Below are 57,671 nucleotides of genomic sequence, written 5' to 3'. Positions count from 1 at the left end.
AGCCTACTGTGATCCCTATCCAAAACCCGATAGCCCCCATTGGTTGAGTTAACCAGTTTGTCATACCTAAGATATAACCTAAGGGTAATCCAACTACCCAGTAGGAGATAAAAGTACGGATAAAAATAGCTGACATCTCTTTATAACCACGTAAAGCACCGGCTGCAACCACTTGGATAGCATCAACGCATTGATAAATAGCCGACAGTAAAATTAAAGTGATGGCTAGTTCAATCACTTCAATATTATGTGAGTAAAGCTCTGCAATCTGTTGTTTAAAAATAATACTGAATAGGGCGGTGACCATTGAAAGACCTAAGCCGATCGCTAAACCAGCATAACTTGCTTGCTTTGCACCATTATTACTTTGTTTGCCTAAGTTAAAACCAACGCGGATACTGACGGCGTTTGCGATACTCATAGGTAACATAAAGATCATACTGGAAAAGTTAATGGCGATTTGATGTGAAGCAACCACATTTGCCCCTAAAGGCGCGACTAATATTGCAATGGCAGCAAAGATGGTAACTTCAAAAAACAGTGCAACAGCGACTGGCAAACCGAGTTTAGTAATGTGATAAATATGCTTGAAATCTGGCTTAGTAAATTGCGTAAACAATGGGTAATGTTTTAATTTTCGCGTGTAATACACGTAGGCAGCAAGGGCGATACACATAAACCAGTAAACAATAGCTGTCGCCACACCACAACCAACACCGCCTAATGCTGGCGCACCCCATTCACCATATACAAACATCCAGTTTAATGGAATGTTAAGTAATAATCCTAAAAAGCCAATGACCATTGCAGGTTTAGTCAGCGATAATCCTTCAATATAGTTACGTAGCGCTTGGAAGATGAGAAAAGCGGGAATGGCAAAAATCATTGCATACAGATAGTGTGTGGTGATCTCTGCTAAACGGTCTTCAATCTCCATGATCACCATTAATGAACTGGCATTGAATAATACTATAGCAACGGGGATACATAGTAATAACGAAAGGTATAAACCTTGTTGTCCGGTTTTAGGGATGTTCGCTAAATCATTTGCACCATGAGCTTGTGCTGTTAATGGAATTAAAGCCATCAATACACCCACACCAAACAGGATACAGGGTAGCCAAATACTTGCTGCTATGGCTACCGCTGCCATGTCTGTTGCACTGACACCACCGGCCATGACAGTATCAACAAACCCCATCGCTGTTTGAGCAAACTGCGCAATAAATAAAGGCAGGCTAAGCTTGATAATTTTTTTAGATTCAACAACAAAAGGCACAACTGACTCCACTCAGACAAAACAGCGAGTTTAGGGTGATCAGCTGCGCGGTGCAATGGAATTCTTACTTTAAATACAAAAACAGCAGAGTTATTTTTACAACCATGGAATTATAATTAATAGACTTATTTTAATTAGTGGTTTTGCTTTTAAAAGAGCTGATTGAAGTGAATATAAAATTAAGGGTATCCTACAAAAATAGATGATAAGCCTCTTAGTTTATTTAAAAAACACAGCAACTTCTATTTGAATAGGTAAACTATTCGTTCTTGGTATTTATACTCACTGTATGAGATAGGTTTGTTATGAGTTTGCAGTCATTGAAGCACTTCTTTAACCCTAAGTCTGTTGCTGTTATTGGAGCATCCGTGAATATTAAGCGGGCAGGGTACTTAGTCATGAATAACCTGTTAGCGGCAGGTTTTAATGGCCCTATTATGCCGGTCACTCCCAAACACCGTTCAGTACATGGTGTATTAGCCTATCAAACTATTGCCGATTTACCGATCGTGCCGGACTTAGCGGTGATCTGTACCAATGAAGCACGTATTCCAGATATTCTTGTTGCCTTGGCTGATAAAGGCTGTGTTGCTGCTATTATTGTTGCCACTGAAGGACAAGCAAGTACTTCAAATGAAATCTACCGCTTAGCGACACAACATCATATTCGCTTATTAGGCATGAGTAGTTTAGGTGTGATTAATCCGCATAGTTCATTGAATGCCAGTTTAGCCCATTGTAATGCATTGCCAGGAAATATTGCTTTTGTTTCACAGTCAGCTGCTGTGTGCACCACTGTATTGGATTGGGCGAGCAGCAAAGGCATTGGGTTTTCAGCTTTTGTCTCATTAGGTGATGCGCAGGATATTGGTTTTCCTGAAGTGTTAGATTATCTTGCGCGTGACAGCAAGACGCAATCCATCTTGTTGTACATAGATAATATTGATAATGCTCGCGCCTTTGTCTCTGCTGCACGTGCCATTGCTCTACATAAAACCGTGTTAGTCATTAAGTCTGGCAGCTCTTTATTAGGAGCAAAAGCCGCTGCGTTACATAGCCGTGGCTTATTTGGACACGATAGTGTTTATGATGCTGCCATTAAACGGGCGGGTATGTTGCGTGTACATGATTTACACGAGTTGTTTGCTGCGGTTGAAACGCTTGCTTATTCCCGTGCATTACATGGTGAACGTTTAGCGATAGTCAGTAATGGTGGCGGGTTGGGCGTGCTTGCTGTTGATAACCTAGTAGAAGAAGGAGGGCGTTTAGCAGAGCTTGATGCCCCGTTAATGGATAAGCTTAATGCTTGTTTACCGGATAATTGGTCGCACAATAATCCTATTGATATGATCGGAGATGCAGACCCAACACGTTATGCAACAGCCTTAAAACACCTGATGGATAGTGAGCAGGTAGATGCTATTTTAATTATTCATTCTCCCTCTGCTTTATCGAATAGCGAAGAGACGGCGTTGGCGATTGTTGAGGCGATTAAAGGACACCCTAGACGTAAGCAAATTAATATTTTAACTAACTGGACCGGAGAAGCTGCAGCAAGACCAGCACGACAAATCTTTGCTAACGCTCGCATTCCTACTTTTCGAACGCCTACCGGTGCGAGCACTGCGTTTATGCATTTAGTACAATATCGTCGCAATAAAAAACTGTTAATGGAAACACCAACTAGTGTGCCCGAACATATTGTCTACGATGCAAATGCTGCAACAAATTTCATTAAAGAGATGCTTATTGAACGAAACCAAGGAGATAATGAGCAGCTAGTTAAACTCAGTACTTATTGTACTAAACCGTTATTCGATGCTTATCATCTTAATACCATCGAAACGCATATTGCTATGGATATTACAGATGCCATTGAGAAAGCAAAAATCATAGGTTATCCGTTAGCGGTTAAGATTAACTCGCCGGATATTCAGTTTAAATCGCAAGTTCATGGGGTCATGTTAAATATTAATAATGCGCGTGAACTAGACTCCGCGCTAAGGTCGATCACTGAGCGTGTAAAAAAATCATTACCGGATGCACAGTTGACCGGTTTACCCTACAAAAAATGGTGGCTTCTGGTTTGGCTCTTGAGTTACGCGTTATGATTAAGCAGGATGCTATCTTTGGGCCTGTGATTGCTATTTCTCAAGACAGTGATACCAGGGACTTACAAACTACATTAGAAAATGCAGTGGTTGCGTTACCGCCTTTAAACATGGCATTAGCGCGGTATTTAGTGATTCAAGGTATTAAAGATAAAAAAATAAAAGTGAAGCAACAAGTGCAGGATTTTGATATGCAGGCAGTATGCTTGATGCTAACTCAGTTGTCTCAGATGTTATTAGATAATCCTGAAATTGAAGATTTAGATTTAAACCCAGTATTAGTGGCAGGCAATAAAGTGACCATAGTCGATAGCCAGATCACTTTGCTTCAGAGTGAAGCCAATTTACCTTGTCGTTTTGCAATAAGCCCTTATCCGAAACACCTCGAAGAAACCATTGATCTAAAAAATGGACAAACTATTTTATTAAGACCAATTACTGCTGAAGATGAGGTCCGTCATCAACTTTTCGATAATAGCCAAACTAAAGAAGATCGTTATAAACGCTATTTTTCACAACGTGGTTCCATGACTCATGAAGAGATGGCCATGCTGACCCAAATAGATTATGAAAGAGAGATGGCATTTATTGCGGTTAATTATGTTGACGGAGAGGAGCAGGATATTGTTGCTGTGATTCGAGCGTCTACTGACCCCGATAATATTGAAGCAGAATTTGGCATGATAGTAAGTCGAGGTTTACAAGGGTTAGGCATGGGGTCTTTATTGTTAAATAAGATGATTGCTTATCAACAATCAAAAGGTACACGTTATTTAGTCGCCATGACCATGTTAAACAATATTGGTATGGCTAAATTAGCTAAAAAACTCGGTTTTAAAATAGAGCGTGATATTGAGGAAGGCATTATTAATATGCACATGGAACTTACAAAATAAGGGGAAGTCTGATACAAATACAGAGCCTTAATTGTTGTTAGCCGATTTACTCTTGTGCAAAGTGAATAAACGCTGATCAATTTCCCCTATTTGTGATTGAATATTAACAATAAATAAAAAATAAACGTAAATATATTGTCGTGGTTATAACACTGGCATTACATAAATTGTTCAACTTTTAGGCGGTAATACTTAACTCTAATAATAAGTTGCTACAAAGGTGAGTTTCTTTTGTGTTAGTGATGAAAATGAAATAAGTTTTTAACCAGTAAAATAAACAATGTAATGAATGTGATTGTTATTAGTATACAAATAAGGCTTAGTAAATAAGCAGCCTTCTTGTATATTAACCGTATTAATTTGCCCTGATTTAAGAGTGTATAAAAATGAGCCAATCTGACTCTCTCGTAGAAGAAGTTATTGAAAGAAATCCGCATGAAAAACACCTTAGTGATTACCGTCCATCAAATTACACTATCTCCACTATTGACCTTGAGTTTGATCTGTTTGATAACCAAACAAAAGTAAAAGCTATTAGCCAAGTGACGCGTGTTAGTACTGATAACACACCGTTATTTTTATTCGGTGAAGCATTAACCTTAGTTTCCCTTCTAGTAGACGGTGTTGAATATTCAGATTACCAACTAGCTGAAGATGGTATTGTTATTAATCAATTGCCTGCTTCATTTACGTTAGAAATTAACACTGAAATTGATCCTGTTGCTAATCAAGCTTTTGAAGGTTTGTATAAATCTGGCGATGCGTTCTGTACACAATGTGAAGCGGAAGGTTTTAGACGTATTACCTATTATTTAGATCGCCCTGATGTATTAGCTAAATTCAGTACTAAAGTGATTGCCGATAAAGCACTGTATCCGTATTTATTATCAAATGGTAACCAGGTAGATCAAGGTGATTTAGAAAATGGACGTCACTTTGTTTCATGGGTTGATCCGTTCCCTAAACCTGCTTACCTATTTGCGCTGGTGGCTGGTGATTTCGATTGCCTAGAAGATAACTTTATTACTAAAAGTGGCCGAGATGTAAAACTCGCCTTATTTGTTGATAAAGGTAACTTAGATAAAACACAACATGCAATGATCTCCCTGAAAAAATCAATGCAGTGGGATGAGCAACGCTTTAATTTAGAGTATGACTTAGATATCTACATGATTGTGGCCGTTGATTTCTTCAATATGGGCGCCATGGAGAATAAAGGCCTAAACGTCTTTAACTCTAAGTTTGTATTAGCGAACTCACAAAGTGCAACGGATCAAGACTACTTAGGTATCGAAGCGGTTATTGGCCATGAATACTTCCACAACTGGACTGGTAACCGAATTACCTGTCGTGATTGGTTTCAATTGAGTTTGAAAGAAGGGTTAACTGTATTCCGTGACCAAGAGTTTAGTTCTGATCTAGGTAGCCGAAGTGTTAACCGTATTGCCAATGTAATGACTATGCGTGACTATCAATTCGCAGAAGATGCTGGGCCTATGTCGCATCCAATTCGTCCTGAAAGTGTCATGGAGATGAATAACTTCTACACCTTAACGGTATACGAAAAAGGCTCTGAAGTGATCCGTATGATGCATACTCTATTAGGTGAAGATAAGTTCCAACAAGGTATGCAGTTGTATGTACAACGTTTTGATGGACAAGCCGTTACCTGTGATGACTTTGTTGCTGCAATGCAGGATGCAAGTGGTATCGACTTAACTTTATTTAAACGTTGGTATTCGCAATCGGGTACACCACAAGTGTATGTTACGGATCATTACAACAGTAAAGACCATACTTACCAAATCACCTTTAAACAGAAGACACTACCAACTGCGGATCAAAAGAAAAAACTGCCGCTACATATTCCAGTTGATATTGAGCTGTTGGACAGTAATGGTAATGCTATTGAGTTATTACCAGGAAAAACTAACCGAGTACTAAGCCTCACTCATACAGAGCAAACTTTTGTATTTAAGAATGTATTAACCAAGCCGGTTCCTTGTTTATTCCGTGGTTTCTCTGCACCTGTGAAATATCAATATGCTTACAGTGATGAACAGTTATTGGATATTATGAGTTTTGCTAGTGACGAATTTTCTCGTTGGGATGCAGGACAAACGCTATTTAACAAATACTTGGTTAAAAACGTCAAAGCGTTACAGAATGCAGAAATGCTATCGTTACCAGAAATCTTTATTGATGGTTTTAAATCTGTATTAGTGAGTGAAGATTTAGATCCATCATTAGTGGCTGATATGTTTGCATTTACCAGTGAAAACGGTGCACGTGAGCTATTTGATATTGTCGACATTGATGCAATACACACAGCGCGTGACTTTATGTTGCAAGAGATCGCAACGCAACTGCATGAACTATTTGTAGACACATACTTACGCCATAACGAGTTAAAAGCGTATCAACCAGATATAGAAGATATTGCAAAACGTAAACTAAAAAATAGTGCGCTGGCATTTATTGCGCGTGTAGATAAAAAGTTAGCAAACGAATACGTTTTAGCACAAATTGAAGCATGTAATAACATGACTGATTATCTTGGTGCTTTAAATGCTGCAAACAGTGGTTTATTAGAGTGTCGTGCATCTGTCATGCAAGCCTTTGATGATAAGTGGTTTGAAACAGGCTTAGTGATGGATAAATGGTTTGCGCTACAAGCAAGTATGCCATCTGATAATGTACTAAAAAACATTGAGGCATTGTTTGATCATCGTAGTTTTGATTTTAGTAATCCAAACCGTTTACGTTCATTAGTGGGTGCCTTTGCACAAAATAATACTTATCGCTTCCATAACCTTGACGGTAGTGGTTATGCATTTTTAACGGATCAGTTGATTAAGTTGAATAGTCAAAATCCGCAAGTAGCGTCTCGTTTAATTACGCCTTTAATTCAATTCAAACGTTTAGATGAAAAACGTGTAGCACTCATTAAAGTACAATTAAACAGATTGTTAGCATTGCCAGATTTAGCTGTTGATCTGTATGAGAAAGTGACTAAAGCATTAGCACAATAGAAAATAAAAAGGCCAAATAGTTGAACTATTTGGCCTTTTATTATGCTGCTTAAATTAATTATTAAATGTTGATTAATTCAACAAATATTAAAACTTGTATTCAATACCCGCTAATAATTCTGCTTCAATTAAGTAACCATCTGCACAATCTTCACCACTACAGAAAGACTCTGTATGGCCTTCACGTAATAGTGTGCCGTATACTCTGAAATCACTACGCAGTGCAAAATGTTGATTTAATTGGTAACGCATACCTACGGCTGCACTTGCTGAAAAAGCGTAAGCTGAACTGTAATCATCGTCATCTGGTAAAATATGTGTACCACCCACGCCTAAGGCGATACTGGTGGAGAAAGGTGAGATATCTTGGAATAAGATACGGCCACCAAAATGTAAGTATTGAAGGTAAATATCTGTATCACCAGAAGAGCGAACGCTATTAGAGAAGAGTAACTCGCCCTCTGAATTTTCTTTATAACTCCAGTTTAATGCAATTGCTTGTGCAAAACGTGCTCCATCATCTGGGTCGTTTATATCTGTACCATCATCATAATCTAGGTCAATACGGGAGCCTAAGAAACCAGTTATACTAATATAATCATTGTTATAGCCAGACTCTGGGTTCACTAAACGTTCTGCAAAAACCGGCGTTGATAAGGCCGTTAACAATAATGTTGAAATCGCTTTTTGATGTATTTTCATGCAATATCCATATTCTAATTTAATCATTATGATGAGAAGAGAAGTTATAAAAATAATAGAGTAAAGTAAATTCTATATAAATTCGAATTATTTATTTTTTATCTTAATGTTTCTTATAAGATTTACGTTTTTTCCACTTTTGAATCGAACTATAGCGCCAAAATAGAGTAAACCCCCAATAACCTAATCCTGCACTGATTAACCCTAGGATCACACAACCTAAAAATAGTGGCGGGGCGATGGTTTCTATGGCATTAACGATCCAATGATATGACAGCTTAAAATGAAAATCTAATAAAGGGGCATGAAGAATAAATGCGCCTAAACGATAAGCACAATAAAACAGTGGTGGCATAGTCAGCGGGTTTGATACCCAAACTAAAGCAACAGAGATAGGCATATTCACTGAGAAAAACATCGCTAAGAATGCCGCTAATAACATTTGAAATGGCATTGGCATCCAAGCACAAAATAAACCTACAGCAACCGCACCAGCAGCACTACGTCGATTTAAATGCCAGAGATTAGGATTTTGTAATTTTGAACCAAAACGTTGCAAATGAGGATGTGACTTTAATGTCTCCGGATTTGGGGAAAAACGTTTAATAAATTTTTTGGCATATAATTAAACTTTATCTACTTAAATGGAAAGAAATGCGCATAACAATAAGCTTGTCTATTGTTACTTTTATTACCACTCTATATTGGCCACAGTTACTAAATGAGAGTGGTTTACTTAGTTGTGCCTATATTATTGTTATTTTGATGTGTTGGCCAAGATGTCGCTATCTAACCATTGTTCCTATTACAGCCCTGTATTTTAGTTTTTATGTTTATACCACTTTGTTTGGTATTAACCATTCGATAACAACCCATAATAACACTCAAGTAGATAATTTATTAAATAATAATCATCAATCCTTAATGAGTTTTATCTCTGAGAATAGTAAGGCACAAGACAATACCATAACAGTGCAGGTTAAATCATTAATCAATACAAAAAATAGTGGTTATTTTGTTGCTCGTATGACCGCTATCAATGAACAAGCTTGTATTATTTGTCCTTTAATTGAAATGCGTTGGTTTAGACCAACATTAATAGTACAAGCAGGGCAAGTACATCAATTCAAGGTGCGTATTAAAGCATTACAAGGAAAAGCCAATCCAGATGGTTTTGATCGTCAAAAGTGGCGGTATGCACAACACATTGCCTATATTGCGTCGATTAAACAACATGTAATGACCATAGACTCGGCTATTTCATGGCGCGCTAAAATATATAATCACGTACTAAAATTGACCGAAGGATTATCACATCAAGGCGCTATTATTACACTAATATTTGCTGATAAAAGTTTAATCAGTGTGCAAGATAAAAATACAATTGCTAGTTTAGGTATTGCTCACTTATTTGCTATCTCCGGTTTACATATTGGTTTGCTCTTCGTTTTTTCATTTGTTTTGTTATATAACCTGTGTAAATGGGTAATGCCAATCCATCATTTAGGGTGGACATCCTGGCGATTAGCTAATGTGTTTGGTTTGATAGTTTGTATTGGCTATGGATATATATCTGGGTTCTCATTACCTACTCAACGTGCCTTATTGATGCTGCTTTTGAGCATCATCATGTTGTCGAGTAAACGAAAAATTGCTTTATTTGACCTGCTGTTTATCTGTTTTTGGGTGATGCTATTGTTTGATCCCTTAGCCATCTTGAGTAATAGTTTATGGCTTTCTTATACCGCTATGTGTGGGATTGTTATTTTCTTGTGGTTAATGAAAGGCAGGCAAGTACCCATTAATCAACAACTCTCTTGGTGGCAGGTGTTGATAGCTAAGAGCTGGTTAGTAGTTAAAAACTTATTGTTATTGCAATTAATGTTAACGCTGTTCATGTTACCGATTCAGTTAATTAATTTTTCTGCAGTGAGTAGTTTTGCTTTAATGATTAATTTGATAGCAATCCCTCTTTTCTCCTGGGTGATTATTCCTGTGGTGTTATCAGGTGCGTTGTTTGTTCTAATTTCTGATTCAATAAGTTATTCATTGCTTTCTTTAGCAGATCATCTATTAGTTATCTTTTTTGATTATGCAGAGCCCTTCACAAATGGCTACATGGCTTTATCGGATTTTTCAGTAAGCAGTTTATTAAGTCTTTTGTTATTTGCATTACTTTACCTGTTTAGTTGCTTGTACAGTCGTTTTTTTGTGGTTAGTAATAAAGCTCGCTACGGTTTTATGGGGATCTTTTTACTTTTTTGTTGTGTGACATGGCTGGAGAAAGCATATCAAAAACAAGCATCATGGCAGGTAGAGGTGTTTGATGTTGGACAAGGGCTAGCTATCTTAATCAGTAGTGATGGGCAACATCTACTTTATGATACTGGGCCAAGTTATGGTGAACACTATGCTGTTGCGAACAGTACATTAATACCTTATTTAAAAGCAAAAGGGGTCGAAACATTGGATGTGTTAATGGTCAGCCACAGCGATAATGACCATGCTGGTGGCGCTAAAGTGATTCAAAATGCTTTCTCCGTCACACAAGCTTTTTCAGGCGAGGCAAGTGTGCTTAATGCAAGCTCCGTAATGGCTGACATTACACAATATCAGCAATGTTTGGCTGGGCAAGTCATCTATCTTGGACAATTAACCATGACGTTACTTGCGCCTATCACATTAGGTAAAAATAATAATGATAACTCTTGTGTATTAAAAGTGAGTGACGGTCAGCATAGTGTCTTATTAACTGGCGATATTAGCAAAAAAATAGAGCAGAAATTGATTACTACGCAGAACGCATTTTATCAGGAACAAAAATCAAGCAAGTTAGCTTCTGATATTTTGATTGCACCTCATCATGGCAGTAAAACCTCCTCTAGTGAAGCGTTCATCAAACAAGTTAAACCAACCTGGGTAGTATTTTCTGCAGGGTATAAAAATCGCTGGCGTTTTCCTATACAATCCGTGGTCGAACGTTACCAGGAGATGGGGGTTGAACATTTAACAACCGCTAAAACTGGATTTATTCGCTTTAATGTGCAAAATCAGCGTATTGAAGTAAAAACTTATAGAGAAGATCTTGCTGCTTATTGGTATCATCAGCATCTTGCATTCTAAATCTCTTATTTGGTGTATTAATGAAAAACGATAAAGAAAACGCTTGGTCAATATTAAAGCGACTTGTTAGTTATATTAAAGATTTTAAACTAGCGTTAGTAGGCGCCATTATTGGCATGATTGGTTATGCTGCTGTTGATATGGCGTTAATTTGGTCTTTACAACCATTAATTGATGATGGTTTCACTGGTAAAGATCCTACTATACTTGAAATGATGCCTTATTTTGTTGTGATTGTAATGGGGTTACGGGGTGTAGCTGCTTTTATGAGTCTCTTACTGTATGGCTTGGGTGGGTAATAACGTTGTGATGAAATTACAACGCCAATTGTTTGCCCAGCTAATGTTGTTACCAGTATCATTTTTTGACAGAACGAATACGGGTGAATTGTTATCTAAAATAACTTATGACGCGACTCAAGTTTCTAATGCTGCGAGTAATGCGTTAGTTAAAGTATTCCGTGAAGGTGCAACAGCGATAGGGCTAATTGCATTAATGTTTTATCAAAGCTGGCAGTTATCATTGGTCTTTTTTGTGGTGGGGCCAATTGTTGGTTTAGCCATTAATATTGTCAGTAAACGTTTTAGAAAGATCAGTAAAAATATACAAAATGCAATGGGCACAGTAACAACTTCTTCTGAGCAGATGTTGAAAGGCCATAAAGAAGTATTAATGTTTGGTGGCCAAAAAGTAGAAAACAAAAAATTTGAAAAAGTCAGTAATACCGTTCGTTCTCAAAAGATGAAAATGGCCAGTGCAAATGCGATTAGTGTACCTGTTATACAAAGCCTGTCCTCTTTTGCTTTAGCATTTGTGTTATATCTTGCTACCTTCCCACAGATTATGGATACACTGTCATCGGGTACGTTTGTGGTGATTATTAGTTCAATGATGGCTTTGATGAAACCGATTAAGAGTGTGACTCAAATTAATAATGAAATTCAAAAAGGGATTTCAGCGAGTACCAGTTTATTCGATATGCTAGATATGAATGTAGCTAAAGACGAAGGCACATACGAAGTTGACCGTGCAGATGGTGATATTAGTATTAAAGATGTTGTATTTACTTATCCAAAAGGGGATAAACCTGCTTTAAATAATGTAAGTTTTAATGTCAAAGCAGGGCAATCCGTGGCGCTAGTGGGACGTTCTGGTAGTGGTAAATCTACCATCGCGAATCTACTTACACGCTTCTATGATATTGACTCTGGTGAAATCTTGTTAGATGGTAAAAACATTGAAGAGTATCGACTCACTTCATTACGTGACCAAGTAGCAATTGTCTCGCAAAACGTGCATCTTTTTAATGATACAATTGCTAACAATATCGCTTACGCTAGTGAAGATCGATATACTGAAGAAGACATCATAAAAGCCGCAACAACAGCGCATGCTATGGAGTTTATTAATAACTTCCCTGAAGGGTTAAACACAGTGATTGGTGAAAACGGCGCTATGTTATCAGGTGGTCAACGCCAGCGTTTAGCCATTGCGCGTGCATTGTTACGTGACGCACCTGTACTTATTCTAGATGAAGCCACGTCCGCGTTAGATACAGAGTCTGAGCGTCATATTCAAGCCGCGTTAGATGAACTGCAAAAAAATAGAACTTCCATTGTCATTGCACATCGCCTGTCGACCATCGAGCATGCGGATCAAATTTTAGTGATCGACCAAGGCGAAGTAGTTGAACGTGGAACACATCATGAGCTGTTAGCGCTAGGAAAAATATATCATGGTTTAAGTCAGATGCAGTCTGCTGGGGAGCTTTAATGCTTTTTTGGTATAAGCCGACGCAATGGTGGACATGGATGTTATGGCCTTTTGCCATGTTAATGCGGTGTATTAGTGTGTGCCGGCGTTATGCTTATCAGCAAGGTTGGCTTCAAAGTTATAAAAGTCCCTTACCTGTAGTGGTGGTTGGTAATATCTCCGTGGGCGGAAATGGTAAAACGCCTTTTGTTATTAGCCTTTGTGAGTTACTGATCGAACAAGGTTATAAACCAGGTGTGATTAGTCGTGGTTACGGTGGCAAAGCAGATAATTATCCATTACTCGTGACTAGCGATACCTCGGGTAAAATTGCCGGTGATGAGCCTGTATTGATTTTCCAACGTTTACAGATCCCTGTTGTGGTTGACCCCGTTCGTTCTAATGCCGCTGATTATTTGGCAACACAGTGTGATGTGAATGTGATTATTACCGATGACGGCTTGCAACATTATGCATTGCAACGTGATATAGAAATTGTTGTTGTTGATGGTAAACGTCGCTACGGCAATCAACATATTATGCCGATGGGGCCATTAAGAGAATCGGTTAGTCGTTTACGTGATGTTGATTTTATTATTAACAATGGTGCGGTTCATGAAGGTGAGTCAACCATGTTCTTAATGGCATCTGAGTGTAAAAGAGTGGATGGTGTTGAAGGTAAATTAGCAAAACAAAGTGTTAACGCTTGCGCTGCGATTGGTTATCCTCCACGCTTTTTTAATACATTAATTGAACAAGGTTTTAGCCTAGATAAGCAAATACCTTTTGCTGACCATCATGCTTATAGTGAAAGTGATTTTGCGCAATTTAGTACTGACAAACCACTGTTAATGACCGAAAAAGATGCAGTTAAATGTACTTCATTTGCTCAACCTCATTGGTGGTATTTACCAATTGATGGTCAATTACCCGCTGATTTTACAGACCCGTTTTTAGAAAAGTTAACACAGATTAAGGAAATAAAATGCTAGATATTAAGTTATTGGATATTATCGCTTGTCCAGTATGCAAAGGAAAATTAGCTTACGATAAACAGAAAAACGAATTAATTTGTAAGTTTGACCACCTGGCTTATCCTGTGCGAGATGGTATTCCTGCATTACTGTATACAGAAGCGCGTAAAATGAGTGCTGACGAGGAGTAATCATGTCATTTATTGTAGTTATTCCTGCTCGTTATCAATCTACTCGCTTACCGGCTAAACCCCTAGCTGATATCTTGGGTAAAACCATGATTGAGCGAGTCGCTAATCAAGCATTACAAAGTGGTGCGAAGCAAGTGATTGTGGCAACTGATGATCAACGCATTGTTGATGCATTAGTAGAGGTTAATAATATAGAAGTTTGTTTAACCTCTAAGGATCACGAATCAGGTACTGATAGGTTAGCGGAAGTATGTCAGCAATATCAATTTGCAGATGAAGAGATTATCGTGAATGTGCAAGGTGATGAACCATTAATTCCACCTACTGTCATTAAACAGGTAGCTAATAACTTATATGCGAATCAACAAGCAAGTGTTGCTACATTAAGTGCGCCTATTACAGATCAAGATGACGCTTTTAATGTTAATGCAGTGAAAGTAGTAACCGATAAAAACAACCTTGCATTATATTTTAGCCGTGCGACTACACCTTGGGATCGCGATAATTTTACCGAACAAAATAAACAGGGCAAGAATGTCGATTTAAGTCATTTACAACGCCATATTGGTATTTATGCTTACCGTGTTAGCTTTTTAAAGCAGTACGCGCAATTATCAGTATCACCATTGGAAATGATCGAAAAACTTGAGCAGTTAAGAGTACTTTGGCATGGTTATAAAATTCATGTTGATGTAGCTAGTGAAGTACCTCCAGCAGGAGTGGATACAGCACAAGACTTACAACGAGTGATTGACGTATTGTCACAAAGTGACATTAATATTAAGGAATGATAAAGCCTATGCGAGTTTTTCTTATTGCTTGTTTTAGTTTCTTGCTAGTAGCTTGTGGCGATGACCGCCCAGACCGCTTGCAAGCAAATATTAAAACAGCTGATTACCTTATTGAGAATCTAGGAACAAACTTAGATACTCAACGAATTCGAAATGCGATTATTTTGCAACAGTATGCGACGCTACTGAAACAGAAGAAGCCTGACTTAAGCCCATTGTTAACTGAGTTATCAAAAGATGCATCAAGAGAAGGGCCGATGTTTCGCTCTTTAGCAGATCGTCTTTCCACTTTAAAAACCAGACCTGAAATCTTAGGGGATATTGAAGCCCAATTATACGAAAGCGAAACCTTGATTGAAGCGTCTGATCCCACTTTATTTAATGATGCGTTATCTGATCCTGTAAATGTTATCGCGGATATGTCTGATGGTGAGCTTGCGCGTGTTAATGCAATTAGCCAAGCACGAAGCCTACAAGCTAATGGCGCTGACGATAATGGTGCTGGTAGTCAGTTGGTAGGTAATCCGGGTTACGGTCAATGGCAAACGAATAGTAGTGGCTTTTCATTCTGGCAATGGTATGCGGCTTATACTCTGTTTTCTGCCATCTCTCCACGTCAAATAGGTTACGATCGCTGGTCATCGCGCAGAGACTACAGCTATTACAATGATGTGGGTAGGAATCGTTATACTTCTCCGCAACAAAAGAAATCTCAAGATGATTTAGCACAGCGTACGAAGAAGAAATTTGGCAATAAAGGTGGTTTTACTAGCCCTTATGCTAAATCTAAAACCGGTGCAAGCCGCATGTCTACAGCCAGTAAACAAGCGCAGAAAGCGCCGAGTTTTTCAGGGAAATCAAGTTATTCGAAGCAAAAAGCTTCCTCTAGTAGCTTTAGAAACAGCAAATCAACCACATCTCGTGGTGTTAGTCGCGGCAAATAGGATATTAAAATGAACGAATTAATGACAACATTAGAAATAAGTGGATCGCTGATTGGTTATCTAGCAATTGATATGGCTGTTGCTATCCTATTGCTAGGCGGCATTCGTTATACCATGGGTATGTTAGGTAAAATTAATACTGCAGATGAGTTAGCCCATAAAGATAACTTTGCCTATGGTATTAGTATGGCTGGTGGGGTAGCAGCCATGGGGATTGCATTAAGTGGAGCTATCACCGGAGAACTTGCAGGATCTTACGAAATTGAATTAATTGGAATGTTAGCTTACGGTTTAGCAGGGTTAATTTTAATTAAAGCAGGTCGTTACATTCACGATCGTTACGCACTACCAGCCTTTGATAAACAAACCTTAATTATTGACCGTAATATTGCTGTTGCTTTAGTAGATGCAGCTTCAGTAATTGCTACTGCTATTGTGGTACGAGCTGCGATCATGTGGGTAGAAGGCTTAAATGTTGATACCTTTATTGCACTAGTAGCTGCACTGGGTTGTATCACAGGTGATGTTAGTGGTGATCACGCGTTTATTTGAGTGGAAATATTCAAAAAACAACGGTATTTCTTTCCAAACAGCCTTGGTTAATAACCATATAGCATTAGCAATTCGTTACAGTGGTTACCTTATTTCAACCGCTATGTCGGTAACTGCAGCAAGTTACTTCATTATTTTTAATATGGATTCACTATGGACAGGCTTGATGCAGTGGGTAGTGATCAGCGTTATCTTAATGGTGTTATTAACTATTTTAACAAGTCTTGCTAAGTTATTAGTATTATGGGGAATTAACCGTCGTGAGGAAGTTGAAGATCAACAAAACATCGGTATTGCAACCATTGAACTAGCAACTTCTTTCTCCATTGCTTTCCTATTAATGGCATTAATGTCTTAACACTAGTTTTTTATGTCACTAGGCCATCATCTGATGGCCTTTTTTATAAGCGAATTTAATTGTATGCGCCTTAAATCCCTCAATAGCAAACAGCTCAACCTACTTATTGATGATGCTTTTTTAATTCTAATTATGGCCACATTAGCCTGTTGTGGTCTGATATATGAGTACCTATTATCTCATTACTCTGCGCGTATTTTAGGCAGTGTTGAAACAGTCATTTATGCGATTATTGGAATAATGATTGTCTCCATGGGATTGGGGGCTTTTGCTGCTAAAAAGGTAAAAGATGCCTTTCAAGGCTTTGTGTTTTTAGAGCTCATTGTTGCGCTGATTGGTTGTAGTGCTACCTTATTTATTGCTTCTGTGATCGGTTTTAGTCAAACCTTACCGCAAGTTATTGCTGATACTTACCAAATACCTAACGATGTGCTACTAAAAGGGGATTTTTAGCAACATTATCTTGGTTAACCACCAAACTGCCTTATCTATTTGCGTTTATTTTAGGTTTTTTGATCGGGATGGAGATCCCATTGATTGCAAGGATCAGAGAAACTGTTTACGGACAGCGCTTAGCGCATAATGCAGGCACTATTTATGGTGCCGATTATATTGGTGCCGGTGTTGGTGCTGCGATTTGGGTGCTGTTTATGTTGAAAATTGAGATCAGCCAAGCAGCCGCTCTGACCGCTTCATTAAATTTGATTGCGGGCTTTGTATTTTTAGTACGTTTTAAAGATCATCTAAAACACAGAACAAAATTGATTGTAGGTCATCTTTGTTTAGGTGGTTTGATTGTATTAGTATTTTTGTTTGGTAATAACTGGCAAAAGCAGATGCAAAATATGCTGTATTTAGACAAAGTGGTGTATCAAAAGCAAACCACTTATCAGAATTTGGTATTTACTGAGCGTTTACTGGGTGGTGGTTATGATCCTATCTATAACTTTTATATTAATGGTCGATTACAATTCTCAAGTTTAGATGAACATATCTATCACGAGTTTTTAGTGCAGCCAGTGATGCAAGTATCTGCACGCCATCAACATATTTTAATTATTGGTGGGGGCGATGGTTTAGCTTTACGTGAAGTTCAAAAGTGGCAACCTGAACAAGTGACTCTGGTTGATCTTGATCCTAAGCTGATCGCATTATTTAAATATCCAGAGCAAGCATTACCACCTCACCTGAGTGATAAAATTAAACGTTTAACACAAGATAGTTTTAATCAGCCAGGTGTGAAGGTCATTAATGATGATGCCTTTATCGCTATAGACCGTTTATTAGCGAATAAACAGAGTTTTGATGCGATCATTGTTGATTTGCCTGACCCTAGCCATCCTGATTTAAATAAGATGTATAGCGTGAATTTCTATTATCGTTTGAAAAACTTGTTAAGTAGTGATGGGGCTATTGTTGTGCAATCTACTTCACCATTCCATGCGCAATCTGCATTTATCTCTATAGGTAAAACGTTGCAAGAAGCAGGCTTTAATACCGAACAGTACCATCAAAATGTTCCGTCATTTGGTGAATGGGGCTGGAGTATTGGCACTAAACGTGGACAATCTGCGTCACAGCGAATATCAAAGATTAACACGTTAAATGTACCAACGAAGTGGTTAACTTTACCTTTGTTAAAAGGAGCTTTTTCCTTTAATAAAGATTTTTATTTACACAAAGACAAGGTGAAAGTTAATTATTTAGGCAGTAATGTGCTTTACCAATACCACCAAAATGCCTGGGAAGCAGAAACAGAATTTGCTAATTAAATAAAAGTGATTGTTGTTCATTTTGTCTGATTCACTTGTCATGAATAAGTCTTAAATTTGTAACTCGCCTGTCATTTTACCTTTCTATCCTACTTTAAACAGGATAGAAGGGTGATGATAGGATGATTTCAAGTCAAGAGATGTTCAAAAAGTACTTTCCACAACTAGTGGAAAACTCCTTACAACATAAATTATTAAGTTCTTTATGTAAAAATTTATTACATGAAAGTGAATTTGTACAATTTTCAGCACGCTACCCCAATCTTAAAGGTTTTGATTTAATTGAGAAAACACTCGATTATTTTGACTTCAGTTTTGCAACGATAGATAAACAAATTGAGCGTATACCTGTTTCTGGTCGTGTGGTGATTATTGCTAACCATCCAATTGGTTCATTAGATGGTTTGGCTTTATTACATCTAGTGAAGAAGATTCGCGGTGATGTAAAAGTGGTCGCTAATGAACTATTAATGGAAATAAAACCACTTCAAGAGCTATTATTGCCCGTTAATAATATGTCGGGTAATACTGCCAAACAAGATTTACTGAATATCCATGACTTCTTATCTGCTGATGGGGCATTAATTATCTTTCCTGCGGGGGAAGTCTCTCGCTTTACACCAAAAGGGATTAAAGATTGTCAGTGGCATAAAGGCTTTTTGAAAATTGCTTCACGTGCCAAAGCTCCCATATTACCGATACATATTAAAGCGAGAAACTCTTGGACCTTTTATGCCTCTTCTTTCTTTTATAAACCATTAGCGAGTTTGTTACTCGTTAAAGAGATGTTTAAACATAACGAGCAAAGCATCAATGTCAGAATTGGTAAGTTAATCCCTTTTGAAAGTTATGGTAAAAATAAACTATCAACTAAAGTAAAAGTAAACCTATTACAGAAAGAGGTTTATCGAGTAGCAAAAGGGCAGCGAAGTTACTTTAAAACGGAATCGGTAATTGCTCATCCTGTTCCACGGGTGGAATTAAAGCATGCTATTGAGAAATGTCAGTTATTAGGCAGCACCTCTGATGGCAAGAATATTTACCTCTTAGAAAAACCCGATCATGGGGTGATTTTAAAAGAGCTAGGGCGTTGTCGAGAAGTTACGTTTCGTGCTGTTGGGGAAGGTACTGGAGAAAAACGCGATCTAGATGAGTTTGATTTTGAATATCTTCATATTATTTTGTGGGATAAAGAGCAGTTAGAATTAGTAGGTGCTTATCGTTTTACCACTACTTCACGCTTAATAAGCGATAAAGGAGTCAGTGGTTTATACAGCGACCAGTTGTTTGACTATAAAGCAGATATGCATCCCTATTTTGAACGAGGTATAGAGCTTGGGCGTAGTTTTGTACAGCCTAGGTATTGGGGAAAACGCAGCTTAGATTATCTATGGCAGGGAATTGGTGCTTATTTAGCCATGAATAAAGATATTCGTTATCTATTTGGGCCTGTTTCTTTAAGTGCTTCATTACCTAAAAAGGCACATGCGTATCTAGTCTATTTTTATCAGCTATATTTTCCTGCACAGGGGGACCTGGCTCAACCCAGAAATGCCTATAATATTTCAGATGAGTTAGACAACGAATTGTTAAGTTATTTCACTGGTGAAAACTATGCTAAAGACTTTATGAAATTAAAAACCATGATGAATAATATGGGTGTCAGTGTGCCAACCTTATATAAACAATACACTGAATTGTGCCATGAAGGTGGTGTGCAGTTTGTTGATTTTAATATTGATCCGGACTTTAATAATTGTATCGATGGCTTAGTAGTGGTGGATTTAACTTATCTAAAAGAGAAGAAAAAATCACGCTATATTGATATGCATTTAACAGACGATAATCTACAACAAGAGCTAGCTGAACTCAGTGCTTAAACGATATACAAATTAAAATTTGTTTGTTTTGCTGTTACCTTAAATGGGCGCTATAATACGCGCCCTATATTTTACCCCTAAAAAGGAACAACAGCGGTGTTTGAATTCCCCAAATAAATAAAAGCAGTGTTAAAAATGATGTGCTTTCAGGTTTAACAGTTGCTTTGGCACTGGTGCCAGAAGCAGTGGCCTTTGCCTTTGTTGCAGGTGTTGAACCAATGATTGGTTTATATGCGGCATTTATGGTTGGTTTAATCACCTCTATCTTTGGTGGTCGTCCAGGTATGATTTCTGGCGCAACCGGAGCAATGGCTGTTGTAATGGTTGCATTAGTAAGCTCACACGGTGTTGAGTATCTATTTGCTGCGGTTATGTTAGCAGGTTTATTCCAAATTTTATGTGGTGTTTTGCATTTTGGTAAATTCATTCGTATGGTGCCGCATTCAGTGATGATTGGCTTTGTGAATGGCTTAGCTATCGTTATCTTTTTAGCGCAACTAGGTCAATTTAAAGTGAAAGATGCTGCAGGTAACTTAACTTGGTTACAAGGCAATGCACTTTATATCATGTTAGCTTTAATCGCGTTAACCATGGCGATTATCCACTTTTTACCTAAGTTAACTAACGCAGTGCCTTCTACATTAGTGGCGATTGTGGTTGTGACTTTGTTAGTTTATTTTGTTCCTGCATTAGAAACTCGCACCGTATTAGACTTTCTACAAAGTATGAGTGGCGATGAAAATGCGACTATTGCGGGCACATTACCAACCTTTGCGCTTCCAATGGTTCCGTTCAATTTAGAAACATTGCACGTTATTTTGCCATACTCTCTGATCCTAGCTGCAGTTGGTCTAATTGAATCTCTATTAACCTTGACCGTTGTTGATGAGATGACAGGAACACGTGGCCGTCCTAATAAAGAGTGTGTTGCTCAAGGTGCATCAAATATGGTGAATGGCGTATTTGGTGGCATGGGTGGTTGTGCGATGATTGGCCAGTCTATGATTAACATTAACTCAGGTGGACGTGGCCGTTTATCTGGTATTACCGCTGCACTTGCGTTATTAGCGTTTATTTTATTTGCATCTGGTTTAATTGAAATTGTACCGCTAGCCGCATTAGTGGGTGTGATGTTTATTGTTGTATTAGGTACCTTTGAATGGGCTTCATTCAAAATGATGCGTAATGTGCCAGTTAAAGATGCAATTGTGATTGTATTAGTAAGTACGGTAACTGTGTTTACTGACCTTGCTATTGCTGTTTTTGTTGGTGTGATTGTTTCTGCATTGGTATTTGCATGGGAACATGCTCGTCATATCCATGCAAATGTTGCTGAAAATGAAGATAAAACTGAAAAATCTTACGCTATCAATGGCCCATTATTCTTTGGTTCTGTGAGTAATTTCTTAGAATTATTCGACGTTAAAAATGACCCTCGTCATGTGACGGTTGATTTTGCATCCTGTCGTGTAGCAGACCATTCTGCTATTGAAGCGATTAGTGTACTTAACGAGCGTTATGTAAAAGAAGGCAAAAAACTGCATATTCGTCACCTAAGTAAAGACTGTCGTAAGTTATTGCATAAAGCAGGTGTACTAGTGGAAATGAACCTAATTGAAGATCCGTCATATGCGGTAGCATCGGATAAACTAGGTTAATTTATACAGATCATAAAGGGTATTTAAAAGCAGGTTTTATAACCTGCTTTTTTGTATTTATTCGAAAAGGTATTATGGGAACGGGGAATTAGGTTTTAATAAACCTTATGTTATTTTTAATGGTTTTTTATCGAGTTGATTGTCTAATTGGGCGATAGCCAGCATCGCACTTAGGGCTCATTTGAGTTGATTTTGGGTTCCATACTGAAAACCAAATATGTTTGTTTCTTAACGTTTTCTTTTTACTTTTCATCTTCTTCTCCTTTTATTTGTTAAACACAATATAGCCTACTTATTGCAACTTTGTGACAATTTAAAAAAGATTACTGATCCAGATTAATAAAAAAGCAAAGAAAGGCCTTTTTAACAAGAAAATGCATAATATTGTTATTCTACAGCCTTCAGATATTGTATGCTTGAGGCACGAAGTATCAGAGGTTGTTTACATGAAAAACCAATGATTAAATATTAGCTATTTTAACAAAATTGATGTGGTTCTGGACGTTTACTTTCTGCAACTCATGTAGAAAACTACATTTAACTTGAGTTAAAATATAAAAGTTTTAATTTTATAGATGATTATCATAGTCTATATGGCAATAGTCTTATGGTTTTTATCAATTAGTGTAATTGGTTGAGGTAAATTGTGATTAAAAAAATTGGTGTGCTTACAAGTGGTGGCGATGCGCCGGGTATGAATTCTGCAGTGCGAGCAGTAGTACGTACTTGTCTTTCTCACGATATCGAAGTGTTCGGTATTTATGATGGTTATGCAGGATTACATGCAGATAAAATCGAACAAATGGATCGTCATTCAGTATCTGATGTTATTAATCGCGGCGGCACATTTCTAGGAACAGCTCGTTTCCCAGAATTTAAAGAAGAAAGTGTTCGTAAAGAAGCGATTCAGCAATTAGAAAAGCACGGTATTGAAGCATTAATCGTTATTGGCGGTGATGGTTCATACATGGGTGCATTAAAATTAAGTGAAATGGGTTACCCATGTATCGGTATTCCAGGCACAATCGATAATGACATTGCGGGTACTGATTTCACTATCGGTTTCATGACTTGTTTAAATACGATTGTTGATGCAGTGGACCGTTTACGTGACACCTCTTCATCACATAACCGTATCTCTATTGTAGAAATGATGGGACGTTACTGTGGTGATTTAACACTATGGGCTGCGATCGCTGGCGGTAGTGAGTACGTTATCGTTCCTGAAGTTGATTTTGATGAAGATAAATTAATTGAACAAATTCAATTAGGCGAAGAAAAAGGTAAGAAGCACGCGATTGTTGCTATTACTGAGCACATTACTGATGTGACTGCTTTAGCAAAACGTATCGAACAAAGAACTAAACGTGAAACACGTGCGACAACATTAGGTCATATCCAACGTGGTGGTGCACCAATGGCATTTGACCGTATTTTAGCAAGCCGTATGGGTGCTTACGCTGTTGATTCTATTGATGGCTGGTAAGAGTGCACGTTGTATTGGTATTAAGTGTGGTGAGATGGTTGACCATGACATCATCGAATGTCTAACTGAAATGAAACGTCCATTCCGTCAAGATTCATACGATTTATCAAACGTTCTATATTAGACTTAAAAGCTAATATACATCTTTATAGATATATCGATTAAGCCTACTTTTAAGTAGGCTTTTTTATATCTCAAATATATAGTATTAATATTTCATACTAAACACACTACTACTAGGAGTTAATATGCCCGATAATCAAAAAATGGCATTGTTTGATTTTATCGAACTGAATGGTCAATTTAATAGTATAAAAGGCTTACACACTAGTTACTATCAAATTGGTTTCATGTGTAGTGTGCAGGCTCTGCCAGAGTTATTAGATTTGGATCAATGGTTAAGTTATCTGTGGCAAGCTGATGCGGAGATGACTTTTGATAATGAACAACAAGCCACTAACTATGCGCAAAAAGTACTCGCGCTTAGCAATGAAATTCAAGCATCTTATCAAGAAGCGATTCCGCTGAATGGTTTACAATGTCATGACTGGTTAACCCCAGATAAACAGTTAACTGAACAAGCAGTTCAATTTGCTAGTGGCTTCTTAGCGGCTATTGAAGTGTTTAGCGAACAATGGGAATCAGTGGAAGGTGATAGTAATAGTGAAAATATATTACAAACAACTATTTTACTATTAACCAAACTTGCTCCCGTGGATGCTAATGACCCGCAATTCTTAGCGATAGTTGACCAATTACCTGAATACCATGAAATATTAGCGATTTTGCCACAATTATTGAGTAATTTAGCTTATAGTGCGGCGCAGAATTTAGTCTTTGATGAATAATAGGGTAGCGATGCAAGAGGCAATCACAGTAGAAAGTACATACTTTTCAGTTGTATCAGAAGAAGATGATTTTGTAGTCATCAATAAACATCCCGGTATTAACTTTCATAGTGAAGGTGGTGAGTTTGGGGTAGTAGTTGCCGCAGAACGTTATTTCAAACAGAAGTTATTCAGTGTGCATCGTTTAGATAAAATGACTTCGGGCATTTTATTATTAGCTAAGTCATCAGTAGCGGCAAACCGGTTGTCAGAATTATTTAAAAGTCAGGATATTCAAAAATTTTACTTAGCCATTGCAGATAAAAAACCTAAAAAGTCTCAAGGTTTAATTAAAGGTGGGATGGAAAAATCACGTCGTTCAATGTGGAAACTAACTAGAAATACTGAGAATTTAGCGATCACACAGTTTTTTAGTTTTTCATTAGGAGAAGGTAAACGTTTGTTTGTGGTTAAGCCTAAAACAGGTAAAACACATCAAATTCGTGTGGCGTTAAAAAGTATAGGCAGTGCGATTTGTGGTGATCCTATCTATGCAACGGAAGATGCACACCGTTATGACCGTGGATATTTACATGCTTTTCAAATTCAATTTGTCTATCAAGAACAGGTATTTAATTTTAATGCTGTGCCAAGTTTAGGTGAGTTATTTCAGTTACAAGCTTGTCAGGAAAAATTAGCAGAGTTAGAAGATTGTAATTTATTAAAATGGCCTAAGAAAACCTAGTTATTTTTTACGGTTAAAAATAAAGGCTCAAGTATCACTTAAATTGGAAATAATTAAGTGATACTTGAGCCTGTTGAGTATTAGGTTAAGGGGTTAAGCAAATTCAGTCCAGATTGGAGCGTGATCTGATGGTTTATCGATCCCTCTTAATTCATAATCGATATCTGCTTCAACGGTTTTCTCTGCCAATGCTGGGGTTGCTAATACCACGTCAATACGTAAACCACGGTTATCATCAAAACCACGAGAACGATAATCAAACCAACTAAACTTTTGATCTTCTTCTGGGTGTAATAAACGGAAGGTATCTGTGAAACCAAACTTCATTAAGGTTGCTAACCATTCACGCTCTTCAGGTAGGAAGCTACATTTTTTTGTTTGTAACCAACGTTTAGCATTTGCTTCGCCAATACCAATATCTAGATCTAATGGTGAGATATTAATATCACCCATCACGATAACATTTTCCTCGGCAGTATGATGCTCATTCAGATATGTATTTAAATCTTGATAAAATTGACGCTTATACGGGTATTTAATTTCATGGGTTTGATTCTCACCTTGCGGGAAATAACCGTTTAAAATTCGCACTGGCTGTCCATCTTCATCAGGCACAGTCACCATGATCATGCGTTTTTGATGCTCTTCATTATCAGTAGGGAAGCCATATTGCACATCAGTTGGTTTTTGTTTACATAACATAGCAACACCGTAATGGGCTTTTTGACCATGGAAATAAACGTGATACCCCATAGCTTCTAAAGCTTCAACAGGGAAGGCGTCATTATGTACTTTGATCTCTTGAAGTCCAATTACATCAGGTTGGTGTTTATCGATTACTGCTTGTAATTGATGTAGACGTGCGCGTAGCCCGTTAATATTAAATGAGATAACTTTCATAGCGAGAATAACCTTTACAGAATCAAAAGGGAGAATGTACCTTGTTGGCGCAATTTACTCAACTAAGAGATCTACATAGCAAAATAAATGGGCAGTATTTGTTAATGGATAAAACGACAACTGAAGTGCTGAGGGCGAGCAAGGTACTCAGCCCACAACCATAATATAGATTAATGAAGTGCGATTAATAGGTGGTGTAGATGATCTGCAGTTTCTAAGCCACTATCGGTTAAGTACCCACCATCTTGTTGTGAAATAAGACCTTTATCAAACAGAGATTGTGCTGCTTTAATGATGCTGAGGTCAGCTTCTTTATGAATTTTTAAGCCTTCTAATTGTGAGGTTTCAGGAAATTTCGCGAGTAACTTTATTTCATCTAACAGAGTATCAGAGTAATTTTTCATGGTTATTTAGCTCACTTGTATTGCTGATAAGAGGTTTCATCATAGTGAGGTAAATATAAAATGCAAAAGCTAATAGAGGGGAGTTTGGTGTAGATCAATTCTTGGAAAAATTCCTTAATTAATAGTGATGTAGCGCACTTAAATTAACAAGGAATGGAGCTAAGGAGTGTCGAAACACTCCTTTACGTTAAAGCGGGTTTATTCTGTGGTAGGTGCAACTTTAGTATCGCCCGTTTGTGCGGCCTCGTTTGGCTCTTTTTTCACTTTAGGGTTTTTTACCAGTGGATTTTCTTGTTCGATATTATCACTGCTAATATTGGCTAATTTATTACCATCAAAAGTTAACAGTATTTGTGACTGCTGAACTGGCTCGCCACCTGGTTTGATATAACGAATGTAATACCATTTATTACTATCAAATTGATCAATTAACATTGGAGAGCCTAACACGTAAACAATTTGTTGTTGTGTCATACCAATTTCAACTTGGGCTAATTTTTCACTGTCTATATAGTTTCCTTGAACTACATCGATTTGATATACAAAGGTATTGTATAAGTAAGAACACCCTGAAAGAGAGAAAGTAATCGCAAGGCTGGCAAATATTTTTTTAATAGTCATGGGCTCTTCAATAATTTAGTGATAGAAAATCAGTGCTTGATAATACCCAAGCGAAGCTAACATGTAAAAATATTAGCGCAGAAATTTTGCTATTCTGTTTTATAAAGTAAAAGTTATAGCAAAATTGTTTGTTTTTAAAACTAAATACACCATAGAAACAGAGTTCGCTTTAAATTTGTGGTAAATTTACGTAGAATTCAGCTCTTTATTTTGCTCCATTTCTTGTTTCTGTGAATTATATAAATGCCATTATTTGCGTTAGGAATTAACCATCAAACTGCACCAGTTGAACTGAGAGAAAAAGTTGCTTTTGCACCTGACTCTTTGATGGTGGCTTATGCAGATTTGTTATCTCAACCTCTTGTTAAAGAGGCAGTTATTATTTCTACTTGTAATCGTTGTGAAATTTACTGCCATTATGAAGGACACGATATAACACCCATTTTAAGATGGTTAACAGACTTCCATGGCATTGAAGCGGGTGCTTTTGACCAGAACTTTTATAGCTACCAAGATCAACAAGCCGTTAATCACCTATTTCGTGTGTCATGCGGGTTAGACTCTTTAGTATTAGGTGAACCACAGATTCTTGGGCAAATTAAGCAAGCCTTTGCTTCTGCTGGTCAAGCGAAAGCGGTTAGTAAAACCTTAAACAAATGGTTTCAATATGCCTTTAGTGTGGCAAAGCGTGTGCGTACCGACACTCAAATTGGTGCCAATGCAATCTCAGTTGCGTTTGCTGCCGTTTCTTTAGCTCGACAAATATTCAGTGATTTAAAGAAAAGTCGTGTGTTGTTAATTGGTGCTGGCGAAACCATTGAGTTGGTTGGCAAATATTTACTAGAACATGAAGTGCCAAATATCACTATTGCTAATCGTACTTTAGAGCGTGCAATGGGGTTAGTAGAGCAGTTCAATGCTAATGCAATTACCTTAGAAGAAATTCCTAATCATCTGGCTAAGTCAGATATTATTATCTCATCCACCGCGAGTCCTTTACCTATCATTGGTAAAGGTATGGTGGAATGTGCGTTAAAAGATCGTCGCCATCAGCCAATGTTATTTATCGATATTGCTGTGCCTCGAGATATAGAACAGCAGGTCGCAGAGTTAAATGATGCGTATCTATATAGCGTTGATGACCTACAGGGCATTATAGAAGAGAATAAACAAGCACGAGTAGAAGCCGCCATTGAAGCTGAAAAAATTATTGTCGCAGGTGTTAGCGACTTTATGGCGTGGCAAGAGTCATTAAAAGCGGTAGAGAGCATTCGATTATATCGCCAAAACAGTGAGCAATTAAGAGATGAATTATTACAACGTGCTATTACTTCATTAGCGAACGGTAACGACAGTGAAAAAGTATTAAAAGAGTTGGCGTTTAAATTAACCAATAAACTTATTCATCATCCTAGCCAAGCTCTGACTACGGTCAGCCAAACAGGTAATGAACAAGATTTAGCTTTATTAAGGTTAACACTCGGTTTAAGCCAACACGACGAATTATAAAGAGATAACTCAGTAGTTCCGCTACTGAACTATTCATAAGAAGAGATAAAAATGAAAGCATCTATTGTTGCAAAGTTAGAAATATTAGTTGAACGTTATGAAGAAGTACAAGCGCTATTAGGTGACCCTGATACGATCAGTAATCAAGATAAATATCGTGAATTAACTAAAGAGTATTCACAGCTAGAAGAAGTAGTATTGTGCTTTAAAGCCTTTCAAACGGCTCAAGAAGACTTAGCTGCAGCAGAATTAATGCTAGAAGATGACGATGAAGATATGCGTGAAATGGCGCAAGATGAGATCACTGAAGCTAAAGAGTCTGTAGAAAGATTAGCCGCTGAGTTGCAAATTTTATTACTGCCAAAAGATCCAAATGATGACCGTAACTGTTTTGTTGAGATCAGAGCCGGAGCTGGTGGTGATGAAGCGGCTATTTTTGCAGGTAACTTATTCCGTATGTACAGTAAATACTGTGACAGCAAAAAATGGCGCGTGACCATCATGAACAGTAATGAAAGTGAGCAGGGCGGTTACAAAGAAGTGATCATGCAAATCGAAGGTGATGGCGCTTACGGTCTAATGAAGTTTGAATCGGGCGGTCACCGTGTACAACGTGTACCAGAAACAGAATCACAGGGCCGTATTCATACATCCGCTTGTACTGTAGTAGTTATGCCTGAAATTCCTGAATCAGAAGCGATTTCAATTAACCCTGCTGATTTAAAAGTTGATACGTTCCGCGCTTCTGGTGCAGGTGGTCAGCACGTTAATAAAACCGATTCTGCTATTCGTATTACACACGTACCAACGGGTACTGTTGTAGAGTGTCAAGATCAACGCTCACAACATAAAAACCGTGCGCAAGCGATGTCTGTTTTACAAGCACGTTTACAACAAGTTGAAGATGAAAAGAACAATGCTGAAGAGCAAGACATTCGTCGTAGCCTGGTAGCAAGTGGTGACCGTAGTGAACGTATTCGTACTTATAACTACCCACAAGGCCGTGTTAGTGACCACCGTATTAACCTGACTATTTACCGTTTGAATGAGGTATTAGAAGGTGAATTAGATGCGTTATTAGATCCTATCCTACAAGAAGACCAAGCTGATAAACTAGCTGCACTTGCACAAGGTGCACTGTAGTTGCGTATCGATGATGCATTAGTCTGGGCTGAATATACACTGGTAAGAAGTGATTCAGCCTTGTTAGATGCGCAGGTGTTATTAGCTTATGTATTAGATAAACCAACCATTTATCTAATGACGTGGCCAGAACGAGATTTAACTGCGCAACAAAAAACAGATTTTGAGCAATTGATTGAACAACGCCTTAATGGTCAACCTGTGGCACATTTAACTGGTGAACGTGAGTTTTGGTCACTGCCTTTTAAGGTCAATGCGAGCACACTTATTCCTCGCCCAGATACTGAATTATTAGTGGAACTAGCCTTAGACAAGACTAGCCCAAATGCACATATTCTAGATCTTGGTACAGGAACTGGTGCGGTAATTCTTGCACTCGCCAGTGAACTGCCAAATGCAACGTGTATGGGTGTAGACTATAGTGCTGATGCCGTATCTTTAGCCTGTGAAAACCGCAAAAAACTGGGGTTTAACCAGGTTATTATCAAACAAAGTAATTGGTTTGATAATGTGCAAAACAGGTTTGATGTTATCGTTAGTAATCCGCCGTATATCGACCCTTTAGACAGTCACCTTAAAAGCGGTGACGTAAGATTTGAACCTCTGTCGGCGTTAACTGCCAAAGAGAGTGGATTGGCGGATATTCGTTTGATTTGCGAACAAGCTAAAGATTATTTAACTGCAGGTGGTAGCTTGTTACTTGAGCATGGTTATGATCAAGGGCAATCAGTGCAAAAAATTATGCAAGATAATGGCTTTGTTGATGTGCAAACAAAGCAAGATTACGGTCAAAATGACCGTGGTTACTTTAGGTCATTTACCTTTGTAGCGTGAATCTACTACACTGCTATGATCAAAGTTACTAAGGTTAATGATAAATAATATCAATGAGCCAATTGGTTTAGGGCAAGGATAACAATGTATAACATTTTAAAACATACTCATATGAGTTTTATCGTATTAGCGATCGTGCTTTATATCATCCGTTTTTATTGGTTAAAGACGGATCATGCTAATGCACAAAAGCCAATTTATAAAAAAATCCATACCCATACTCACCTAGCTATTATTGTATTAGGTATTGCCTTAATGGCACTGGTACATTGGAATCCATTCTCCTTAGGTGGATATTGGTTATTGGAAAAATTAATCGCATTTGTTGCCTACTTTACTATGGTACAAGTGTCATTAAACCCAAATACTAAAACACATATTCAATGGTTATCTTTTATTGGTGCGTTTGGTTGGCTTGCTTATATCGCTAAATTAGCATTCACTAAACAAGCTATTTTATTAGTGGGGTAAACAGTGGAATTAGATGAAAAAGAGACGCTTGAAGAAACTGTGTTTACTAACAGTTTTATTCATGAAGGAATAGATTATAGCGCTTATTCTCTTTTACAGTTGGCTGGAATGGCTGAATCTGAAATTACAGGGCATTCAGCAGTTGAGCTTCAAGACGCTATGCGTTTACAACTGATTGTTATCAAGTCTCAGCTATCAAGTTACGCTGATAACAATATGGAAAAATTAAGCGGACTACTTAATAACCTATACCATGTGCAAAAATTTAGCGGCGATTGGAAGGCTTTTTTCAAAGTTAAAAATGCGTTGTTATCATCGGTGTTATCACGCCGTAAAGGCGTACCGATTAGCCTTGGTATTTTATTGATTGAATCATTAAAGGAAACGGGGTTTAATGCCCATGGCATCTGCTTTCCAAGTGGTTTTATCGTGAAAGTCGACCTGCACGGAGAGGCGGTATATATCGATCCATTTAATGGTGAGATAGTTGATTTATTGCAATTAGAATTAAAAGTGCGTGGCCAATTAGGTAATCATGCACGTTTAACGCCTGATATGTTACAGGCGGATAGCAGTGAAACGATCATTAAACGTTATGTTAATGTCTTAAAAGCCGCTTATATCCAAGCTGAAAGCATTGAGTTAGCTCTATTATGCAGTGATATTTTATTAAGGCTGGATCCCGAGGATGCCTTTGAAGTAAGAGATCGTGGTTTCTTATTTCAACAATTAGAGTGTTATCAATTAGCATGTAATGATTTCACATACTTTATTGAACAGTGTCCTGAAGATCCCATTGTTAATTTATTAAAAAGACAGATTAAACAGATGGGTGATGAACTAACAGCACAAGTTATCCATTAATTATTTAACTAATAGCCGTCATAGCAAGGTTGTGATGACTAACCATTTTGATCGTGTAATTCGATAAAAATAAGAGAGTAAAAATGAGCCAGAAAATTATCAAAGTCGGCAATGTTGAAGTTGCAAATGATCTTCCATTTGTTTTATTTGGTGGTATGAATGTTTTAGAGTCGCGTGACCTTGCGATGAAAATGGTAGAAACCTATGTTGAAGCTACCTCTAAACTGAATATTCCATATGTGTTTAAAGCTTCATTCGACAAAGCAAACCGTTCATCGGTTAATAGCTTCCGTGGTCCTGGTTTGGAAGAAGGCTTACGTATTTTTGAAGAGATTAAATCTACCTTTAATGTTCCAATTATTACTGATGTTCACGAACCGTACCAAGCAAAACCTGTTGCTGAAGTGGTTGACGTTATTCAACTACCTGCATTCTTAAGCCGTCAAACTGACTTAGTTAAAGCAATGGCAGAAACAAATGCTGTGATTAATGTGAAAAAAGCGCAATTCTTAGCGCCACATGAAATGCAACATATCATCACTAAATTTAAAGAAGCGGGTAATGATAAAATCATCCTGTGTGAACGCGGTAGCTGTTTTGGTTACAATAACTTAGTTGTTGATATGCTAGGTTTCAGCACCATGAAAGAAACGTCTTACCCAGTGATTTTCGATGTTACCCACTCTTTACAAAAACCAGGTGCACGCAGTGATAGCGCTGATGGTCGCCGTAGCCAAGTGGTACAACTAGGTTTAGCGGGGATGTCACAGGGTATTGCAGGTTTATTCCTAGAGTCTCACCCAGATCCTGCAAACGCAAAATGTGATGGTCCATGTGCATTGCCACTTGATAAGCTAGTGCCTTTCCTAACACAAATGAAACAAATGGATGAACTAGCTAAAAGCTTAGATCCTATTGTGACTGAATAAGCTATTGTGTTAACTATCTCAACACAGTCACGCTGTTTTATCGCCGTTGCCGCCTTATTAGGTGCAACGGCGGTTATGTTTGGAGCTTATGCTAGTCATGGTTTATCTGCATGGGCTGATCCTGAACAAGTCTCACAGGTAAAATTAGCGTCGCAATATCAGTTACTGCATGCATTAGCTTTGTTAATGACAGCAATATTAAGCTCATTCTATGTAAGTCGTTTGCTTACCTTGAGCTTATATTGTTTTAGCATTGGTACGCTATGTTTCAGTGGTAGCTTATATTATTGGGTATTTTTTGCATCGAAACTGTTAGTTCTGATCACACCATTAGGTGGTTTGTTACTGATCATTGCGTGGTTATCTATTGCGTTAGCAATGCTCTTTTCACAAAGAAAATAAAGATTTACTGAACACAGTAAATTGAGGTTTGTATGTTAGGTATTCTGTTATATTGTCGTCCAGGTTTTGAAAATGATTGTGCTAATGAAATTCAAGCTAAAGCCAGTGAATTAGAAGTCTTTGGGTATATCAAAACGCTAAAAAATAGTGGGTTTGTATTATATCATTGTTATGATCCTGCACAGGTTGAAGCATTAGCAGAGCAAGTTAATTTCGCACAATTAATTTTTGCTCGTCAAATGATTGTTGCTGTTGCCTTGCTCGAAGATTTACCGGCAGAAGATAGAATCTCTCCTATTTTAGAAGTAACTCGTAATCTGCCAATGGCCGGTGACGTGTTTGTAGAGTGTCCGGAAGGGGATGAAACTAAACCATTACTGACTTTTTGTCGTAAATTCACCGTACCATTCAGACAAGCACTGAAAAAACACAATAACTTAACCAACAAAGAAAACCCTAAACGACGTCGTACACACGTCTGCTTTATGGATTATGAAACGGCCTATGTGGGTTATTCACTGCCTAATAACCGTAGTGAGCAACATATGGGGATCACACGTTTACGTTTTCCTAATGAAGCACCGAGTCGTTCTACGTTAAAACTCGATGAAGCATTTCAAACGTTTTTAACCAAGGAAGAGCAAGAGGCGAGAGCACATTCAGGTTTACGTGCAGTGGATCTCAGGTGCTTGTCCAGGTGGTTGGACTTACCAATTAGTAAGACGTGGTATGTTTGTTAGTTGTGTAGATAATGGTGCAATGGCTGAAAGTCTAATGGAAACAGGGCAAATCACTCATTACATGGAAGATGGTTTTAAATTTGAACCTGAGCGTAAAAACATTCATTGGTTAGTTTGTGACATGATTGAAAAACCAAAACGGGTTGCAAAGTTGATGGCTAAATGGTTAATTGAAGGGTGGTGTAAAGAGACTATTTTTAATCTTAAATTACCCATGAAACAACGTTATCAAGAAGCCACCGAGGATCTTAAAATCTTAACGGATATGATTGAAGAAGCCGGTTCAATTACGAACTTCAAGCAAAGCATCTCTATCATGACCGAGAAGAGATCACAGTACATGTTCGTTTAACGGATAAAATTTACGGCCCCATCTAAACTGTTTTATCTGGTAAGACTAATAAAGATATTTTCTTTATTAGTCTAATAACCCACTACTATTAGTAGTGCTGTAGTACATATACTACTGCAAATATAATGACGCTAAATATAAGTATGTGGGCGTCTTCAATTTATACATATAAAAATCTACTCCTGCCATATTTTCTAAATCCATTTCCCTTAATGCGACCCCTTGTTTTACCTCATCTAATGGCAGATCAATATGGTTGTAACCTGGTTTTATTTGCAAAATTTTATCAAATCGGTCTTGTGCATTAGGTTGACCTTTATTGTAGTGTTTATCAGTCATGATTAAAGTAACAGGCAAAGCTTGTTTATAAGGATTATATAAATCAAAGCTAAGTTGACTGAACTGCTGCCAATCTCTTTTAAAATAACGAAGTGCTACACCGCTGTATTGACGTTTTACAAAGGTAATTTTCATCATATTGGTTGTTGCTTCAGGCAGATCTTGTGGTGTTATTAAGGTTAACCTTTGATCTGCTTTCCAACGTGTTAAGGCAACCTCATTATCAAAAGAGGCAAGGTTAGGGTATTCGAGTTGCATTTTAACTTCATCATATGCAGTTGTAATTGAAGGCAATAAAAAATATCCCAACACAACAAAATAACCTGTTTTGACAATCCAATGCACTGAGTGACGAGTGAACAGAATTAAGCTCAATAAGACGCCAATATAATTCATGAAAAGATCATCAAGCTGTCGAGAGCGACCAAAGAAAGGCTGTATCAGTTCAATGGTCACTCCCAGCCCGAAACAGAATAATGTTAATAAATACCATTGTTTGATAAGTGAGGAGTTTCTAATATTAGGTTGGTAAAGGATTAATAGTGCCGTCCAGAAAGCAAAAACAGTGACATGTCCAATGGGCCATAAAACATATATAACTCTTTCGGAGATTAAGTCGCCTACATCAACAAACAGCAAGGATATAAAACACAATGAAATAACCAATAGAAGCGTTTTCTTGAGCATGAAAGTTCTCATTTAAAATGGTAATCAGGCCCTTTGAATGGCCATTATACAAATAACCGTTATTATTACTTTATAAAATAGAGATAAATTATTTAATCTAATTATTTTTGCATTTTATAGTAATTAGGTCGATAAGCGATCAATAATTTACATGAAGTATTTTAGATAAGGTTCGAGATAAGAAAGTCAGTTTGTGAGTAAAGTGACGACAAATGAAACAGCGCAGTGTTGAGCGACAAAACTGTTGCAAACACTGCGAAGTTAACCGATTAAACTTATTGACTATAACCGTCTAAGAAATTGGCTATTTTATTGATCGCCATCTTCATCTCATCAACACGAGGTAAACACACAATCCGGAAGTGATCAGGTTTATGCCAATTAAAGCCTGTACCTTGTACAATTAGAATCTTTTCTTCAGTCAATAAGTCCATTGCAAAACGTTGATCATCTTTAATGTTAAAACGTTTTTGGTCTAGTTTAGGGAATAGATATAACGCACCTTGCGGTTTGTTACAGCTAACACCAGGGATATCATTTAATAGTTTCCATGCCGTTTGTGTTTGGTCATATAAACGTCCGCCAGGTACGGTTAATTCGTTAATACTTTGGTAACCGCCTAATGAAGTTTGAATCGCATGTTGCATTGGTACATTTGCACATAAACGCATACTGGCGAGTATCTCAATGCCTGATATGTAATCTCTGGCTTGTTTTTTAGCGCCACTGATCATCATCCAACCGACTCGGAAACCACATACTCGATAGGCTTTTGAAAGACCGTCAAAGGTGACGATTAAAATATCATCAGCCAAGGTCGCTAGTGGAATATGCACCGCATCATCGTAAACAATTTTTGAATAGATCTCATCGGAGAAAACAATTAAGTTATGTTGGCGTGCTAACTCGACGATTTGCTCTAACAACTCTTTACTATATACGGCACCAGTAGGGTTGTTTGGGTTAATTAACACAATGCCCTTAGTACGAGAGGTGATTTTTGATTTGATATCGTCAATGTCAGGGAACCAGTTAGATTCCTCATCACAAACATAGTGTACGGCTTTACCACCAGAAAGGTTGGCTGCCGCTGTCCACAAAGGGTAATCTGGCGCTGGTACTAATATCTCATCGCCATTATTTAATAAGCTTTGCATCGCCATCACAATCAACTCGCTTACCCCATTACCAATGTAAATATCATCAGTATCTAGCGATAATAAGCCTTTGGCTTGATAATGTTGCATGACCGCTTTACGTGCTGAGAATAGGCCTTTACTGTCACAATAACCTTGGCTTTTTGGCAGGTTCTTGATCACGTCCATTAATACTTCTTCTGGGGCTTCAAATCCAAATGTGGCGGGATTACCTATGTTCAATTTAAGAATACGTTGGCCTTCATCTTCCAGCTTATTTGCTTGTTTTAGCACTGGACCACGAATGTCATAACAGACATTATCTAATTTGTTTGAACGAACAATTGAATACATTTAAACCCCTTAACCCCTAATATTTTATGCTTAACACAGCGTGTTAAAGTAACCTATCTGGTTAAGTTAGTGAAGGTGAATTACTGAAAATCATCATGTTATTGTTTATTAATGAGCTAAATTCAATTATTTCATATTAAGTATGAATAAAATTAACTTTTATGGAATAATCAATATTCACTTGTAAGGTTAATCATGATTGAATTTAAACACTTAAAAACATTATCCACCTTAAATAAAGCGGGTAGCCTAGTGGAAGCTGCTAAACAATTACATTTAACGCAATCTGCACTTTCTCATCAATTAAAAGAGTTAGAGCAACGTTTAGATTGCTCTTTGTTTATTCGTAAATCACGACCAATCCGTTTTACCATTGCTGGTTTACGGATATTAGAACTTGCCGATCAAGTTTTACCGCAGATCCAACAGGCTGAGCGTGACTTATCACGTTTTTCATCAGGTGACGCAGGGCGTTTACATATGGCTATTGAATGTCACTCTTGTTTTCAATGGTTGATGCCTGCCATTGATGCTTTTCGTGATAGTTGGCCAGAGGTGGAGTTAGATTTTTCTAGTGGTTTTAGCTTTTTACCATTACCTGCTCTGAAGCGTGGTAATTTGGATCTGGTGGTGACATCGGATCCGAAAGTGATTGAAGGTATTAGTTATATCCCACTGTTTAGTTATCAATCTATGTTGGCGTTGAGTCGTCATCACCCCTTAGCGAATAAAACCTTTATTGATGCAGAAGATCTAAAAGAACAAACATTGATTACTTATCCAGTTGAAAAAGAGCGCTTAGATATCTTTAATGGCTTTTTAATACCAGAGGAAGTTAATCCTGCAAAAATACGTCAAGTGGAAATGACCATGATGATGTTGCAATTAGTGGCCAGTGGGCGAGGTGTAGCTGCGTTACCTAATTGGGCGTTATTCGAATATCTGCAAAAGGATTATGTAGTGGCTCGTCGTCTTGGTAAAGAGGGGGTATGGAAAACCTTATATGCCGCGGTACGTGAAGAGCAGAAGAGTTTAGCCTTCATCGAAGATTTTATCAGTACTGCAGTTGAAAGCTGTTTCAGTAATTTAAAAGGGATTAAGTCTGCTTAATCTTACTAGTACCGTGATAACAAACGACATGCGTTAAATAAATATTTAAATACTAATTAATAGAGAAAATAATATGAGTAGTTGTGATGTACCAGGCTTAATGCCTTTAGCGGATGCGATTAAAAAAATGCAAGATACACTCTGTAATGTGTGTGAGGTGATCACCTTACCTCTATCTTCGGCGTTAGGTTATACCTTAAGTCAGGATATTATTTCGCAACAAAATGTACCGCCTTTTAATAACTCTGCAATGGATGGTTACGCATTGCATTGTGATGACTTAATCGATTGTTCTGTCATGCAGCCCATCTCTCTCATTGAAGTAGGTAAGTCATTTGCTGGCGCTCCCTTTGAAGGAAGCATTCAACGAGGACAATGTATTCGCATTATGACCGGAGCAATGATACCGGATGCGTTAAACTGTGTGGTGATGCAAGAGCAAGTAACCGTTGATGGCGAGACTATCACCTTTGTGAATGCACCTAAGTTACATAACAATCTACGTTTTACTGGTGAAGATATAAGCGTAGGGCAAACGGTGTTATCAAAAGGCCATAAATTGACACCTCGTGATATTCCTTTATTAGCCTCTTTAGGTTTTTCTGAATTACCTGTCTATCGTCAATTAAAAGTAGCGGTTATGTCATCGGGTGATGAGTTAAGACCGTTAGGTTCTAAGTTAGAACAAGGTGAGATTTACGATAGCAATAGATATAGTATTATAGGACTTCTATCCCGTATAAATGTTGAAGTGATTGATTTTGGCATTATTAAAGATGACTATAGTGAAATTAAAGCTGCATTAATCAAGGCTGATCAACAGGCCGATGTTGTGATCACAAGTGGCGGAGTTTCCGTTGGAGACGCGGATTTCATTAAACAAGTGCTTAATGAGATAGGTGAAATTGGATTCTGGAAACTAGCAATTAAACCAGGAAAACCTTTTGCTTTTGGCAAGCTTCAAAACAGTGTGTTTTTTGGGTTGCCAGGAAATCCGGTTTCCGCTATCGTGACACTATATCAATTAGCAGTGCCAGCAATGGCTAAAATGAGTGGAGAGGCGGTAAAAGCACCACTACGCTTAAATGCAGTATGTATTGATACATTACGTAAAGCACCCGGAAGAACAGATTTTCAACGTGGTAACTACTCAGTGAATGAACAGGGGCAGTTAATTGTAACAACCACAGGAAATCAAGGCTCTGGCGTGTTTAGCTCAATGAGTCAGTCAAATTGCTTTATTGTCCTGGAACAAGACAGAGGCAATATTGCAAAAGGTGAGACGGTAGAGATTGAACCGTATAGCCAATTAATGGATTAATGGGTAAGCAAGATCGCTTAAACAGAATATTTAAAATAAACAATAAAACTACAAGTTAACTAATAGGCACAACGGTGTGCTCAGGACATATTATGATTAAAACAGATGATTTGAAAATAACAGCGATTAAAGAACTATTACCCCCTATTGCTTTACTAGAAAAATTTCCAGCAACAGATGCAGTAAGCCAAACAGTTGCTGATTCGCGTAACGCTATTAGCAATATTTTAAGTGACAAAGATGACCGTGTATTAGTGATTATCGGTCCTTGTTCAATTCACGATACAGAAGCTGCACTTGTATACGCTGATAAGCTAGTTGCACTGCGTGAAAAATATAAAGATACATTAGAAGTTGTTATGCGTGTTTACTTTGAAAAGCCACGTACAACAGTGGGTTGGAAAGGTTTAATTAATGACCCTGAATTAAACGGTACGTTCAACATCAATAAAGGTCTACGTACAGCTCGTAAACTTTTATTAGACATTAACTCAAAAGGTTTACCTGCAGCGACTGAGTTCCTAGATATGATCACACCGCAATACATTGCTGACCTTATGTCTTGGGGGCAATCGGTGCACGTACGACTGAATCACAAGTTCACCGTGAACTAGCTTCTGGTCTATCTTGCCCAGTTGGTTTCAAAAATGGTACAGACGGTACGATTAAAGTAGCGGTAGATGCGATTGGTGCTGCTAATGCTTCTCACCACTTCTTATCTGTGAACAAATTTGGTCATAGTGCGATAGTAGAAACAGCGGGTAACCCTGATTGTCATATCATTCTACGTGGTGGTAAAGAGCCTAACTACAGTGCAAAACATGTTGCTGCTATCAAAACTGATCTTAAAAAATCAGGTTTAGCTGAAACATTAATGATCGACTTCAGCCATGCAAACTCTGAGAAGAAATTCGAAAACCAAATGAAAGTACTTGATGACGTATGTGGTCAAATTGCTGGTGGTGATAAAGCAATCTCAGGTGTCATGGTTGAAAGCCACTTAGTAGAAGGTCGCCAAGACCTATGCGAAGGTGTTGCACCAACTTACGGTCAAAGTATTACTGATGCTTGTATCGGTTGGGATGCAACAGAAACACTACTTGCACAACTATCTGACGCAGTGACATCACGTCGCGGTTAAGAGTAACGATTTGTTAATTGTATAAAAGCACTGTGAAAACGGTGCTTTTTTTTGCCTGTTTAATATGCTGCAGATGTGGATTAAGTAAAAAATAATGACAATAAAGAAAAAGCCGATAATGGTATTAGGTTGTACAAGTGATGCAGGAAAGTCACTGATTGTGACTGCAATTTGTCGCCTATTAGCAAATCGTGGTGTGAAGGTTGCTCCTTTTAAAGCACAAAACATGAGTAATAATGCGGCAATCACTGAAGATGGCTCTGAAATTGGTCGTGCGCAATATCTACAAGCGATCGCAGCAAAAACCACACCGTCAGTATTGATGAATCCGGTATTATTAAAACCCAGTGCTGAGACTTTTAGTCAGGTCATTATTAACGGTAAAGTTGATACCGCTATCTCCAATATGCCGTGGATGGCCAGAAAAAAGCTGATCTGGCCTAAAGTGGTGATTGCATTAACTGATATTCAAGCAGAATATGAGCAAATTGTGATTGAAGGAGCTGGCAGTCCTGCAGAGATCAATCTACGCGAAGGGGACATAGTTAATATGAGTGTTGCCTTAGCGTGTCAAGCCGATGTGTATTTAGTGTCAGATATCGATAGGGGTGGTTCATTTGCTCATCTCCTTGGAACTTGGGCTTGTCTTGCTGAAGAAGAACAAAAACTCATTAAAGGCTTTGTATTAAATAAGTTTCGCGGAGACCCAAGTTTATTAGGCAATGCAATGGACTGGTTAGAGGAAAAAACAGGTATTCCTACTGTCGCTAACTTACCCTATCATCGTCATCATTTACCGGAAGAAGATAGCTTTAGACTTGGTACAACATGGCAACATGGTGCTATCAACGTTGCACTTATCTATTATCCCTATGCTTCTAATATGGATGAGTTCGATGCGTTAACTTACCAAGATGATATCAATCTGGTGCCAGTGCAAACTGCTCAAGATTTATCAGTATTTGATGCAATTATTTTACCCGGAGTAAAAACAGCGGCAAAAGCTTAGCGCACTTACAAGCCGTGGGGTTAGACCAAGAGATTAAAAAATTTAGTCAAACAGGTAAGTTAGTATTAGGCATTTGTGGTGGTTTACAAATTTTAGGTTCTCAGATTAACGACCCATTAGCATTGGAAGATGGTGATAAACAGGGCTTAGGTATTATTAATCTCAGCACCACATTGGCGCACAATAAAGCAACAAAACAAAGAAAAATTAGCTGGTTAGGTCAAACAATAGACGCTTATGAAATTCATCATGGCGAAAGTGTGTTATTAAATGATAGTGTTGAGCCGTTTATCGATCCTGATATCGGTTGGCAACAAGATAATATCTATACCTCATACCTACATGGCTTATTTGATAATGCCGTTTTTTATAACTGGTTTATGGAGAAACTGGGCGGTGCACAAAATGGTATCAGTTGGAAATCACATATTGATAAAGAATTGGACAAACTAGCTGATATGTTTGAAAAGCATGGCTGGTTATAGGGATATTTTTGTTCATTTACACGTTTTAAAATAGGAGGGATACTTGTTTCAATATCGTAAGCGTTTTTCAATTTACTGCTTTTTGTTAAGTTCATTTTTCGGCGTTCCCGTATGCGCTGCAGAAAGCGCACTTGACTCTATTGAAGAGTCTTTTGCTATATCTACACTGATGTCAGACAGTGAAGCATTGACCTTTGGTTTTACCAATTTTGATATAGAGTCTGAGGATCCTGGTTTTGGTGATGAAGATTCATCAAATTATAAAAATAGTTTAAATGTATTTGTTATCCCTTACACCTGGGATCTAGAGCCTAAAAGTGATGCCTGGGATCATGCCATCACAGTGCGTGCTTTTTACATTAATACGGAAAGTGACAGTGAGATTTATTCTGGAGTTGATGATACAGCTAAACAGGAGACTATGGGTATTTATGGTAACTACTCACAATTTTATCATGTCACTGATAATTGGTATGTTACTTCTGCATTAGGTTTTCACCTTACTTATTACAGCAATGAATATGATTATGGCGATGGCTTTCCTGAAGATGCTATCGATGAGTTAGACGGTGATACCTTAAATATCAGTGCATGGGCGCTGATAACTGAACCAGAAGTGGGCATCGGCTACGAGCGAGAAGAGAAGTGGGGGACCTGGCGCGCACATAATAAAACCAATTATATTTACGGACAAAGTTTTGCTGGCACCATCAATGACAAATACAGTGTTAACCCAGAAGGTTGGCGTGTGACAAATGGTGTGGAATTTACCGTTGGCGTACCGGAACTGTGGGGCGTGAATGACTTTTTAACCATAGATTTCAAAAGAATTGATCTCTTTGGTGACTTAGAAGCGATGGCTGACGATGGTTATTACTATGAAACCAGTGTTGGCTGGGTGATTGATACTAATAATAAAATTCCATTTTTAGATAATATTGGGATTGGTGTATCAGTTAACTATGGTAGTTCAATCAGTGGTGCAACCGTCGTACTTTATTGGAATGAATAAAGTACGACACAAAATACGACTTAAGAATATTATGGGTTGAGTCTATTGATAACCCATTCTTGTCCTGATTTAGTGTAAGTAAAGCGGTCGTGTAAACGATCGGCTTTACCTTGCCAAAACTCAATTTTTTCTGGGATCACACGGTAGCCACCCCAAAAATCAGGCAAAGGGACAGTTTGACCTGAAAATTTATTTTCGTAATATTTCACACTATCAACCAGTGTTTGTCTTTCATCTAATACTTGGCTTTGTTTTGAAGCCCAAGCACCAATTTGGCTGCCTCGACCACGAGAATGGAAATAAGCTTCGGACTCAGCATGACTTACACGCTCAATTCGCCCTTCAATTCGTACCTGACGTTGCAGTATATTCCAATGAAACAACAAGGCAGCAAAGGGGGTGGCGTCTAACTCTCCGGCTTTACGACTGCCGTAGTTAGTAAAGAATACAAAACCTTGTTGATCCACTTCTTTTAATAACACCATTCGAGAAGAAGGGCGACCTTGTGGGCTACAAGTCGAAACAGACATAGACTCTGGTAACACAACCCCAGTTGATTCCGCTTCTTTTAACCAATCGTTAAAGAATTGAATTGGATCGTTTGTTGTGGTTAATGCTTTATTTTCGATCAATACACCTTGCCCTAAGGTGAATGCACAACGAAGTTTGCTCAGTAATGACATGGTTTATCTTTATTAGTTAGATTGAACATAAAGGGAAGTGTATAATTTGTATTTACCCTTGTCGATCATATTGTTTTATGAGATTTTTATTGTATGTTCCAACCGTCAAAAAACGAGTTTGTTAGCCAAGATTTAATTCAGATATTTAATCAGCAGTTTTTTCAACAATATAATACTGAGCTGGTGTTAGGTGATGACGAACCCATTTATTTACCTGCTAATGATGAATGTTCATATCATCAAATTGTTTTTGCCCATGGTTATTTCTCTAGTGCTTTGCATGAAATATCGCATTGGTTAGTGGCCGGTGAGCAACGACGTTTACAAGTTGATTATGGCTATTGGTATGAGCCTGATGATCGAGACCAAGCACGACAAGCTGAGTTTGAAAAAGTAGAAGTGTTGCCGCAAGCTATAGAATGGATATTAACGGTGAGTTGTGGTGCGGACTTCGATGTAAGTAGTGATAATTTAAGTGGCATTGTGATTAATCGCTTAGCCTTTAAACAAAAAGTCTATCAAAAAGTATTATGGTTATTAGAGAAAGGTGTATGTGAACGAACACAAACCTTGATAGACGCATTGCAAAAAGCCTATCAAACCCCTAATTTACAACCTGAAAACTTTGCTTATCAAGGTATGTATCAACTCGTTGAATAATCATTTAATAAAGTGAGAAAGCAGATGAAAAAAGTACTGATTGTTTGTTTAGGTAATATTTGCAGGTCGCCAACCGCAGAGGCTGTGCTAAGGGCTAAAGCTCAGCAAAAAGGAGTGGCGTTAGATATCGATTCTGCAGGCACTATTAACTATCATCAAGGCAATAATCCAGATGCCAGAGCAGTCGCAGCGGGGGAAAAGCGCGGATATTCATTTTCAGGTATTAACTCACGGGGAGTCACTACACAGGATTTTTCTGACTTTGATTATATCCTAGCAGCGGATCAAGAGAATAAGCAAGATTTACTAGAGCGATGCCCAGTACAACACCAACATAAAATCGCGTTATTTTTAGCATTCGCAGGCCTAGGTGAGCAAGTGATCCCTGATCCTTATTATGGGGGAGAGAAGGGCTTTGAATTAGTGTTGGATTTATTAGAAGAAGCCAGCGACAACATATTAGATAACATAGGTTCGAATGTAGATGGAAAATAAGATTTATCACCACCCAGTGCAAATATATTATGAAGACACGGATCATTCTGGCGTGGTATATCACCCTAACTTTTTAAAGTATTTTGAACGGGCTCGAGAACATGTTATTGGCAGCCAACGTTTAGATCTGTTGTGGAAAGAGCAAGGTTTAGGTTTTGCTGTGTATAAAGCAAATATGACCTTTCAAGATGGAGTAGAGTTTGCTGAAATATGTGATATCCGCACTAGCTTTGTTATTGATGGCAAGTATAAGACACTATGGCGTCAAGAAGTGTGGCGACCTAATCCAAAACGAGCGGCTGTGATTGGTGATATTGAAATGGTGTGTTTAGATAAAAATAAACAATTACAGCCCATGCCGGAATCGATTATTCAGTTGTTATCTAAGCCATGAACATTTATCTATTGCTTTGATGACAGACTCAGTTTTCACCTAAATAGCTGAGTGATACTTGCAAAATAAGACGTTATAAGTCATTTTAAGAAAAAATTAGAAGAGGGAATCTTATGTACTTTGCGCAAAATGATAAACGTTCATTTCATCGGATGGAGATAAATCTCCCGATTGAGATTGTAAAAGATGGAGTATCTTACCCTGGCACCTGTAATGATTTAAGTAGTACCGGGATGCGTATTACATTTAATGATTCAGGATTAAATACTGACCAGCAAGTTGAAATTTTATTAGAGACTACTGACAGTCGCTTTTTACCGTTACATGCCGTGGCGAAACTATTGCGTGTTAATCAAGAAGAGCAAGGTGGATATTCGGCAGCAGTAGAGTTTATCGAACTAAAGTAGCAGATATTTCTGCTACATCTGTCTGACCATGATGACTCAATCTTATTGAAATAGATGACTTGCCTCTAAGTAATTAATCTTCTGCTTACTATCACTAGCGCGACATAATGAAAGTGCTTGTGAATGTAGGCTGTCATGATAACAATGCCAAGCTTGCTCAGTATCTAACGGATAGTGAGCATTAAAAGCCACTTTAATATTTTGTGATGCCTGTTGTGGTTGATCGAGTATGAAATAAAATGAATCTAGCCCTAAGCTGATACCTATCCCTGTTGCTTTTACAAAAGCTTCTTTTAATGTCCAGATTTTAAAAAATGCCTGCTTTTGTGACTCTCCTTGTTTGGCCATTAACATAGAATGCTCTTGCTCGGAGAAGTAGCGTCTTGTGATTGGTTCAATGCTTACTCGTCGCTCAGGACTTTCTATATCACAGCCAATTTGATCATTAACACATACAGCAATGACCACTAGCTTATCGTTATGGCTAATGTTAAATGTTAATTTTTTTGGGTTATTAGCTAGGCTGGGTTTGCCGTGTTGATTGCGGATAAATTGATGTGCTTGAGGTGCGCAACCAATATATTGACTTAATACAAGGCGACAAAGCGCACGAGATATCAGTGCTATTTTTTTGCGTTGTTGTTTTTATAACTGGCTATCTTAATTTGCTCTTGCTCATTCAGCAGTATGGTGGCTTGCTTTTGCTTGCTATCAGTAAATTGCTCAACTGAAACTGACCATAGGTCGATATGGTTGTTTTGCAATTGTGATAGGGATGAGGGAGTTGAGTTCATCGTTTTGCCTAACAGATTGAAGATCGAGGAAAATACAGTGGTTAGAAATCAAAAAAGATAGCTAAGCTATCTTTTTTGGGGCAATTATAACGAGGTAAGTTGTCGTTATTTATTTGCTTCTGGACGTCTAAATGAATTGATTTGTTTATTCACTTCACGACGTTCTTTTGATAATTCAGCACCGGTAATAATGTGATCATCTACACGATCTTCATAATCCGATTGCATGTTTTTAATGATATTAACGATATCTTCATGAGTCATAGCCGGTGTAATGTACTCAAGTAAGTTGGTTAATAGGTCGACACGTTTACGGTTATCACGGATTTTTTTCTCGTTATCAATGATTTCACGTTTTAACTTGTTTTTACGACGCGTGTTTTTTACTAATTCAAGAACTGTACTCATTTATCACACCTTTTGATTGATAGTCTTACTTATTTTAAATCAACAATGAACTGCTTTGAACATTCATATAATGATTAAATTGCTGATTTGTATCATTGATTCAATTATACGCACGCTGATTATTTACGAAACACATTTTTTCAAAATTCACGCATAAATGATTGAAACTTTGACTTGACGGTTATTCTTGTAAATGTAATGGTTGTAATGAAAGTGACATAACTTATTGTTTATATAAAAATTGTAACAGCAATATTTTTTCAATAGAGGAGTTATTCATGACAGAAGCCGAACGCAAATTCTATATCCTTGATACCAACGTTTTATTACATGAGCCATTAGCCCTATACTCCTTCCAAGAACACAATGTTGTTATTCCAATGACAGTTTTAGAAGAGTTGGACCGCATTAAAGACAGACAAAAAGATGTAAGTCGAGACGCCCGAGTCGCTATACGTGGTTTAGAAAACCTTTTTGAAGACGCCACCACTGAGCAAATATCACAGGGGGTGAAAATAGACCACAAAGGGGTGTTATTAGGTGGTAGCATTTCTATATTTGCCGATCACCATGCCTCATTCCTACAAGAATCCTTTAGTGAGGATGAGCCTGATAACCGAATTATTAATACCGCACTGTACCTCCAAAAAGCAAAGCCCCTTCAAGAGTAGTTCTCGTCACCAAAGATATCAATATGCGCCTCAAAGCAAAAGGGGCAGGTTTAAAATATGTAGAAGATTACCGTACCGATAAACTCATTGATGATGTTGACCTGTTAAGCAAAGGTTATCAGCAAGTAGCAGGAGATTTCTGGGATACCATCAAGGAGTGTGAAACCTTCAATCGTGGTGAAGATACCTATCACCAATTAAAAACCGAATTAATTACCCAACCTTTTCCTAATCAATATATTCTCGATGAAAACCACGATTTTGTTGGTAAAATTACTGACCAATTCGAAGAAGGAGTTGAACTCCTAGATATTGGCTATGATCGCATCATGGGTCAACAAGCTTGGGGAGTCACACCTAAAAATATTTATCAAGGCATGGCCATTAATGCGTTGCTTGACCCTAGTATCGATTTAGTTGTGTTAACTGGCCCGGCTGGTTGTGGTAAAACATTACTGGCAGTGGCAGCCGCACTTGAACTAGTCATTGAACAAAAACAGTACGACAAAATTATTGTGACGCGTAATACTCCAGATATTGCTGAAAACATTGGTTTCTTACCGGGCACCGAAGAAGAAAAAATGATGCCTTGGTTAGCCTCAGTCACAGATACCTTGGAAGTGCTTCATAAAAATGACAACTGCAGTGCTAGCTCAGTGAATTACATTATGGATAAAGCTAATATTCAGTTTAAATCTGTTAACTTTATGCGCGGACGCAGTATTCAAAACAGTTTTGTGTTGTTGGATGAGTGTCAAAACTTAACGGCTTCTCAACTAAAAACCATTATTACACGTTGTGGTGAAGGAACTAAGATTGTCTGCTCCGGTAATCTGGCGCAAATTGATAGTAACTATCTAACACCTGTTACTTCAGGGTTAACTTATATTGTGGAAAGATTTAAGGACTTCGAAGGTAGCGCTAATATATTCTTGAATGGGGTGATAAGAAGCCGACTCGCGGAATATGCTGAAGAGCATTTATAATTATATAAGACTCTTTAATCCATGGCTTTTATCTTAGTGGATAAAAGCCACATATAATAACAATCATAGTAAGATGTTTATGATTGCTCTTTTAGAGCCGCCTCACGAAGTAATCTATTTTCTTCTTTAATTCTATTTTTTTCATACTTAAGCGCCTTCACTTTGATCTTATTGTTACGATCTCGACTCTTTTTAATTAACTCATTATCTAATTGATGTTGTTGAGACTTTGCTAATTTATCGTACATTAAAACATTCACTGAAGCCGCCAAGTTCATGCAACCTATGGTTGGTACATAGACCACAGCATCAGCTTGATTGATAACTTTTTGTTTGATGGTGCCATCTTCAGGCCCAAACAAGTACATGGCATTTTCTGGATGTTCGAAATTAGGTAAAGGCGTTGCACCTTCGATTAAATCAACACAGACTAACTTCATGCCCGGCTCTAATGCGTCTAATAGATCTTCATAATGAACCAATGGCACAATTTCGTGGACTTTTTGGGTATCAGCTGCCAAGCGAACAGCACGATTAAAACGGTCACCTGAATAAACCACTTTTTGTGCATCGTAACAACCAGCTGCCCGCATAGCACCACCGACATTAGATGAACTTTTAGGATTAGTTAAAGCAATAATCGTACGAGAAGGGTGCGCTGATTGGTTTTTGTTTTCTGACATAATGTTTTTGTGTGGTTTCTGAAGTAGTAATAAAGAGCGGGTTAAATGTGCAAGTAATATAGGTCAATTAAGCGATGTTAATTAACCTATATTACTGCGTATCACATCAAGTAATATTTATAGAGCTTCGATTTGACCAAGTGCTTCAGTAAATTCAGATAGACCTAGTTCGATATCATCTTCATCACCTACCCAGTTAAGACCAACAATCACATCGTCTTCTACTAGGTCTTCTAACCAAAATTCAAACCAATCAGCTAGTGAAATTGAAGCTGGCGCATAATCAGACCATTCTTCAATACAATGTGTTTTTGCTAATGCTTCAGAAGACCATAAAGGCATCACTTCTGTTTCTTCGTAATTCATTGAGTCCATTACCACCCAATCACCACTTGCTTTATCTTGTAAAGCCCATAAAAGCTGACTCTCTTTGACATCGTCTTGGAATTTTTCTAATGCAGCAATATTTTGCGTCATGGTGTTCTCTCTGTTTAATAAAGGGTGGTTCAAGTATCAATGTCGTTAAATTATATGCTGCTTTATTGAACAAACTTAGTAGCTGAAAATTAACAACATTGGAAAAAAGCTAAGTATACGGGTTAAGTGAATAATTGAAAGTCAGAAATAGTGACGATTTGATGAAATCCCTAGATAGTTAGTTGTTTTTAATTCTGTCATAATTAAGTGGAATCATAAGGATAAATCATGGAATTATTACAAATACCACATTTTGGTAAAATATTAAGATTAGAGGCCTCAATGGCCGGTTGGCAGCAATTGTATTGGGGTGACCAATTAGTATCGCAAATCACCGCGAGTGAATCAGCACAGGGAAATACCACGCATCATTTTCAACTGTTTCAACAACAAACAATAAAGGCTAGTGATATACCACAGGATGATGTGATTACTGAAAAAGTCGCTATTGATTGTAAATTAGATGTTTATATTATTTGGCAGCCATTTTTAGTGTCTTATTCATTATTTGTGGATGATCAACTTATCGAAGAAAAACCAGAAACGAAAAGGATATTGAACAGCAGACGCCAATTAAAATAAACCAAGAACCTAAAAAATTAAGTTTACTTGGTTTAGGTTCACTCGCGTTAAAGTTATTTAAGAGTGCTAAAATTATTAAGGTTGTCTTAGCGGGCGCAAGTATTGCTGCTTATAGTTGGTTTTTCTCTTTTCAATTTGCCATGGCTTTGATTGCTTGTTTAGTGTTCCATGAATACGGGCATATTCGAGCCATGAAATATTTTGGTATGAAAACCAAAGGTATCTACCTGATTCCCTTTATTGGTGGTTTAGCGGTCACCGACCAAAAAATTAATACCCGTTGGCAAGATGTGGTTATCTCAATTATGGGCCCGACATTTGGTTTGATTATGTCTATTGGGTGTTTAATTGTGTACTGGTTAACAGACAGTACCTTTTTTGCTGGTTTAGCTACATTTAATGCATTGTTAAATTTATTTAATCTACTGCCTATTTTGCCTTTAGATGGTGGACACATTTTAAAAAGTATTACTTTCTCCATGAACAGCCTAGTTGGTTTATTAGCTTGTGTGGTAACAGCCTTAGTAGGGGTCCTAGTAAGTTACCAACTTGGTTTAGCTTTATTAGGGTTTTTATTATTAATTGGCAGTGTGGAAATTGTGTTGGAATGGCGAACCCGCTTTAATAGTCATTTGTTACCCTTAGACAGATACGGTCAACTGTTTTCAACTGCATGGTATTTTCTGACGGTAGGGGCGTTAATTGCCATCATCTTCTATTTTGCTAAATCAGGAGACCAACTTTTATCTTTGCCTTTGATTATTCTAGGTAGTTAATATTGGTCGTTTTAAACAGCAATCTTTAGTTAATTGAACTTATTCCCCTATTTGGGAACTAATCTTTGACTATTTTTTGCTGTTTAATTATGTCACACTAGCGTTTATATCAGCACACTAATTAACTGATTTTAAGCATCATTTCATAGTTAACTTAACCCAGTTGGTATGATTGAGTAAATAAACTCTTTATACGTTGATAACTGTCTTTGATTGTCTTTAACACCTATCAATCTTAGAGTGGTTTACAATAAACTTTTCTTTTTCAATGAATTAAACAAAGGCGCACCCTTATAACAATTTTCTATATACTATCTAATTTCGTTACTGATTTTTATTAAATAACACTGCATAATAGAGAAAATTATATATATCTTGTGACTTTGTAAGGAAACACATGAACAATAAAAGACTAACTCACCTTAAGGCACTTGAGGCTGAATCGATTCAAATAATGCGTGAAGTAGCCGCTGAGTTTGATAACCCAGTAATGTTGTATTCAATCGGTAAAGATTCGTCTGTGTTATTGCACCTTGCACGTAAAGCTTTTTACCCAGGTAAGATTCCTTTCCCGCTGTTACACGTAGATACAGATTGGAAATTCAAAGAGATGATTGAATTCCGTGACAATCTAGCGAAGAAATATGACTTTGATTTATTAGTTCATAAAAATCCTGAAGGTATTGCAATGGGCATGGGGCCATTTACCCATGGTTCTGCTAAGCACACCGATGTAATGAAGACACAAGGTCTTAAACAAGCATTAGATCATTACGGTTTTGATGCTGCATTTGGTGGCGCACGTCGTGATGAAGAGAAGTCTCGTGCAAAAGAACGTGTTTACTCTTTCCGTGATAAAAAGCACCGTTGGGATCCAAAAAACCAACGTCCAGAATTATGGAACATCTACAACTCTAAAGTAGACCGTGGAGAAAGTATCCGTGTATTCCCACTTTCTAACTGGACTGAGCTTGATATCTGGCAGTACATCTACCAAGAACAAATCGATATGGTTCCTCTATATTTCTCTGCTCCTCGCCCAGTGGTTGAGCGTGATGGTTCTTTAATCATGGTTGATGATGAGCGTATGCCTTTAGAAGAGGGTGAAGTTCCACAGATGAAAAATGTACGTTTCCGTACACTAGGTTGTTACCCATTAACAGGTGCGATTGAGTCTGAAGCGAAGACATTACCTGAAATCATTCAAGAGATGTTATTAACAACTACCTCTGAGCGTCAAGGCCGTGTAATCGATAACGATTCTGCTGGTTCGATGGAAAAGAAAAAATGGAAGGTTATTTTTAGGCCAACGCTTAAATAACCCAATCCTATAAAGAGTTAAGGAAAAAACATGACTAACGATACAAATCTAATCGCATCGGACATCGAAGAATATTTACGTGTCCATGAAAACAAAGACATGATGCGTTTTATTACCTGTGGTAGCGTAGATGACGGTAAATCAACTCTGATTGGTCGTCTATTATTTGATAGCAAAATGATTTTTGAAGATCACATGGCTGCTATTGAAAAAGATTCTAAAAAATTCAATACAACAGATGAATCATTTGACTTAGCGTTATTAGTTGATGGTCTACAATCTGAGCGTGAGCAAGGTATTACTATCGATGTTGCTTACCGTTACTTTGCAACAGAGCAACGTAAATTCATCATCGCTGATACACCAGGACATGAGCAATACACACGTAACATGGCTACTGGTGCTTCTACATGTGACCTTGCAATCATCCTTATCGATGCGCGTCACGGTGTACAAGTTCAAACACGTCGTCACTCTTATATCTGTTCTCTTCTGGGTATTAAACATGTGGTTATTGCGATCAATAAAATGGACGCAGTAGGTTACGACCAAGAAGTTTACAAAAAAATTAAAGATGATTACCGTGAGTTCGCTCAACAGCTAAACATTGCAGATATTCGTTTTGTACCTATCTCTGCACTAAAAGGCGATAACGTTGTAAACCAAAGCGAAAACATGACTTGGTATCCAGGTTCTCCGTTATTACGCCTATTGAACACAGTTCAAATCAGCAGTGATGAAAATGAACAGTTCCGTTTAGGTGTGCAATACGTTAACCGTCCAAACTTAGATTTCCGTGGTTTTGCAGGTACGATTGCATCTGGTGAAATCCGTGTGGGTGATACGATTGAAGCATTACCTTCTGGTAAACAAAGTAAAGTTAAAGAGATCGTTACATTTGACGGTAACTTAGAAGTGGCATACCAAGGTATGGCAGTAACGCTAACACTTGAAGATGAAATCGATATCAGCCGTGGTGATATGATTGTTCGTCCACATGAAAAACCACAGTCAACTAAGAACTTTGAAGCTGACGTAGTTTGGATGGATGAAAATGCATTGCACGTTGACCGTGAATACATTGTAAAAGTAGGCAGTAACTCTACAGTAGGTACTGTGACTTCTGTTAACTACCAAACAGATGTAAATACTATCGAGCAAAAACCTGCTTCTAAACTAGGTCTAAATGAGATCGGTAGCTGTAATTTTGAAGTGGCTAAAGAAGTACAATTTGATGCTTACTCATCAAACCGTGCGACTGGTGCTTTCATCATTATTGATCGTTTGTCTAATGCCACAGTTGGTGCTGGTATGATTAAACAAGCCATTGAAGCTAAAGCTGCGCCAAAAACAGCTTACAGTGACTTTGAAGTTGAATTCAATGCACTAGTACGTAAGCATTTCCCACATTGGGAAGCAAAAGATATCCTGAAAGGGTAATTCTAAAAAGTGATCAGTTGTCAGTGTTATTGACTTCTGATCACGCTTCATTGATGGCGCATTCATGACATTCCAATCCTATTTTGTACTTGCCGTTTTCATCCTAACCATCATTGGTTTAATTAAATTCCAACAACGTCCAAGCCAAGTATTTGGCGTTGCATTATTAACGCTGTTTTCAACGCAAATGGTCACTACAGACCAAGTTATTCTTAGCCTGTCAAATCAAGGCTTATTAACCCTTATTATATTAATGCTGTGCTCCATAGCATTAGAAAAAACCCGATTGTTGCGCTTAGTGGCAATGAAAGTGATTCAACCTAATTACAGTGCGACTTGGTTAAGGTTGTTTGGATTAACTGTACTGTCATCGGCGTTTTTAAATAATACGGCGGTTGTTTCAACCATGCTTGGGCCAATACGAAATAACCCCAACCACTCTGCTAGTAAGTTATTAATTCCTTTATCATATGCGGCTATTTTAGGCGGCACATTAACACTAGTGGGGACATCAACCAACTTAATCGTCAACAGTTTAGTACTTGATGCAAACCTGCCATCCTTAGGCTTTTTGATTTTACCCTAGTAGGTATCTGCGTAGTGGCAGCCTGTGGTGTAGCATTATATTTTTGTCGTTCACTATTACCTGATCGTAAAATACAAGGTGATACCGCCCAAAAGTATTTTATAGAAGCTAAGGTTAAACCTGAATCTAGTTTGGTCGGTAAAAGTATCGATGAAAATGGTTTACGTCACCTGCAATCACTATTCTTAGTGGAGATTATGCGTGGTGATTTACAGTTAACCGCGATTAACCCTAATCAAGTGATTCAAGCCAATGACAAATTAATCTTCAGTGGCGATATCTCTAAAGTAAGCCAACTTCGCCTATTTGATGGGTTATCTATCTTTGCTGAAAGCAGCGGTTTACCTTTAGGTAATCTGCGTGAAGTTGTGGTTCGCTCTGAAAGTATTTTAAATGGTAAATCATTAAAGTCTGTTGGTTTCCGCTCTTTGTTTGATGCCGCTGTGGTAGCCATTAAACGCGATGGTGAAAAGGTCTCTGGTAAAATAGGTAAGCTTAAAATTAAACCTGGCGATTTTTTAGTGTTAGCAGTCGGTGAAGACTTTAAATCACGTCGTAATATTCGTAAAAACTTTATCCTATTATCCGATGTTGAATTAGATTCACGTTTATCAGGTAAAAAAGAGTTACTAGCTATTGCTGGTTTCTTTGTTGCCATTGGCTTAGCTGCGCTTGGCGTTATTCCGTTATTTAAAGCGGTATTACTGTTACTCGGTGTCTTATTATTGAGTGGCTGTGTGACGAGTAGTGAGTTGTTAAGACGTTTCCCAACTGATATTTGGGTGATCATCTCCTCTGCTATTGTATTGTCCTATGCTCTACAAAATAGTGGTGTGATTGATAACTTTAACCAGTTGATGAGTGCCAGTACACACCTATTCAGCCCATTGTTTGCCTTGGTTGCAATATTTGCTATCACTTTATTATTAACTGAATTGGTTACCAACAATGCGGCGGCGGCTTTGATTTTCCCATTGCCTATGGCTTAGCCTTGAGTATTGATGCTAACCCGACTGCGTTTATTATGGCGGTTGCTTTTGGGGCCAGTGCCAGCTTTATTAGCCCGTATGGTTATCAAACTAATTTAATGGTGTTTAATGCAGGTCAATACAAACTCAATGATTTTATTAAAATCGGCATCCCTGTTAGTTTGGTGTATAGCGTAACCTGCATCATAGCTATTGTTAGCGTATTTGGTTTAACAGCCGCTTAACCGTTTATTATTTATGTTTTCCAGCGTTTATTAATTAACTATAAGACTGGATATAAGCACTTTAAGAGAGAATTATTATGACAAACCCTTATATTGAAAAAGAAGTTGATGGCGAGAAATCATCTGATGTTGTTTGGCATCAAGCCAGTGTGTCTCACCAAGACCACTGTCAATTAAACGGACACAAAGCCGCTGTATTATGGTTCACTGGTTTAAGTGGTTCAGGTAAATCAACGGTAGCAAATGCCGTTGATCTCATGTTATTTCAACATCAAGCTAAAACCTACGTACTTGATGGGGATAATGTGCGCCATGGTTTAAACGGCGATTTAGGTTTCTCGGACAAAGATCGTATTGAAAATATTCGTCGTGTAGGGGAAGTTTCTAAGTTATTTGCTGATGCAGGCTTATTAGTATCAACTGCTTTTATCTCTCCTTTTGTTGCTGACCGTGAAATGGTTCGTTCACAATTACCAGACGGGCAGTTTATCGAAGTATTTATCGATACCCCTTTAGCGGTTTGTGAATCTCGCGATCCAAAAGGTTTATACAAGAAAGCACGTGCAGGTGAGATTAAAAACTTTACAGGTATCGACAGTGCATATGAGAAACCAGTTAATCCTGAAATTCATGTACAAACTGATAAAAAGTCTATTGAAGCATGTGCGCAACAGGTTATTGATTACTTGAAAGAAAATAAATACCTATAATCGACTTTTATTAAGTATCGGGTTATACCAATCATAGTCAGTAACTGATCTATTTTACTTGTTAAAACAACTTATTTTTTCGTTGTAAGTTTCGTAAAGGGAACAACCATTTACATCAACTTACGCCTCAAACTAAGCCATTTTTTCGGCGCAAAATTTAGATCAGTTATTTAATACAATTGGTATTAATTGGTATAACTGGTACACAGTAGCCAAATAATAAAAATGGGCGACAAGTTATTTGTCATCCATTTTAGTTTTTATAGTGCATTATTGTTATTATTCTGAAGGTTTACGGTTTTTTACACACTATCTGCGCAATCGCACGGTCTGGGTTGTGTTGTATCCCTTCGAAATAAAATAAGATCTCCCAGTCTTTAAAAATACTTTTTAACTCACCTTTTTGTAATAAAAAGTCATCGCGATTAGGGCGACCAAACTGTCGATTTTCTGTGGTAAAGGTTTCATATATTACAATCCCTCCAGATTTAACTGCCTGTTTAATATGCTCAAATAGTGGGCGGTGTAAATATCGAAATACAATCACCCCTTGCAACGCCAATTGCTCGAGTTTCAATCTATCCGCACCTTGTTTAGACTCAAAGTCAGCTTGCCATAATTGCTCTTTTTCTATGTTATGTTGCTCATGTAAGGCTAATAAAGGCGCTGTTTGTATATCTGCAAATACAACCTCGATTCCAGATTGGGCTAGTGCCAATCCATTTTGACCCTGACCACAAGCTAGGTCTAACACTTGACCGTTAGCCGTTTTAAAGAGGTGTGAATGGTTCTGCAGTAAGTTGGCTACTTGCATTATTGTAATGCCTCTATTAAATCTCGCACATTCTTCAATGGAATAATCTTTTGTTCACCTTTTACAAACTGTTGCATTGATGTGTGATAAGCAACGGCTGGAATAAAGATCTGTTTTTTACCGTGGGTGAGAGCTTCTCTTACTCGTGGGACTATTTGTGGAATTTGACGTAATTCACCGGTTAATGCTAATTCACCAATAAACACTGCATCACTGGGTAAAGGTTTAGAGTTAATTGAACTAAGTAAAGCCGCAGTCACCGCCATATCTGTAGAGGTTTCTGAATCAGCCATTTTAAGACCACCCACTAAACTAATGTTAATATCATAGTAAGTAGGGATGCCACCGTGTTTTTTTAGTACCGCGGTAATTAATGATAAACGGCTGTAGGAAATACCAATACAGTTACGAATCGATTTTTCACCTTCAACTTCTGTCGCTAAGGCTTGAATTTCAATTAATAAATTACGTGCCCCATCTTTAATGACAGAAATAGCTGAACCTTCAAAATGCTCTTCACTACCCGATAAAAATAATCGACTAGGGTTATCAACGGATCGCATGCCTTTTTCAGTCATCTGGAAGATGCCTACTTGTTCAGTATCACCAAAACGGTTTTTATCGGCACGTAAAATACGCACCGAGGCATCATTTACTTCAATGTGAATGGCGGTATCGATAATGTGTTTTAAGGTTTGTGGGCCAGCCATTTGCGAATTTTTATTCACTTGGCCA

At 37.8% G+C, this 57,671-nt stretch carries 45 protein-coding genes and 11 pseudogenes (2 of these 56 only partly in view); 39 read left to right on the top strand and 17 right to left on the bottom strand.

Annotation, left to right across the window (positions count from 1 at the left end; translation table 11 throughout):
• Nucleotides 1–1,279, bottom strand: partial view of an MATE family efflux transporter gene (locus ACLKL2_RS03580; protein WP_413693396.1) — the 5' portion only. 71 nt of this gene lie to the left of the window's left edge; 1,279 of the gene's 1,350 nt are visible here — the first part of the coding sequence; it begins with the start codon at nucleotides 1,277–1,279; its stop codon lies beyond the left edge, outside the window.
• 305 nt (nucleotides 1,280–1,584) lie between these two features.
• Between ACLKL2_RS03580 and ACLKL2_RS03575 the strand changes: the two are divergent.
• Together ACLKL2_RS03575 and pepN are read left to right on the top strand one after the other, a co-directional pair.
• Nucleotides 1,585–4,286 (top strand): annotated as a pseudogene (locus ACLKL2_RS03575) (bifunctional acetate--CoA ligase family protein/GNAT family N-acetyltransferase).
• Nucleotides 4,287–4,672: 386 nt separating this feature from the next.
• Nucleotides 4,673–7,318 carry an aminopeptidase N gene (gene pepN / locus ACLKL2_RS03570; RefSeq protein ID WP_413693395.1) on the top strand — a complete coding sequence of 882 codons (2,646 nt, stop codon included), beginning with the start codon at nucleotides 4,673–4,675 and terminating at the stop codon, nucleotides 7,316–7,318.
• Nucleotides 7,319–7,405: 87 nt separating this feature from the next.
• On the opposite strand, the gene ACLKL2_RS03565 is transcribed toward pepN, so the two are convergent.
• Nucleotides 7,406–8,020 carry an outer membrane beta-barrel protein gene (locus ACLKL2_RS03565; RefSeq protein WP_181817668.1) on the bottom strand — a complete coding sequence of 205 codons (615 nt, stop codon included), beginning with the start codon at nucleotides 8,018–8,020 and terminating at the stop codon, nucleotides 7,406–7,408.
• Nucleotides 8,021–8,123: 103 nt separating this feature from the next.
• Nucleotides 8,124–8,579 carry a DUF2062 domain-containing protein gene (locus ACLKL2_RS03560; protein ID WP_413693394.1) on the bottom strand — a complete coding sequence of 152 codons (456 nt, stop codon included), beginning with the start codon at nucleotides 8,577–8,579 and terminating at the stop codon, nucleotides 8,124–8,126.
• A gap of 95 nt (nucleotides 8,580–8,674) precedes the next feature.
• Between ACLKL2_RS03560 and ACLKL2_RS03555 the strand changes: the two genes are divergently transcribed.
• The 13 genes and pseudogenes from ACLKL2_RS03555 (at nucleotide 8,675) to ACLKL2_RS03495 (ending at nucleotide 25,073) form a co-directional block, all read left to right on the top strand.
• Nucleotides 8,675–11,143 (top strand): DNA internalization-related competence protein ComEC/Rec2, encoded by a 2,469-nt coding sequence (locus ACLKL2_RS03555; RefSeq protein WP_413693393.1) that lies wholly within the window; start codon nucleotides 8,675–8,677, stop codon nucleotides 11,141–11,143.
• Nucleotides 11,144–11,163: 20 nt separating this feature from the next.
• Nucleotides 11,164–12,916: pseudogene (gene msbA, locus ACLKL2_RS03550) on the top strand (lipid A ABC transporter ATP-binding protein/permease MsbA).
• On the top strand, nucleotides 12,916–13,887 hold the full coding sequence (lpxK, locus tag ACLKL2_RS03545; protein WP_413693392.1) for a tetraacyldisaccharide 4'-kinase: 972 nt from the start codon (nucleotides 12,916–12,918) through the stop codon (nucleotides 13,885–13,887). Before msbA ends, lpxK begins: the two are co-directional and overlap by 1 nt.
• On the top strand, nucleotides 13,881–14,060 hold the full coding sequence (locus tag ACLKL2_RS03540; RefSeq protein WP_113817496.1) for a Trm112 family protein: 180 nt from the start codon (nucleotides 13,881–13,883) through the stop codon (nucleotides 14,058–14,060). The genes lpxK and ACLKL2_RS03540 overlap by 7 nt, the downstream gene beginning before the upstream one ends.
• Before the next feature lie 2 nt (nucleotides 14,061–14,062).
• Nucleotides 14,063–14,851, top strand: a complete 789-nt coding sequence (kdsB, locus tag ACLKL2_RS03535) for a 3-deoxy-manno-octulosonate cytidylyltransferase (protein WP_113817497.1) — start codon at nucleotides 14,063–14,065, stop codon at nucleotides 14,849–14,851.
• Between the two features lie 8 nt (nucleotides 14,852–14,859).
• Nucleotides 14,860–15,795, top strand: a complete 936-nt coding sequence (locus ACLKL2_RS03530; protein WP_413693391.1) for a hypothetical protein — start codon at nucleotides 14,860–14,862, stop codon at nucleotides 15,793–15,795.
• Nucleotides 15,796–15,804: 9 nt separating this feature from the next.
• A pseudogene (locus ACLKL2_RS03525) lies at nucleotides 15,805–16,705 on the top strand (DUF350 domain-containing protein).
• A 63-nt stretch (nucleotides 16,706–16,768) separates the two neighbouring features.
• Nucleotides 16,769–18,477: pseudogene (locus tag ACLKL2_RS03520) on the top strand (polyamine aminopropyltransferase).
• Between the two features lie 122 nt (nucleotides 18,478–18,599).
• Nucleotides 18,600–20,357 (top strand): lysophospholipid acyltransferase family protein, encoded by a 1,758-nt coding sequence (locus ACLKL2_RS03515; protein ID WP_113817500.1) that lies wholly within the window; start codon nucleotides 18,600–18,602, stop codon nucleotides 20,355–20,357.
• 104 nt (nucleotides 20,358–20,461) lie between these two features.
• Entirely contained in the window at nucleotides 20,462–22,015 is a 1,554-nt protein-coding gene (locus ACLKL2_RS03510) for a SulP family inorganic anion transporter (protein ID WP_413694239.1), read from the top strand.
• A gap of 646 nt (nucleotides 22,016–22,661) precedes the next feature.
• Nucleotides 22,662–23,625 (top strand): annotated as a pseudogene (gene pfkA, locus ACLKL2_RS03505) (6-phosphofructokinase).
• Between the two features lie 124 nt (nucleotides 23,626–23,749).
• On the top strand, nucleotides 23,750–24,349 hold the full coding sequence (locus ACLKL2_RS03500) for a UPF0149 family protein (protein ID WP_113817503.1): 600 nt from the start codon (nucleotides 23,750–23,752) through the stop codon (nucleotides 24,347–24,349).
• A gap of 10 nt (nucleotides 24,350–24,359) precedes the next feature.
• Nucleotides 24,360–25,073, top strand: a complete 714-nt coding sequence (locus ACLKL2_RS03495; RefSeq protein WP_413693390.1) for a TIGR01621 family pseudouridine synthase — start codon at nucleotides 24,360–24,362, stop codon at nucleotides 25,071–25,073.
• Nucleotides 25,074–25,166: 93 nt separating this feature from the next.
• Here ACLKL2_RS03495 and xthA read toward each other — a convergent pair whose 3' ends face one another.
• The 3 genes from xthA to ACLKL2_RS03480 all read right to left on the bottom strand — a co-directional run bounded on the left by xthA (nucleotide 25,167) and on the right by ACLKL2_RS03480 (nucleotide 26,998).
• The gene (gene xthA, locus ACLKL2_RS03490; RefSeq protein ID WP_413693389.1) at nucleotides 25,167–25,973 is read right to left on the bottom strand and encodes an exodeoxyribonuclease III; all 807 of its coding nucleotides are present in this window, start codon (nucleotides 25,971–25,973) and stop codon (nucleotides 25,167–25,169) included.
• A gap of 170 nt (nucleotides 25,974–26,143) precedes the next feature.
• On the bottom strand, nucleotides 26,144–26,377 hold the full coding sequence (locus tag ACLKL2_RS03485) for a TIGR02647 family protein (RefSeq protein WP_413693388.1): 234 nt from the start codon (nucleotides 26,375–26,377) through the stop codon (nucleotides 26,144–26,146).
• 198 nt (nucleotides 26,378–26,575) lie between these two features.
• Nucleotides 26,576–26,998, bottom strand: a complete 423-nt coding sequence (locus ACLKL2_RS03480; RefSeq protein ID WP_113817507.1) for an outer membrane protein assembly factor BamE — start codon at nucleotides 26,996–26,998, stop codon at nucleotides 26,576–26,578.
• 243 nt (nucleotides 26,999–27,241) lie between these two features.
• Between ACLKL2_RS03480 and hemA the strand changes: the two genes are divergently transcribed.
• The 8 genes and pseudogenes from hemA to rlmM all read left to right on the top strand — a co-directional run bounded on the left by hemA (nucleotide 27,242) and on the right by rlmM (nucleotide 34,268).
• Nucleotides 27,242–28,507, top strand: a complete 1,266-nt coding sequence (hemA, locus tag ACLKL2_RS03475; RefSeq protein WP_413693387.1) for a glutamyl-tRNA reductase — start codon at nucleotides 27,242–27,244, stop codon at nucleotides 28,505–28,507.
• Between the two features lie 51 nt (nucleotides 28,508–28,558).
• The gene (gene prfA, locus ACLKL2_RS03470) at nucleotides 28,559–29,650 is read left to right on the top strand and encodes a peptide chain release factor 1 (protein WP_113817509.1); all 1,092 of its coding nucleotides are present in this window, start codon (nucleotides 28,559–28,561) and stop codon (nucleotides 29,648–29,650) included.
• The gene (gene prmC, locus ACLKL2_RS03465) at nucleotides 29,651–30,484 is read left to right on the top strand and encodes a peptide chain release factor N(5)-glutamine methyltransferase (RefSeq protein WP_413693386.1); all 834 of its coding nucleotides are present in this window, start codon (nucleotides 29,651–29,653) and stop codon (nucleotides 30,482–30,484) included.
• An 84-nt stretch (nucleotides 30,485–30,568) separates the two neighbouring features.
• Nucleotides 30,569–30,955: a SirB2 family protein gene (locus ACLKL2_RS03460; RefSeq protein WP_413693385.1), complete on the top strand. Its 387-nt coding sequence runs from the start codon at nucleotides 30,569–30,571 to the stop codon at nucleotides 30,953–30,955.
• A 3-nt stretch (nucleotides 30,956–30,958) separates the two neighbouring features.
• On the top strand, nucleotides 30,959–31,819 hold the full coding sequence (locus ACLKL2_RS03455; RefSeq protein ID WP_413693384.1) for a SirB1 family protein: 861 nt from the start codon (nucleotides 30,959–30,961) through the stop codon (nucleotides 31,817–31,819).
• Between the two features lie 83 nt (nucleotides 31,820–31,902).
• Complete coding sequence (gene kdsA / locus ACLKL2_RS03450) at nucleotides 31,903–32,748, top strand: 3-deoxy-8-phosphooctulonate synthase (RefSeq protein WP_413693383.1); 846 nt, start codon at nucleotides 31,903–31,905, stop codon at nucleotides 32,746–32,748.
• A 6-nt stretch (nucleotides 32,749–32,754) separates the two neighbouring features.
• Entirely contained in the window at nucleotides 32,755–33,150 is a 396-nt protein-coding gene (locus tag ACLKL2_RS03445) for a DUF423 domain-containing protein (protein WP_258546807.1), read from the top strand.
• Nucleotides 33,151–33,182: 32 nt separating this feature from the next.
• Nucleotides 33,183–34,268, top strand: a pseudogene (gene rlmM, locus ACLKL2_RS03440) (23S rRNA (cytidine(2498)-2'-O)-methyltransferase RlmM).
• An 85-nt stretch (nucleotides 34,269–34,353) separates the two neighbouring features.
• Here rlmM and ACLKL2_RS03435 read toward each other — a convergent pair.
• Together ACLKL2_RS03435 and ACLKL2_RS03430 are read right to left on the bottom strand one after the other, a co-directional pair.
• Entirely contained in the window at nucleotides 34,354–35,268 is a 915-nt protein-coding gene (locus tag ACLKL2_RS03435) for a VanZ family protein (protein ID WP_413693382.1), read from the bottom strand.
• Between the two features lie 275 nt (nucleotides 35,269–35,543).
• A complete protein-coding gene (locus ACLKL2_RS03430) occupies nucleotides 35,544–36,758 on the bottom strand; it encodes a pyridoxal phosphate-dependent aminotransferase (protein ID WP_413693381.1) in 1,215 nt (404 codons plus the stop codon).
• A gap of 195 nt (nucleotides 36,759–36,953) precedes the next feature.
• Here ACLKL2_RS03430 and ACLKL2_RS03425 point away from each other — a divergent pair, with 195 nt between their 5' ends.
• From ACLKL2_RS03425 to ACLKL2_RS03400, 6 genes and pseudogenes are all read left to right on the top strand, one after another.
• Nucleotides 36,954–37,868 (top strand): LysR family transcriptional regulator, encoded by a 915-nt coding sequence (locus tag ACLKL2_RS03425; protein ID WP_413693380.1) that lies wholly within the window; start codon nucleotides 36,954–36,956, stop codon nucleotides 37,866–37,868.
• 73 nt (nucleotides 37,869–37,941) lie between these two features.
• Nucleotides 37,942–39,189 carry a molybdopterin molybdotransferase MoeA gene (gene moeA, locus ACLKL2_RS03420; protein ID WP_413693379.1) on the top strand — a complete coding sequence of 416 codons (1,248 nt, stop codon included), beginning with the start codon at nucleotides 37,942–37,944 and terminating at the stop codon, nucleotides 39,187–39,189.
• An 89-nt stretch (nucleotides 39,190–39,278) separates the two neighbouring features.
• Nucleotides 39,279–40,330, top strand: a pseudogene (aroG, locus tag ACLKL2_RS03415) (3-deoxy-7-phosphoheptulonate synthase AroG).
• 94 nt (nucleotides 40,331–40,424) lie between these two features.
• Nucleotides 40,425–41,339, top strand: a complete 915-nt coding sequence (locus ACLKL2_RS03410) for a cobyric acid synthase (RefSeq protein WP_413693378.1) — start codon at nucleotides 40,425–40,427, stop codon at nucleotides 41,337–41,339.
• Between the two features lie 14 nt (nucleotides 41,340–41,353).
• On the top strand, nucleotides 41,354–41,824 hold the full coding sequence (locus ACLKL2_RS03405) for a hypothetical protein (RefSeq protein WP_413693377.1): 471 nt from the start codon (nucleotides 41,354–41,356) through the stop codon (nucleotides 41,822–41,824).
• A 43-nt stretch (nucleotides 41,825–41,867) separates the two neighbouring features.
• Nucleotides 41,868–42,836: a Solitary outer membrane autotransporter beta-barrel domain gene (locus ACLKL2_RS03400; protein WP_413693376.1), complete on the top strand. Its 969-nt coding sequence runs from the start codon at nucleotides 41,868–41,870 to the stop codon at nucleotides 42,834–42,836.
• A gap of 29 nt (nucleotides 42,837–42,865) precedes the next feature.
• On the opposite strand, the gene pdxH is transcribed toward ACLKL2_RS03400, so the two are convergent.
• Nucleotides 42,866–43,519 (bottom strand): pyridoxamine 5'-phosphate oxidase, encoded by a 654-nt coding sequence (gene pdxH, locus ACLKL2_RS03395; protein WP_413693375.1) that lies wholly within the window; start codon nucleotides 43,517–43,519, stop codon nucleotides 42,866–42,868.
• A 93-nt stretch (nucleotides 43,520–43,612) separates the two neighbouring features.
• Here pdxH and ACLKL2_RS03390 point away from each other — a divergent pair, with 93 nt between their 5' ends.
• From ACLKL2_RS03390 to ACLKL2_RS03375, 4 genes are all read left to right on the top strand, one after another.
• On the top strand, nucleotides 43,613–44,179 hold the full coding sequence (locus tag ACLKL2_RS03390) for an elongation factor P hydroxylase (RefSeq protein ID WP_413693374.1): 567 nt from the start codon (nucleotides 43,613–43,615) through the stop codon (nucleotides 44,177–44,179).
• 24 nt (nucleotides 44,180–44,203) lie between these two features.
• Nucleotides 44,204–44,674: a low molecular weight protein-tyrosine-phosphatase gene (locus tag ACLKL2_RS03385; RefSeq protein WP_113817522.1), complete on the top strand. Its 471-nt coding sequence runs from the start codon at nucleotides 44,204–44,206 to the stop codon at nucleotides 44,672–44,674.
• Nucleotides 44,664–45,068, top strand: a complete 405-nt coding sequence (locus tag ACLKL2_RS03380; RefSeq protein ID WP_413693373.1) for an acyl-CoA thioesterase — start codon at nucleotides 44,664–44,666, stop codon at nucleotides 45,066–45,068. The genes ACLKL2_RS03385 and ACLKL2_RS03380 overlap by 11 nt, the downstream gene beginning before the upstream one ends.
• 113 nt (nucleotides 45,069–45,181) lie before the next feature.
• Nucleotides 45,182–45,475, top strand: a complete 294-nt coding sequence (locus ACLKL2_RS03375) for a PilZ domain-containing protein (RefSeq protein ID WP_113817524.1) — start codon at nucleotides 45,182–45,184, stop codon at nucleotides 45,473–45,475.
• 42 nt (nucleotides 45,476–45,517) lie between these two features.
• Here the strand turns inward: ACLKL2_RS03375 and ACLKL2_RS03370 are convergent, their stop codons facing one another.
• The 4 genes and pseudogenes from ACLKL2_RS03370 to ACLKL2_RS03355 all read right to left on the bottom strand — a co-directional run bounded on the left by ACLKL2_RS03370 (nucleotide 45,518) and on the right by ACLKL2_RS03355 (nucleotide 46,677).
• Nucleotides 45,518–45,943, bottom strand: a complete 426-nt coding sequence (locus ACLKL2_RS03370; RefSeq protein ID WP_413693372.1) for a 4'-phosphopantetheinyl transferase family protein — start codon at nucleotides 45,941–45,943, stop codon at nucleotides 45,518–45,520.
• 45 nt (nucleotides 45,944–45,988) lie between these two features.
• A pseudogene (locus ACLKL2_RS03365) lies at nucleotides 45,989–46,054 on the bottom strand (hypothetical protein); the annotation flags it as partial.
• Nucleotides 46,055–46,098: 44 nt separating this feature from the next.
• Nucleotides 46,099–46,269, bottom strand: a complete 171-nt coding sequence (locus tag ACLKL2_RS03360; RefSeq protein ID WP_413693371.1) for a hypothetical protein — start codon at nucleotides 46,267–46,269, stop codon at nucleotides 46,099–46,101.
• 105 nt (nucleotides 46,270–46,374) lie between these two features.
• Complete coding sequence (locus tag ACLKL2_RS03355) at nucleotides 46,375–46,677, bottom strand: DUF496 family protein (RefSeq protein ID WP_413693369.1); 303 nt, start codon at nucleotides 46,675–46,677, stop codon at nucleotides 46,375–46,377.
• A 278-nt stretch (nucleotides 46,678–46,955) separates the two neighbouring features.
• Between ACLKL2_RS03355 and ACLKL2_RS03350 the strand changes: the two are divergent.
• Nucleotides 46,956–48,334 (top strand): annotated as a pseudogene (locus ACLKL2_RS03350) (PhoH family protein).
• A 77-nt stretch (nucleotides 48,335–48,411) separates the two neighbouring features.
• On the opposite strand, the gene ACLKL2_RS03345 reads toward ACLKL2_RS03350, so the two are convergent.
• Together ACLKL2_RS03345 and ACLKL2_RS03340 are read right to left on the bottom strand one after the other, a co-directional pair.
• Nucleotides 48,412–49,017 carry an RNA methyltransferase gene (locus tag ACLKL2_RS03345; protein ID WP_413693368.1) on the bottom strand — a complete coding sequence of 202 codons (606 nt, stop codon included), beginning with the start codon at nucleotides 49,015–49,017 and terminating at the stop codon, nucleotides 48,412–48,414.
• Between the two features lie 117 nt (nucleotides 49,018–49,134).
• Entirely contained in the window at nucleotides 49,135–49,494 is a 360-nt protein-coding gene (locus ACLKL2_RS03340; RefSeq protein WP_113817529.1) for a DUF2750 domain-containing protein, read from the bottom strand.
• Between the two features lie 228 nt (nucleotides 49,495–49,722).
• Between ACLKL2_RS03340 and ACLKL2_RS03335 the strand changes: the two are divergent.
• The 5 genes and pseudogenes from ACLKL2_RS03335 (at nucleotide 49,723) to cysC (ending at nucleotide 56,122) form a co-directional block, all read left to right on the top strand.
• Nucleotides 49,723–50,852 (top strand): annotated as a pseudogene (locus tag ACLKL2_RS03335) (site-2 protease family protein).
• A gap of 397 nt (nucleotides 50,853–51,249) precedes the next feature.
• Nucleotides 51,250–52,173: a sulfate adenylyltransferase subunit CysD gene (gene cysD, locus ACLKL2_RS03330; protein ID WP_413693366.1), complete on the top strand. Its 924-nt coding sequence runs from the start codon at nucleotides 51,250–51,252 to the stop codon at nucleotides 52,171–52,173.
• Nucleotides 52,174–52,203: 30 nt separating this feature from the next.
• Nucleotides 52,204–53,613: a sulfate adenylyltransferase subunit CysN gene (cysN, locus tag ACLKL2_RS03325; protein ID WP_113817532.1), complete on the top strand. Its 1,410-nt coding sequence runs from the start codon at nucleotides 52,204–52,206 to the stop codon at nucleotides 53,611–53,613.
• Between the two features lie 64 nt (nucleotides 53,614–53,677).
• A pseudogene (locus ACLKL2_RS20245) lies at nucleotides 53,678–55,412 on the top strand (SLC13 family permease).
• 77 nt (nucleotides 55,413–55,489) lie between these two features.
• Nucleotides 55,490–56,122, top strand: coding sequence for an adenylyl-sulfate kinase (gene cysC / locus ACLKL2_RS03305; protein WP_413693362.1), 633 nt, complete (start codon nucleotides 55,490–55,492; stop codon nucleotides 56,120–56,122).
• 292 nt (nucleotides 56,123–56,414) lie between these two features.
• On the opposite strand, the gene ACLKL2_RS03300 is transcribed toward cysC, so the two are convergent.
• Entirely contained in the window at nucleotides 56,415–56,936 is a 522-nt protein-coding gene (locus tag ACLKL2_RS03300; protein WP_413693361.1) for a tellurite resistance protein, read from the bottom strand.
• A protein-coding gene (radA, locus tag ACLKL2_RS03295) for a DNA repair protein RadA (protein WP_413693360.1) crosses the window boundary here: on the bottom strand, nucleotides 56,936–57,671 show its 3' portion. It continues 677 nt past the right edge of the window; the window shows 736 of its 1,413 coding nt (coding positions 678–1,413); its start codon lies off the right edge, out of view — the gene reads right to left on this strand; the stop codon is at nucleotides 56,936–56,938. The genes ACLKL2_RS03300 and radA overlap by 1 nt, the downstream gene beginning before the upstream one ends.

The sequence above is a fragment of the Psychromonas sp. KJ10-2 genome (assembly GCF_047323255.1).
In the GTDB taxonomy this organism is placed as follows: Bacteria; Pseudomonadota; Gammaproteobacteria; order Enterobacterales; family Psychromonadaceae; genus Psychromonas.
This window is presented reverse-complemented; position numbering and strand designations above follow the sequence as displayed.

Bases quoted from the DNA above. Each gene is read 5' to 3' on its own strand.
- pepN (WP_413693395.1), top strand. From the start codon at position 4,673: ATGAGCCAATCTGACTCTCTCGTAGAAGAAGTTATTGAAAGAAATCCG.
- ACLKL2_RS03565 (WP_181817668.1), bottom strand. From the start codon at position 8,020: ATGAAAATACATCAAAAAGCGATTTCAACATTATTGTTAACGGCCTTA.
- ACLKL2_RS03555 (WP_413693393.1), top strand. From the start codon at position 8,675: ATGCGCATAACAATAAGCTTGTCTATTGTTACTTTTATTACCACTCTA.
- lpxK (WP_413693392.1), top strand. From the start codon at position 12,916: ATGCTTTTTTGGTATAAGCCGACGCAATGGTGGACATGGATGTTATGG.
- ACLKL2_RS03540 (WP_113817496.1), top strand. From the start codon at position 13,881: ATGCTAGATATTAAGTTATTGGATATTATCGCTTGTCCAGTATGCAAA.
- kdsB (WP_113817497.1), top strand. From the start codon at position 14,063: ATGTCATTTATTGTAGTTATTCCTGCTCGTTATCAATCTACTCGCTTA.
- ACLKL2_RS03530 (WP_413693391.1), top strand. From the start codon at position 14,860: ATGCGAGTTTTTCTTATTGCTTGTTTTAGTTTCTTGCTAGTAGCTTGT.
- ACLKL2_RS03515 (WP_113817500.1), top strand. From the start codon at position 18,600: ATGATTTCAAGTCAAGAGATGTTCAAAAAGTACTTTCCACAACTAGTG.
- ACLKL2_RS03500 (WP_113817503.1), top strand. From the start codon at position 23,750: ATGCCCGATAATCAAAAAATGGCATTGTTTGATTTTATCGAACTGAAT.
- ACLKL2_RS03495 (WP_413693390.1), top strand. From the start codon at position 24,360: ATGCAAGAGGCAATCACAGTAGAAAGTACATACTTTTCAGTTGTATCA.
- xthA (WP_413693389.1), bottom strand. From the start codon at position 25,973: ATGAAAGTTATCTCATTTAATATTAACGGGCTACGCGCACGTCTACAT.
- ACLKL2_RS03485 (WP_413693388.1), bottom strand. From the start codon at position 26,377: ATGAAAAATTACTCTGATACTCTGTTAGATGAAATAAAGTTACTCGCG.
- ACLKL2_RS03480 (WP_113817507.1), bottom strand. From the start codon at position 26,998: ATGACTATTAAAAAAATATTTGCCAGCCTTGCGATTACTTTCTCTCTT.
- hemA (WP_413693387.1), top strand. From the start codon at position 27,242: ATGCCATTATTTGCGTTAGGAATTAACCATCAAACTGCACCAGTTGAA.
- prfA (WP_113817509.1), top strand. From the start codon at position 28,559: ATGAAAGCATCTATTGTTGCAAAGTTAGAAATATTAGTTGAACGTTAT.
- ACLKL2_RS03460 (WP_413693385.1), top strand. From the start codon at position 30,569: ATGTATAACATTTTAAAACATACTCATATGAGTTTTATCGTATTAGCG.
- kdsA (WP_413693383.1), top strand. From the start codon at position 31,903: ATGAGCCAGAAAATTATCAAAGTCGGCAATGTTGAAGTTGCAAATGAT.
- ACLKL2_RS03435 (WP_413693382.1), bottom strand. From the start codon at position 35,268: ATGCTCAAGAAAACGCTTCTATTGGTTATTTCATTGTGTTTTATATCC.
- ACLKL2_RS03430 (WP_413693381.1), bottom strand. From the start codon at position 36,758: ATGTATTCAATTGTTCGTTCAAACAAATTAGATAATGTCTGTTATGAC.
- ACLKL2_RS03425 (WP_413693380.1), top strand. From the start codon at position 36,954: ATGATTGAATTTAAACACTTAAAAACATTATCCACCTTAAATAAAGCG.
- moeA (WP_413693379.1), top strand. From the start codon at position 37,942: ATGAGTAGTTGTGATGTACCAGGCTTAATGCCTTTAGCGGATGCGATT.
- ACLKL2_RS03410 (WP_413693378.1), top strand. From the start codon at position 40,425: ATGACAATAAAGAAAAAGCCGATAATGGTATTAGGTTGTACAAGTGAT.
- pdxH (WP_413693375.1), bottom strand. From the start codon at position 43,519: ATGTCATTACTGAGCAAACTTCGTTGTGCATTCACCTTAGGGCAAGGT.
- ACLKL2_RS03390 (WP_413693374.1), top strand. From the start codon at position 43,613: ATGTTCCAACCGTCAAAAAACGAGTTTGTTAGCCAAGATTTAATTCAG.
- ACLKL2_RS03385 (WP_113817522.1), top strand. From the start codon at position 44,204: ATGAAAAAAGTACTGATTGTTTGTTTAGGTAATATTTGCAGGTCGCCA.
- ACLKL2_RS03380 (WP_413693373.1), top strand. From the start codon at position 44,664: ATGGAAAATAAGATTTATCACCACCCAGTGCAAATATATTATGAAGAC.
- ACLKL2_RS03375 (WP_113817524.1), top strand. From the start codon at position 45,182: ATGTACTTTGCGCAAAATGATAAACGTTCATTTCATCGGATGGAGATA.
- ACLKL2_RS03360 (WP_413693371.1), bottom strand. From the start codon at position 46,269: ATGAACTCAACTCCCTCATCCCTATCACAATTGCAAAACAACCATATC.
- ACLKL2_RS03355 (WP_413693369.1), bottom strand. From the start codon at position 46,677: ATGAGTACAGTTCTTGAATTAGTAAAAAACACGCGTCGTAAAAACAAG.
- ACLKL2_RS03345 (WP_413693368.1), bottom strand. From the start codon at position 49,017: ATGTCAGAAAACAAAAACCAATCAGCGCACCCTTCTCGTACGATTATT.
- ACLKL2_RS03340 (WP_113817529.1), bottom strand. From the start codon at position 49,494: ATGACGCAAAATATTGCTGCATTAGAAAAATTCCAAGACGATGTCAAA.
- cysD (WP_413693366.1), top strand. From the start codon at position 51,250: ATGAACAATAAAAGACTAACTCACCTTAAGGCACTTGAGGCTGAATCG.
- cysN (WP_113817532.1), top strand. From the start codon at position 52,204: ATGACTAACGATACAAATCTAATCGCATCGGACATCGAAGAATATTTA.
- cysC (WP_413693362.1), top strand. From the start codon at position 55,490: ATGACAAACCCTTATATTGAAAAAGAAGTTGATGGCGAGAAATCATCT.
- ACLKL2_RS03300 (WP_413693361.1), bottom strand. From the start codon at position 56,936: ATGCAAGTAGCCAACTTACTGCAGAACCATTCACACCTCTTTAAAACG.